The following is a 55,123-nucleotide window of genomic DNA, read 5'->3' as shown; positions in this document are numbered from 1 at the left end:
CGGCGATCTACACGACGGACGACGACCAGCTGGCGTTGGCCCGCCGCACCCGGGACGCCTACCAGCAGGCGTTGCGGCGTGCCGGCGGGGGGCGCATCACCACCGAGATCGCGCCACTCGAGGCGTTCTACTACGCCGAGGAGTACCACCAGCAGTATCTGGACAAGAATCCCGGCGGCTATTGCGGCCTGCGGGGTACCGGGGTCAGCTGTCCGACCGGGTGACCCGCAGGGGATCCGGCCAGACCTCCTGCCCGGCAGGGCGGGCCCAGTCCTCCAGCTGCCGCCTCACCCGGCGTGCCAGCCAGGAGCGCAGGCGGCCGTCGCGCCACTCGATGAAGCCCACGTGTCCGCCGTGACGGGCGATCTCCACGCGTACCGATGCCGACGGCTCGGGTAACTGCTCGAAGAGTCCTGCCGGCATGAAGGGGTCGTCGGCGGCGTGAAGCAGCAGGGTCGGGAGCTCGAGTTCGCCGAGCAGGGGACCGGCCGAGGCCCGCCGGTAGTAGTCGGCGGCATCATCGAAGCCATGCAGGGGGGCCGTGACGGCATCGTCATAGGCACGCAGGCTGTCGAGCCTGGCGAGCTGGCGTTGATTCAGAGCCAGCGGTAGCTCGCCGGCCCGTAGCCGGGGGGCGACCTTGGCCTTCAGCGAGGCCAGCAGGTGGCGTTCATAAAGGCGGGCGAAGCCCCGGTGCAGGGTGTCGGCGCTGGCCGCCAGGTCCAGCGGCGCGCCGATGGCGATGGCGCCGGCCAGGTCGAGGCCGTCGCCGCCCTGTTCGGCCACCAGCTTGACCAGCACGTTGGCCCCCAGCGAGACCCCGGCGGCGACCTTGAGGGCACGCGGGTAGCGGTGGGCGAGATGGCCGATCAGCCAGTAGGGGTCGGCGGTGTCACCGCTGTGGTAGGCCCGCGGCAAGCGGTTCGGGGTTCCACCGCAGCCGCGGAAGTGCATGAGCACGGCGCGCCAGCCCAGCCCCGCGGCCGTGGCCAGCAGCTCCCGCGCGTAGGGGGAGTGGAAGGAGCCCTCCAGGCCGTGGAAGAGCACGAATAGCGGGGCGTCCCGGTCCGGCGGCGAAGGTCGCACCCACACCAGCTCGACACAGTCGCCATCCGGCAGCTCGAGGATTTCCACCTCGTGGGCCAACCGGCGCCGCGGCAGCAGTCGCGGCAGCAGGGTCTGGACGTGGCGGTCGGCGAGCCCTGTCGGTGGTCGGAAGGAGGCGCAATGCAGTCGGCCGGACATGGCGGTGTCACTCGGCGTCGTAAGGAGTCAAGTTGTCGGGTCCATGGTCGGTGACCAGCACGTTGTCCTCGATGCGGACGCCACCGTGGTCGGCCAGCCCCTCGACCCTGGTCCAGTCGATGTCGCGGCTGTCGCGAAACCGTTCGAGCAGCATGGGGATGAAATACAGCCCCGGCTCCATGGTGACCACCATGCCCGCTTCCAGTTCCCGGGTCAGGCGCAGTGACGGATCAGACGCCGGTGGCGGGAGGGGCGTGCCGTCGGCGGCGACCCGTCCGGCGACGTCATGCACCTGAAGGCCGAGCAGGTGTCCCAGGCCGTGGGGGCAAAAGGCCCGGGTGATGCCCGAGCCCACCGCGGCCACCGGTGAGCATCGTACCAGGCCGTGCTCGACCAGCAGTTCGCCGAGCGCCGCATGCATCCGCTCATGGAGCTCGACATAGCCGACGCCCGGCCGCAGCGCGGCGATCAGTCGTTGCTGCAGCGCCGTGACGCCCTCGATCAGCAGGGCGAACGCCGGATCGGCGTCGGGGCCGGGCCAGGTGCGGGTGATATCGGCGCAATACCCGCGATACCGATGGCCGCCATCGACCAGCAGGCTGCGGCGTCGCTGCGGCGTGTCGAGCGCGTAGTGCTGGTAGTGCAGCACGCCGCCGTGGGCATTGAGGCCGACGATATTCTGGTAAGGCAGATCGCTCTCGCGGCTCCGCGCGGCCCCCAGGTAGGCGAGTTGGCAGTCCAGTTCGGCGCCACCGGCGAGGAAGGCCTCTTTCGCCGCCCGGTGGCCGGCCAGGGCGCGGCGATTGGCCTCGCGCAGGCAGGCCACCTCGTAGTCGCTCTTGCGTACCCGCAGCTCGTCCAGGGCCCGGATCAGGGTGGTGGGATTGGCGTCGGCGCCGAGGGCGGTGGCCTGGTCGGCCGCGACTTCGCCGAGTACCGCGAAGCGTCCGGTGGGCAGCCGAGGAAGGGTGACCTCGGCCTCGATCACCACCTCGAAGGCCTCGACCCAGGACTCCTCGGGCAGGCGAGGCGTCAGGTGCCAGAAATCCGCCGGGGCGTAGAAATGCAGACGCGGCCGGTAGCCGGGGCGGATCAACAGCCAGCTGTGCGCCAGGCCGGCCAGCGGCACCCAGTGCATGATGTGACCGTAGGTGGCGAAGCTGGCGTCCTGATCGTCGGCGAAATGCCGGTGGGGGTGGCCGCTGTAGAGCAGCACGCCATCATAGCCCAGGCGATTCAGGACCTCGCCGTAGGCCTGGGTCAGGCGTTCCAGGTGGCGCCCTTGGGTGGCGCCGAGATCGGGGGCGGTCATTACAGCTCCATATCGGTGCGTGGGTAGCGAAACCGCTGGGCCTCAGCTCTCATTATCGTCATGCCCGGGCAGGTCCCGCCACAGGGCATCGAGTCCCGGGTGGTGGCGTGCTCCATGGCGATAGAGGCGGATCTCCAGAGGCACCTGCCAGCGCGTGTCGCCGGCCGGGACCAGCTCGCCGCGGGCCAGGGCCGGGGCTGCCAGGCGCGCCGGCAGCCAGCCCATGCCATAGCCGAGGGTGACCAGCTCCTTGATGTTGTGACTCTGAATGCTCTCGTTGAGCACCCGGAAGTCGGGCGCCTCGTCGAGGCGGGCCAGGTGAGCCTGGATGGCGGCATGCATCAGGCTCCGGTGATGGAAGGCGATCAGCGGCAGGGCCTCTCGGGAGCCGCTGCCGAGCGGGAAGCGGGGGCGACCGTCGGCGTCCGGCACCGACAGGGGCACCAGCCGCTCATGTCCTGCCAGGCGATGACAACACGCCTCGTGGGCCACGTCCGGCAGGTCGGCACCGCCCGGCCAGTAGCAGAGGGCCAGGTCGCACTCACCCCGGACCAGGGCCTGAAAGTAGTCGTCCACCAGCCAGCCGGTGGCCCGCAGGTAGGGCTCCAGGGGCGGGGCGCTGGCAAGCTCGTGCCGCCACTCTGGCAGGAAGTGGGCCAGCAGGCTCTGGGGCGCGGCCAGGCGTAGCCGGTTGGCCTGGGCCTCGGCGAGACGCGCCAGTCGCTCTCGGGTGTCCCGCACCCCACTGCTGACCCGTTCACACAGCCCAAGGAACTCCTCGCCGGCCGGGGTCAGGGAGAGCGGCAGGGTCTGGCGATTGACCAGGGTGGTGCCCATCTCCTCCTCGAGCAGCTTGATACGGCGCGAGAAGGTCGGCTGGGTGACGTTACGCTCGTCTGCCGCCCGCGAGAAGTGACGGGTACGGGCCAGGGCGATGAAGTCTTCCAGCCAACGAATTTCCATGATTTGCCTGATCTATCGAACATATTGTTGTATTTGACATATTAAGCAGCGAATTTTGCCATTAAAACGGACGTTTTTCTACAGGCGCCCTTCCTCGACTCCGTGGCAGGCCACCCGGCTGCCATCGGCCTGGGGGATGAGTCTCGGCACCTCCTGGCGGCAGCGGGCTTCGGCGTAGGGGCAGCGCCCATGGAAGACGCAGCCCGAGGGCAGATTCACCGGGGTCGGCACCTCGCCGGTCAGGCGAATCGGCTGGGGGCGGTCGTCCTCGAGACGCGGGATCGCCGAGAGCAGCGCCTGGGTATAGGGATGGCGCGGTCTGGTGAACAGGGTCCGGGTCGGTGCCACCTCGCACACCGTGCCCAGGTACATCACCGCCACCTGGGTGCCGAAGTGCTCCACCACCGCCAGGTCATGGGTAATGAACAGGTAGGTGAGGTGGCGCTCCCGCTGGGCGTCCATCAAGAGGTTGAGCACCTGGGCCTGGATGGAGACGTCCAGCGCCGAGATCGGCTCGTCGGCGACGATGAATTCCGGGTCCACGGCCAGGGCGCGGGCGATGGCGATGCGTTGGCGCTGGCCGCCGGAGAACTCGTGGCCGAAGCGCCCGCCCCATTCCGGGTCGATGCCCACCGAGGCCATCACCTCGCGCACCTTGGTGACCACCCGGTCGCGGGACCAATCGGGATGGTGCAGGCGGATCGGCTCCTCCAGGGTCTGCTGAATGGTCATGCGCGGATTCAGCGAGGCATAGGGATTCTGGAAGATCATCTGCATGCGCTTGCGGTAGGGCAGCAGCGCCTTGGACGAGAGGTGGTCGATGCGCTCGCCGTCGTAGTGGATCTCCCCGGCGCTGGGCGAGAGCAGCCCCATCACGGTGCGGGCCACCGTGGACTTGCCGCAGCCGGACTCACCGACCACGCAGAGCGCCTCGCCGCGCTGGAGGGTCAGATCCACGCCATTGATGGCATGCACGAACTCCTGATGACGCACCAGGCGACCGCCCCTGAAGCGCAGCTGCTCGAGGAAGTCGCCGGAGAGATCGAAGCGCTTCTCCAGGCCGCGGATCTCCAGCAGCGGGGCGCTCGCCGGGGCCTGGTGGCTCTCCACCTGGCCCTGAGCATCGGTCTGGGGGCGGGGGTCGGTGGCAGGAGCGACGAGGGTGGTCATGGGGCATTCTCCTCGGTGGTAGCGGCCTCCTGGGCCAGCATGTCCGCCACCATATGGCAGGCCACCCGACAGTTGCCGGAGGCGACGAAGTCGGGTACCCGACGGGAGCAGGCGGGGCGTTCACTGCCATCGGCACGGGGCAGGAAGTCACAGCGCGGATGGAAGGCACAGCCCGAGGGCAACTGGGTCAGCGGCGGCATGCTGCCGCGGATCTGGTTGAGGTGGCTGCCCGGCGTGGCCATCTGCGGCAGGGCGTTCATCAGCCCCTGGGTGTAGGGGTGCTGGGGGTCGTTGATGATCTCCCGGGTGGGGCCGGCCTCGATCACCCGGCCCGCGTACATCACCAGCATGCGCTGGGTCACCTGGCTGACCACCCCCAGGTCGTGGGTGATCAGGATCAGGCCGACGTTGTGCTTCTCGCACAGCTCCAGCAGCAGGGTCATGATCTCCGCCTGGATGGTCACGTCCAGCGCCGTGGTGGGCTCGTCGGCGATGATGATGTCCGGATCGAGGAGCAGGGCGATGGCGATGATCACCCGTTGGCGCATGCCGCCGGAGAGCTCGTGGGGGTACTGATCGAGGCGCGTGTCCGGGGAGGGGATCTGCACCTGCTGGAGCTTGTGCAGGGCGATGGCGCGGGCCTCGCGGCCGGCGATGCGGCGATGGGCCTTGAGGCACTCCACCATCTGTTCGCCGATGGTCAGCACCGGATTGAGGGTCATCATCGGATCCTGGAAGATCATCGAGATGCGATTGCCGCGGATGCGGCGCAGCTGTCGCTCCGAGAGGCCAATCAGCTCCTGGCCCTCGAAGCGGATGCTGCCGCCGGCGATATAGCCGGGCCGGGCGATCAGGTTGAGCAGGCTGAAGGCGGCCACCGACTTGCCGGCGCCGGATTCGCCCACCAGGCCGAGGCGCTCGCCCCGGTCCAGGGTGAAATTGATGTTGCGCAGGGCGTGCACCTCGCCCTGGCGCAGGGCGAAGCGCACGTCCAGGTCGCGAACGTCGAGAAGTGCCATGAGAAGTGCTCCTTAGCCCTTGTAGAGACGCGGGTTCATGACGTCGCGCAGCCAGTCGCCGAGCAGGTTGATCGACAGCACCAGCACCACCAGGAAGGCCCCGGGGATCAGGGTGATCCACCAGGCGCCGGACTGCAGGTAGTCGAAGCCGGCCTTGATCAGCGATCCCAGCGAGGGGTGGGTCTCCGGCATGCCCAGTCCCAGGAAGGAGAGGGCGGCCTCGGAGATGATGGCGTTGGCGATCTGTACCGTGGAGATGACGAAGATCGGCGACAGGGTATTGGGCAGCACGTGGCGGAACATGATGCGTCGGCTGTTCAGGCCCATCGTCCTGGCGGCATCCACGTACTCCTTGCGCTTCTCGGCCAGCACCGAGGCGCGCACCGTGCGGGCGTACTGGGGCCACTCGGCCAGGCCGATGATCAGGATCAGCATCAGGATGGCGTAGTCGCTGTAGAAGCTGCCGCCCAGGGTGGCCTTGACCACGGCGCCCACCACGATGGCCACCATCAGGGTGGAGAAGGAGAGCTGGATATCGGCGAGGCGCATCAGCAGGGCGTCGACGCGTCCCCCCAGGTAGCCGGCCAGCAGGCCGAAGACCACGCCCAGCAGGGCCTGGAGCAGCACCGCGCCGAAGCCGATCAGCAGCGACACCCGGGTGCCGTAGAGGATGATCGACCAGAGGTCGCGGCCCTGGGCGTCGGTGCCCAGGCTGTAGCGCGGATCGGCTCCGTCGATCCAGAAGGGCGGCAGCTCCGAGTCGAGGATATCGATCTGCGCCAGGTCGTAGGGATCGGTAGGCGCCAGCCAGGGGGCCAGGAGGGCCATGCTCAACAGGGCCAGCAGGATGGCCAGGCAGAGCTGGGCGCCCCGGTCGCGCTTGAAGCTGTAGACCAGGAAGGAGTCGCGGAGCCGCTGCCAGCGACCGACGGCCGCCACAGGGGTCGAGGTGGTCGTGCTCATGCGGGCTTGCCTGTCAGGTTGACGGTGGGATTCACCAGGCCATAGATCAGGTCCACCAGGGTGTTGGTGACCACGAAGATCACGCCGACGATCATCAGGTAGGCGACGATCAGCGGGATATCGGCGCGGTTGATGGCGTCGAGGAACATCAGTCCCATGCCGGGCCACTGGAAGACCGTCTCGGTGAGGATGGTGTAGGCGACCATGGTGCCGATCTGCACGCCGCCGACGGTGATCACCGGCAGCATGGTGTTCTTCAGGGCGTGGAGGAAATAGATGCGGCGCACACCGATCCCCTTGGCCCGGGCGAACTTGACGTACTCCGACTGCAGCACCTCCATCATCTCGGCGCGGATCAGGCGGATGAACAGCGGCAGCATGATGGAGGCCAGCGCCACCGAGGGCAGCACCAGGTGCTGGAGCCCGCCGAGGCTGGCCAGGTTGGTGTCCCAGTGGCCGAAGACATGCACCAGGTCATGGCCGCGGCCGAAGGAGGGCATGCCGCCCTGGGTGGAGAGGGCGGCGTTGAGCCAGGCCCCCCAGGCCGTCGACTCGGGAAAGAGACTCACCGTGATACCGATGGAGAAGACCTGGATCAGCAGGATGGCGGTGAGGAACACCGGGATCGAGATGCCGATGATCGACGCCCCCATGAAGAAACGCGAGATCGGCGAGCGGGGCTTGATGGCGCTGTAGACGCCGATGGGCACCGACAGCAGGATGATCAGCAGGGTGGCGCCGAAGACCAGCTCGAGGGTCGCCGGCAGGTGGCGGGCGATCACCTCCAGGGCCGGCTCCCGGTAGAAATAGGAGGTGCCGAAGTCGCCGGTCAGTGCCCTGCCGGCGAAGCGCAGGTACTGCACATGGAAGGGGTCGTTGAGGCCGAACTGCACGCGCAGGGCCTCGCGCTCGCTCTCGGGCACCGACTGGCCGACCATCTGCTGGATGGGGTCGCCCAGGTTGTCCTGGATGGCGAAGGCGATGACGCTGATGATGAACATCACCAGCAGGGCGTGCATCAGCCGCTTGGTAAGAAAGGCGATCATGGGGTGAGCCTGTGTGGGGTGTCACTAACGGAGCCCCTCGCCCATCACGGGCGAGGGGGCTGCCATCGCTCGGGATCAGTCGCGCTGGATGACCAGGTCGCCCAGGTAGGGGAAGTCGGTGGCGTTGACCACCGGCGTGATCTCGACCCCTTCGCGGGCGCCATAGGCGAGATTCTGCCAGTGCAGCATGATGAAGCCGGCGTCCTCATGGAGCATCGCCTCGGCCTCGCGCAGCATGGCGTTGCGCGCCTCCAGGTCGGTCTCGCCATCGGCGCGGGCCACCAGGGCGTCGAGTGCCTCGTTGCAGTAGCCGCCGTAGTTGTACTGGCCGGCGCCGGTGTCGGCGTCGAAGCAGGCGGAGAGGTACTGGAAGAAGTTGGCGCTGTCCTCGGTGTCCGAGTGCCAGCCGATCATCGCCATGTCGGAGCCGCGGGTATCGTATTCCGGCCAGTACTGGGCCAGCGGCATGGTGCGCAGGTTCACGTCGATATTGAGGCGCGCCAGCATGTTGGCCACCGCCTGGGCGATCTGGGCATCGTTCACGTAGCGGTTGTTGGGGGCGATCATGTCGATGCTGAAGCCGTCGCCGTAGCCGGCCTCTGCCATCAGCGCCTGGGCCCGCTCCAGGTCGTAGCGCGGGGTCAGCGCGGGGTTATGGCCGGAGTAGCCGGGGGGAGAGAACTGGGCCGCCGGAGAGGCGAAGCCGCGCATCAGGCGATCGGCGATGCCCTCCTGGTTGATGGCATAGGCCACCGCCTGACGCACCCGGGGGTCGGCGAAGGCCTCGACGCGCGCCTCGTTGAGCTGGAAACCGATGATGCGGGTGCCGGGAATCTCCACCAGGTCGACGCCCTGGGCCTGGCGCACCCGGTCCAGGTCGTTGGGGGGCACCGCATCGATGAAGTCGACACCGCCGGAGAGCAGGGCGGAGACCCGGGCGGCATTCTCGGCGATGGGGGTCAGCACGATGCGCGAGACATTGCCCTCGCTGTCGGCGTCCCAGTAGTCGGCGAAGCGTTCCATCTCGACCCGCACGCCTTGGCGGCGCTCGGTGACGATGAAGGGGCCGGTGCCGGAGACATGGCGCGAGGCGAAGGAGTTGCCGGCCTTGACGATCTCCGCCCTGTCCTGGCCGTTGTCGGTGGTGCCGTTATAGTACTCGTGGTCCAGCGGGAAGATATAGGTGGCCAGGTTGAGCAGCAGCGGGTAGGGGCCGTCGGTGGTGATCTCGACGGTGTGGCTATCCACGGCCTCGGCGCCGGCGATCGGCTCGAAGATGGCCCGGTAGTCGGGGCTCGCCTTGAGCCGCTCGATGGTCCAGACCACGTCGTCGGCGGTGAAGGGGTTGCCGGAGTGGAAGGTCACGCCTTCACGGAGCTGGAGATGCATGGTGGTGTCATCGACCTGCTCCCAGGCGGTGGCCAGGCGTGGCTCGAACTGGAAGTCCCGGGTCCAGCGCACCAGGGGGTCGAAGGCCAGATGCGAGAAGCGCAGCATGCCGCCGGACAGTTGTTCGTGGATGTCCAGGGTCTCCGGGTCGGCGGCGTAGCCGATGCGCAGGGTCTCGGCAGTCACGGTGGTCGGCAGGCCGAGAGCGAGGGTGGCACCGATCAGCGATGCCAGGACGGTCTTGTTGAGGCTCATGGGGGTCCCTTGTGCAGGTTGTTATGCCTGGTAACGACGGGGACCACCTTAGTGAGACGGCGCTGGCGGCGACAATCGAAATAGTGACAGGGGGCATGCGCGCCACGTATCGCCCCGGCGTGGCGCTGATCGCCACGCCGGGGCGGGCGCCTCAGCCGGTGGGGATCAGCCGCTCGATGCGGTAGAGGGTGTCGACCTCGTCGAGGCCCGAGACGGTGCAACCCAGGTCCTTGACCCGCCCATCGGCCAGGCCGTAGACCCAGCCGTGGACCCACAGGTCCTGGCCACGCTGCCAGGCGTGTTGAACGATCTTGGTGCGGCACAGGTTCCTCACCTGCGCCTCGACGTTGAGTTCGCACATGCGGTCCACCTGGTCGTCCAGCGACAGCTCGGTCAGGGTGTCGCGATGTTGCTGGTAGAGCTCGCGCACCGAGTGCAGCCAGATGTCCACCATGCCGTTGTCGCCGCCGGAGACCGCGGCCTTCACGCCGCCGCAGCCGTAGTGGCCGACCACCATGATATGGCGCACCTGGAGCACGTCCACGGCGTACTGGAGCACCGACAGGGCATTGAGGTCGTTGTGGTGGAGCAGGTTGGCCACGTTGCGGTGGACGAACACCTCGCCGGGCGGCAGGGAGATGATCTGGTTGGCGGGCACCCGGCTGTCGGAGCAGCCGATCCAGAGATAGTCGGGGTTCTGCTGCTGCGAGAGTCGCGAGAAGTAGTCCGGGTCTTCCCGGCACATGCGCTCGGCCCAGGCGCGGTTGTTCTCGAGCAGGTCCTGGATGTCCTGGTTCATGGCGGCATTCCCTCGAGTGGCAGGTGGTGGACGCGGCAGCCCCTTTTACCGCTATGCCTCCGGGCGGTCAACCGCCGCCTCTCCCGGGTCGACGGCGTGGCTGGTATCATCGCCGCATCCCGTTTCCGGGACCGCCGTGCGTTCCCATCCCCGATCAGGAGAAACACGTGTCCGAGTTCGACTACGATCTTTTCGTCATCGGTGCCGGCTCCGGCGGCGTCCGGGCGGCGCGTACCGCCGCCGCCACCGGTGCCCGCGTCGCCGTGGCCGAGGATCGCTACCTGGGCGGCACCTGCGTCAACGTGGGCTGCGTGCCGAAGAAGCTTTACTCCCATGCCGCCCATTTCCATGACGCCTTCGAGGATGCCGGGGGGTTCGGTTGGCGACTCCCGGCGGCCCCCGAGTTCGACTGGGCGACCCTGCGCGACAACAAGGTCGGCGAGATCAAGCGGCTCAACGGCATCTACGGCCGGCTGCTCGACGATGCCGGGGTACGCCTGATCAACGGCCGCGCCCGGGTGCTCGACGCCCACCGCGTGGAGGTGGCCGGCGAGACGATCAGCGCCGCCAGGATCCTGGTCGCCGTGGGCGGCTGGCCCTGGGTACCCGAGTTCCCGGGCAGCGAGCTGACGGTGACCTCCAACCAGGTCTTCGACCTGGAGCACTTCCCCGAGCGCTTCCTGGTGCTGGGTGGCGGCTATATCGCCGTCGAGTTCGCCAGCATCTTCCATGGCCTGGGCAGCGAGACCCATCTGGTCTATCGCGGCGAGCTCTTCCTGCGCGGCTTCGATCGCGAGGTCCGCGAGTTCACCCGGGACGAGATGGCCAAGAAGGGCGTCAACCTGCACTTCGAGGCCAACATCGAGTCGATCGAGCGGGTCGACGGCGGGCTGCTGGTGACCCTGACCAGCGGCGCGCAGCTCGAGGTGGATGCGGTCCTGGCCGCCACCGGACGCAAGCCGCACCTGGAGGGACTCGGCCTCGACGGCCTCGGCATCGAGCTGACCGATGGCGGCCACCTGCGCGTCAACGACCGCTTCGAGACTTCGGTGCCGTCGATCCTGGCGCTGGGCGACGTCGCCGGTGGTCCGGAGCTGACCCCCGTGGCGCTGGCCGAGGCGATGCACATGGTGCAGAGCCACTTCGGCGAGGCGCCACCGCAGGCGCCGCTCGACTACCGCAACATCGCCACCGCGGTGTTCTGCCATCCCAACATCGGCACCGTGGGCCTCTCCGAGGAGCAGGCCCGGGAACGGTGTGGCGATATCCGTGTCTACACCACCGACTTCCGCCCCCTGAAACACACCTTGTCCGGCAGCAGCGAGCGCTGCCTGATGAAGCTGATCGTCGATGACGCCAGCGACGTAGTGGTGGGGGCCCATATGGTGGGGGACGAGGCCGGGGAAGTGATCCAGGGCATCGCCATCGCCGTTCGCGCCGGGCTCACCAAGGCCGATTTCGACGCCACCGTGGGCATCCATCCCACCGGGGCCGAGGAGTTCGTGACCCTGCGCACCCCGACCCGGCGCTGACCCCACCCTCGGCTTGCCGACGGGCCACCGCCGGGTGGCTCGTCGGCATTCGAGCCAGGCGGAAATCGTCACCGGCCCGGCGCGAGAAACGGGCTAGACTCTGGATAGGCTCGCCACGAACCGCCATGGTCGGGTCGTCGCAGTATAATATTCTATTATGGATAGTGCGCGGCAGGATAATGCTTGCTTTGAAAAGCAATGAGCCGCTGTTATAATGCCTCCCAAATTCGCTACAGCGAAAAGCCATCATGAACACAACAACCGAGCCTTTCACCCCCTCAGCCGACCTGGCACGCCCCAGCGTGGCGGATGCCGTGGTCGGTTTCGATGCGATGCCCCTGTTCATCCGCAAGCCCAATCCCGATGACGGCTGGGGCATCTATGAGCTGGTCAAGTCGTGCCCGCCGCTGGACGTGAACTCGGCCTACGCCTACCTGCTGCTGGCCACGCAGTTCCGCGATACCTGCGCGGTGGCGACCAACGAGGAGGGCGAGATCGTCGGTTTCGTCTCCGGCTACGTGAAGAGCAATGCCCCGGACACCTACTTCCTGTGGCAGGTGGCGGTGGGCGAGAAGGCCCGCGGCACCGGCCTGGCACGCCGCCTGGTGGAAGCCGTCATGACCCGTCCCGAACTGACCGAGGTGCATCACCTCGAGACGACCATCACCCCCGACAACCAGGCCTCCTGGGGGCTGTTCCGCCGCCTCGCCGATCGCTGGCAGGCGCCGCTCAACAGCCGCGAGTACTTCTCCACCGATCAGCTCGGCGGGGAGCACGACCCGGAGAACCTGGTGCGTATCGGCCCCTTCCAGACCGATCGCCTCTGAGTCACCCCGTCCTTTCCTGCCTGGCGCGTGGCCACTCGTGGCCCCGCCACGCCCATCCGACTCGTCTTCTCTCGAACTCATCTTTTCCAAGGAGCTCGCCACATGCAGACCCAGACCCTCGAACGCATGGAATCCGACGTCCGGACCTATTCCCGCTCCTTTCCGGTGGTGTTCACCAAGGCCCTGAATGCGCGCCTCACCGATGAGGAAGGCCGCGAGTACATCGACTTCCTCGCCGGTGCCGGCACCCTGAACTACGGCCACAACAATCCGAAGATCAAGCAGGCGCTGCTCGACTACCTGGCCAGCGACGGCATCGTTCATGGCCTGGACTTCTGGACCGCCGCCAAGCGCGATTACCTCGAAGCTCTCGAGGAACTGATCCTCAAGCCGCGCGGCCTGGAGTACAAGGTGCACTTCCCGGGGCCGACCGGCACCAACGCCGTCGAGGCGGCCATCCGCCTGGCCCGCGTGGCCAAGGGACGTCACAACATCGTCACCTTCACCAACGGTTTCCATGGCGTGACCATGGGCGCGCTGGCCACCACCGGCAACCGCAAGTTCCGCGAGGCCACCGGCGGCATTCCCACCCAGGGTGCCTCTTTCCTGCCCTATGACGGCTACCTGGGCGAGCACACCGACACCCTGGACTATTTCGAGAAGTTGCTCGGCGACAAGTCCGGTGGCCTCGACGTCCCGGCCGCCGTGCTGGTCGAGACGGTGCAGGGGGAGGGCGGCATCAACGTCTCCGGCATCGAGTGGCTCAAGCGCCTGGAAGGCATCTGCCGCGCCCACGATATCCTGCTGATCATCGACGATATCCAGGCCGGCTGCGGCCGCACCGGCAAGTTCTTCAGCTTCGAGCATGCCGGCGTCACGCCCGATATCGTCACCAATTCCAAATCGCTCTCCGGCTTTGGGTTGCCGTTCGCCCACGTGCTGATGCGCCCGGAGCTCGACAAGTGGAAGCCGGGGCAATACAACGGCACCTTCCGCGGCTTCAACCTGGCCTTCACCAGCGCCGCCGCGACCCTGCGCCACTACTGGAGCGACGACACCTTCGAGCGTGACGTCCAGCGCAAGGGCAGGGTGGTCGCCGACCGCTTCCAGCAGATCGCCGCCTGGCTCAACGAGCGGGGCATCGAGGCGTCCGAGCGCGGCCGCGGGCTGATGCGCGGCATCGACGTCGGCAGCGGCGTCATCGCCGACAGGATCACCGCCAAGGCCTTCGAGAATGGCCTGGTGATCGAGACCAGCGGCCAGGACGGCGAGGTGGTCAAGTGTCTCTGCCCGCTGACCATTACCGACGAGGACCTGCTGGAAGGCCTGGACATCCTCGAGGCCAGCGTCAAGCAGGCGCTGAGCTGACAGGCTGAAGGGCCGTCCGCCGATCGCGCGGCGGCCCGGTCATCGACCGGTCCGGGCGACCGGTCTGTCATCGACACCCTGCACATCGGAGTTCCCCCATGATCGTTCGCAATCTCGAGGAAGCGCGCCAGAGCGACCGGCTGGTCAAGGCCGAGAACGGCAACTGGGACAGCACACGCCTGTCACTGGCCGACGATGGCGGCAACTGTTCCTTCCACATCACGCGTATCTACGAAGGCACCGAGACCCACATCCACTACAAGCACCACTTCGAGGCGGTCTACTGCATCGAGGGCGAAGGGGAAGTGGAGACCCTGGCCGACGGCAAGATCTGGCCGATCAAGCCGGGCGACATCTATATCCTCGACCAGCATGACGAGCACCTGCTGCGTGCCAGCAAGACCATGCACCTGGCGTGTGTCTTCACTCCGGGCCTGACCGGCCACGAGGTGCATCGCGAGGATGGCTCCTATGCACCGGCCGGCGAGGCCGATGATCAGACGCCGCTCTGAGGCGGAGCTTCTGCGTGACGTCCGAGACGCCCCGAACCTGACGGATCGGGGCGTCGCCGCATCTGTCGGCGAATGTGCTGTCATCGTCAAGACATTCGTGGGAATTCGCCCGGTCCGGAATCCGATCCATGGGTTCGCATAATGTATATTATGTTAAATGATCGATAGCCACGTCCCCGCCCGGGGTCAACTCAACCTCGACGGCCCGGCATACGGCGTTGGACAAGGCAGCCGGCGACTCCTTATCATCACGCCACCACCTACAGGATCCCCTTCACCACATGCGACACCGCCTGCTGACCATCGGAGCACTGCCCCTCGTCTTGCTGTTGACCGGCTGCGCCCTGTCGGGCGACAACCCCGACCCCGCGCCGGAACCGACGCTGACCCCCGACGAGTTCGCCATGCGCATCGACCGCCTGGAGGCCGACATGGCCGCGCGCTGTGACGGACAGCAGGCGCTGCTGGCCGCACAGCTCCAGCGTCAGGAACTGCTGGATACCGAGGTACGTGACATCGGCAGCATGCTGCGCTACCTGCGTGCCGACATCGAGCGGCTGGAACGCACCGACGGCGAACCGGTCGTGGTGTCCCGCGAGTGTGTCGCCGACGAGCTCGGGCTCGCCAACAAGGCCGTGGTCGGTCGCAGTGAATGGATCGGGCTGCCGGACGTCGGCACCTACCTCAAGGCGCGGGTCGACTCCGGGGCCAACACGTCCTCGCTGTCGGCCACCGACATCACGCGCTTCGAGCGCGACGGCGAGGACTGGGTACGCTTCAAGCTCGGCCTGAGCGAGGATGACGTGGCGGTGGAGGGTATCCGCGACGAGTGGATCGAGGCCCCGGTGGAACGCCGCGTCCGAGTCCTCCAGGCGGCTGGCCAGACGTCCCGGCCGGTGGTCGGCCTGTTGATGACCCTGGGGCCGCTTCGCGAAACGGTGGAGTTCACCCTCAACGACCGCTCGCACCTCAATTACCCCGTGCTGCTGGGGCGGCGCTTCCTGATGGATATCGCGGTGATCGATGTAGCGGAAAGCTATCTGCATGAACGACCTGAGTTTCCCGGCGGGCGTCCGGCAGAGGAAGCCGAGCTCGACGAGGTCGGGGATCGAGATGACGAAGAAGCCTGAAGCGTCGGTTGGCCCGACGCTCCACCCTTCCAAGGATGACCCATGTCACGACTGCCCTTCTATCTGATCGTCGGCCTGTTGCTGGTGGCCGGTGTCGCCATGAGCGTGCATCGGCACGTGCAACTCGAAGTTCCCTGGACGCCCGGCGAGCAGCGCCAGGTCTGGGAGGTCGAGGCGCTGGTCAATTTCACTGCCCAGGGCGGCCCGGTCATGGTCGACATGGCCCTGCCGTCCAACCAGCAGGGCTTTCGGCTGCTGACCGAGAACACCGCCTCCCCGGGCTATGGCCTGGCATTCCTCGAGGATGAGCGCGGCCGGCGCGCCCAGTGGTCGATCCGCGATGCGGCCGGCAGTCAGCAGCTCTACTACACGGCACAGCTGCTGGTCGCGCCGGGGGCTCGTACGCCCACCGTCGAACCGCCTCCCCTGCGTCGCGATATCGTCTGGGAGCGTCCCTACGACACCGCCGCGGCCCAGGTGATCGAGCGTGCCTGGGGGCGCAGTGCCGATGCCTTCACCTTCGCCCGCGAGCTGATTCGTGATTTCGGCGACGAACGCCAGGGCGAGAACGCGCGCCTGCTGTTGACCCAGTTCGAGCGCAGCCCCCTGCTGGTGCGGCTGCTCAACCAGGCCGGCATTCCGGCCCGCGAGGTCAGCGGCCTGGTGCTCGAGGATGGCCGGCGGCGCCAGAGCCTGACCTCCTGGGTGCAGGTCTTCGACGACGAGCGCTGGGCGCTGTTCAACCCGGCCACCGGGGCCCAGGGGCGTCCCGACAACCTGCTGCTCTGGGAGTCCGCCGGCCAGGCGGTGCTGGAGGTCCAGGGGGCGACCAATTCCCGGGTCACCTTCTCGATGCTCACCCACAACCAGCCGGCCGCCGCCGCGGTACGCAACGAGCTGGCCGACGACACCCTGCTCAACTTCTCGATCCATAGCCTGCCGCTCGAGGAGCAGGCACTGTTCCAGACCATCCTGTTGATCCCCATCGGCGCCCTGGTGGTCGTGCTCCTGAGGGTGCTGGTCGGCATCAAGACCTCGGGTACCTTCATGCCCGTGCTGATTGCCCTGGCCTTCATCCAGACCACCCTGATCACGGGACTGATCGGCTTCCTGCTGATCGTCGCCGTGGGCCTGGTCATCCGGAGCTACCTGTCGTACCTGAACCTCCTGCTGGTGGCGCGGGTGACGGCGGTGATCATCACGGTGATCGCCATCATCTCGCTGTTCTCGGTACTCTCCTACCGCTTCGGACTCAATGCCGGCCTGACCATCACCTTCTTCCCGATGATCATCCTCTCCTGGACCATCGAGCGGATGTCGATCCTGTGGGAGGAAGAGGGTCCCAAGGAGGTGCTGATCCAGGGAGGTGGCAGCCTGCTCACTGCGGTGCTCGCCTACCTGGCCATGAACAATCCCTGGATCCGTCACATCACCTTCAATTTCCTGGGGGTCCAGCTGATACTGATGGCACTGATCCTGCTGCTCGGCAACTACACCGGCTACCGGTTGCTGGAGCTGCGCCGCTTCAAGCCCGTCACCGAGGATTGAGCCCCATGTGGACGACTCCCAACAAGCTCCGCGCGAAGGGCATCATCGGCATGAACCGGCGCAACATCCGCTACATCGGCCGCTACAACGCCCGGCGCCTCTATCCGCTGGTGGACGACAAGCTCAAGACCAAGCTGCTGGCCCAGGCGCATGGCATCACCACCCCGGCGCTGATCGGTACCGTGACCACCCAGTTCGGTGTCAAGCATCTGCGCGACATGCTCGAGGGCCACCACGGCTTCGTCATCAAGCCGGCCAAGGGCAGCGGCGGCAAGGGCATCCTGGTCATCGAGCAGAGCGCCGGCGGCGTCTACACCAAGCCGAGCGGTGCCCAGCTGGCCCTCGAGGATGTCGAGCGCCATGTCTCCAATATCCTCTCGGGGCTTTACTCCCTGGGGGGCTCTCCCGACGTGGCGGTAGTCGAGGCGCTGATCAACTTCGACGAGAGCCTCTCCGAGTACACCTATGAAGGGGTGCCGGACATCCGGGTGATCGTCTTCCGCGGATACCCGGTCATGGCCATGATGCGCCTTTCCACGGCGGCCTCCGACGGCAAGGCCAACCTGCACCAGGGCGCGGTCGGCGTGGGGCTCGACATCGCCAGCGGTACCGCCATCCGCAGCGTGCAGTTCGATCGCACCCGTCACGACCATCCCGATACCGGCCACGAGCTGGTCAGCCTGCGTATCCCCGGCTGGCGTACCCTGCTGTTGATGGCCGCCGGTTGCTACGAGATGACCGGGCTCGGGTATCTCGGGACCGATATGGTCCTCGACCGGAATCGTGGCCCCATGCTGCTGGAGCTCAATGCCCGCCCCGGGCTGGCCATTCAGATGGCCAACGGCGAAGGGCTCCGGCCACGACTCGACCTGATCGAGCAGCAGTCGGATGGCAGCTCCCCCGAGCAGCGGGTGGACTTCGCCCAGCAGCACTTCGCCCGGCAGAGCGAACTACGCGAGAGCGAACCGGAACTCCCCGCCGTGGCCGTGGGTTGAGGGCGTCGACTGGCTCCCGCAACGCCCGGCGCGTAGAATATGGCATTCCACTCAGCCACCCCATGGCCGCCATGACCGACTCCCGTGCCCTGATGCATCAGGCCGAAAGGCAATGCCTGCGCCACGGCGTTCGCTTCACGCCGATCCGCCGTCGCGTGCTGGAACTGATCGCCGACTCCCCCGGCGGCCTCAAGGCCTATGATCTGCTCGACAGACTGGCGACGGAGCACGCCGCGGCACGGCCGCCGACCATCTACCGGGCCCTCGAGTTCCTCATCGACCAGGGACTGGTGCATCGCATCGAGTCGCTCAACGCCTACGTGGCCTGCCCCTGTCCCGAGCATGCCCACGGCTTCCAGCTGCTGATCTGCCGCCATTGCGGCCGCGTCGAGGAACTCCACCTGGATGACGTCAATGCCCAACTGGTACGGCGCGCCCGGGACCTGGGATTTCGTGTCGACCGCCAGACCATCGAGCTGCTCGGCCGTTGCGAGGCCTGCCTCCAGGCCGCCGCCGGCGAGCAGTGAGCGCCCTTCCCTTCGCGCACAGGAGCCCGCATGAGTGACACCTTCAAGCGCCTCGAGCAGGCCAGCGTCGACAGCCAGCACTCGCTGGACGAGATTCTCGCCTCGGTCCGCTTCAGCGCCGAGGGACTGATCCCCGTCATCGCCCAGCAGCACGATAGCGGTGAGGTGCTGATGATGGCCTGGATGAACCGTGAGGCACTCGAGGAGACGCTGGCAACCGGGCGGGTCTGCTACTGGTCCCGCTCCCGGGGCCGGCTGTGGCGCAAGGGCGAATCCTCCGGCCAGCGGCAGCATCTCAGGCGGGCGGCGCTGGACTGCGACGGCGATACCCTGCTGCTGCAGGTCGACCAGACCGGACCCGCCTGCCATACCGGCCGGCGCAGCTGCTTCTACGTGGCGCTGGAGGCCGACCGGGCGCGCATCACCAGTGCGCCGCTGATCGACCCGGCCACCCTCTACGGCCGCTCCGGGCAGCAGGGCTGAGCCGCCCATGTCCCGCCCGGCCGCCCTTCTCCGCCGCGCCGGATGCCTGCTGGCCCGGGGCCTGGGACGGATCGTGATCGGCCTGGTGACGGTCTACCAGTTCACGCTCAGCCCCCTGCTCGGCCCCCGCTGCCGCTTCTGGCCGAGCTGTTCCCACTACACGGTGGAGGCGATCCGGGTGCACGGGCCGTTCAAGGGGGGCTGGCTTTCGGCCAGGCGGATCGTGCGCTGTCATCCCGGCAGCGACGGCGGCATCGACCCGGTCCCGGGCGGGCCCAGCGAGCAACTGTGTCGCGAGGACGACGAGCTGGACGAGACCTTCTGCTGCCGCGCCTCGCCGTCGCACCGGGAGGCCTCCCGCGGACGCTGACCGATCGCCTCATGCCCTGGCTCACGCTCTGTCTCAGGCCCTGTCCCCCACATCGGCGAACCCCTCCGCCACCAGTGCTTCCAGGCGGCGTGCCAGATTGTCGTCCTCCAGTGCCGCAAACTCCCTCGCCAGCTTGCCGCTGACTCGGCCATGCTGGCGGATGGCACGAATGATGCGGTCGATATGATCGTCGGGCCCCTCGATCCAGTCCTTGATCGCCTCACGCGTGCAGTACCAGGCACGCTGCACGGCGGCCTGGTGATGCATCTCATGCTCCAGGGTGTAGCGAATGATCTCGGCCAGGTACTCCACCTGCTCGGTCAGATCGGGATAGCGCCAGCTCGGCGCGGCATCCCGGTAGGCGGCGAAGGCAAAGTCCGACTCGACACCGTCGGGATAGCGCCGGCGCTCACGCAGAAAATCGACCGCCTCCCGGTATTTCAGCATCAAGGGGCGTGAATAGCGCTCCAGCACCCGGTCATATTCGACGCGTCTGATCGACGATGAGGTGATGGCCGCCGAGACGGGCAGGATGAAGGGCTCGGGAACGACACCGTCACGACGCAGCAGGTCATTGACCAGGAAGCGCGAGACTCGCCCATTGCCATCGGCCAGCGGATGTATGAAGACGAAGCCGAAGCTGGCCACCGCCGCCCGGGCCAGCGCCAGCGCGGGATCGGTGGTCTCGAGGAAGCGTCGCAGGCCCTCCAGCATGTCCGGCACCCACTCCCAGTGCGGGCAGACATAATGCACCACCGCCCCCTGATCGACGGAGCGGCTGCCGACGAATACCGGTGACCGACGCAGGCCAGGGCGAATCGTCGCGGTCCCCAGGATGGCCGCCTGCAGGTCGCTCAGCGCCCCGGCATCGAGCGGGTCGTCGAGTTGCCCGCAATACGCCTCCATGGCTGCGGCGAAGCGCTGAATGCGCCCCTGATGGCCGCCCTCGTGCTCGATCACGAAACTGGCCCGGCTCTCCTTGATGGTCAGCCACACGGCGCTACGTCGCAGGATATCGGCGCCGAACTCGCCTTCCATGGTCGCCAGCTGCTTCCGGATATCGTACTCCTCTGCCGCCTCGACGTGCGGCGTGCGACGCACCAGGGGGCAATAGTCCGGGGTGCCCGGCAGGTTGTCATTGATGCGCCAGCGTCGATTGCGTCTCGGGGTGGCCGCCGTGACGTACTGGTTGGCGTTAAGCGCATCACGGTAGTTGCCTCCGACCCCCTCGACCTCCAGGCGCTCGCCGGTCAGCCACTCGTACAGGAAGCCGGTGCGTCGCGCATACTGGCCGGTCGGCTCCGTGCGAATCCATTCCGCCAGAGCCGTCGACGGGAGAGTACGGAAGAGGCGCGCCAGAAACTCGAGGTGAATGCCTTCATGCTTCAAGGCGAAGGTCAGGTGGGCGCCCAGCGTATTCGCCGGCCGCATGGCCTCGAGATAGACCTCATGGCGGCGGCCGTCGAATTCATGAGTATGGCGGGCGCGCCCGATGCGACTCTCGACCGCAAAGGGCTGCGTCGCCGTCACGCCATAGTGAGCCGCTAGCCAGCCATAGCCGATTTCATCGCCCGCCTGAGTCATCAAAACGATTATCTCGCTGCAAAAATGATTAGAATGACAGGCTAGCGTAAAAAAATGATTATGACAGCACTGCGTGGCGCCCGGCCGCGGGCGGTCAGGCCGCTGCCTGCTCCGCCACCTCGTAGATGCGTGCCAGCATGCTGTGCAGGCCGTTGCTGCGGGTCGGCGAGAGGTGCTTGTCGAGCCCCAGGTCCTTGAGGAAGTGCGGGCTGGTGGCGCGGATCTCGGGCGCCGGGCGATCGTTGTAGATGCGCAGCAGCACGGCGATCAATCCGGAGACGATGGCGGCGTCGGAGACGGCGTCGAAATGGATGACGCCGTCGTCGTGACGATGGTGGATCCAGACGTTCGACTGGCAGCCCTGGATCTTCCGCTCGGGCGTCTTCCACTCGTCGGGGAAATCGGGCAGCTGCTTGCCCATGTCGATGATGTACTGGTAGCGATCCATCCAGTTGTCGAACATCTCGAACTCGTCCTGCAGCTCCTGCTGGGCCTGCTCGGTGGTGAACTCGGAACTCATGATGTCTCCTTCAAGGGGGTGCCCCCATTATAACGCGTCGCGGCGGCCATCACGATCCGGCGAGGGCGCCAGGCCATGGGCCGACTGCTGGCGATGCCACTCCTCGTCCTCGGCGTGGAGGTAGCGGGCCGTCGTATCGAGCCGCGCATGGCGTGCGGTGCTGGCCAGGTAACGAAGCTCCACCCCGGCCTGGGCCTGGTGGGTCAACGCCGTATGGCGAAGCCAGTGCGGCGTGGCGTGGCGCAGGCGCTCGACCTCGGCGCGGCCCGCTTCGCCGCGCTCCGCTTCCAGGGCATCGGCGGCGTCGCGGAAGGTCTCGCGGATCAACCGGTAGAGCCGGTTGTCGCCGAGGCCGCGCTCGCCGTCCAGGGCGCGCAGCAACGGGCCATCGTCGTCCGCTGCCGGCTGCGGGGCAAGCCCCAGGTGGGCGCGCCACGTCGCGAGCAGTACGAGCATGTCCGGCGGCACCGGGATGCGCGCCGCCTTGTCACCCTTGCCCACCACCCGCCACCACCAGCGCCCTTCCCGGCGCACGAAGTCGCCCATGCGCGCCGCACTCATCTCGCCGATCCGCGGCGCGAGCAGGTAGGCGAAGCCGAACACCAGCCGCCGACGCTCGGCCTCGAAGCGCTGGCGCCGCGAGACGCCCTCCTCCGGCAGCCGATTCAGCCACGCCCACAACCACGCCCACAGGGGCCGCTCCAGATAGCGCTCGATGCCGCCCTGGCGGTTGTCGAGCCGTCGCCGCTTGTCGCGCATCAGCCGGAACGGGTTGTGGGCCACCCAGCCGGCCTCGACCAGCCAGGCGAAGAGCCCCTGCAGGATCACCAGGCTCTGGCGGCGGCTCGCCGGCGACAGCGGGCCACGGAAGGGACGCCACTGGGGGCTGTGTCGGGGGCGCGACGGCCCGACCCACTGCTCGCGCGGCCGGGGGTCGGCGAGAAAGGCCTCGAAGGCGTCGAGGTCATCGCGCCGGAGATCGCCGAGCCCCCTGCCCTGCCCGGTCAGCCACAGCAGCAAGCGTTCGGCCTCACGGCGGTAGGCGCGACGGGTCTGCGGGCTTGCCCGATACTCGGCCAGCCACAGCGCCACGGCCTCGGCGTCGCTGCCGGCGTCGACACGGAGGCCAGCGGGTCGGGTCACCTGCGGCATCCGGGTCACCGGGCCGTCAAGTGGGCCACCCGTATTCCCGGCCCCCCGTAACCGCCCTTCCCCGTCGTCACGCTCGGCCTCTTCTCCCTCTCTGTCCGTGTGAACCATCGCCTCCCTCTCGCCCCCGCGTTATCCCTTGCTCGCTCCTTCTCGCTGGCCTTCCGAGCGACCGATCATCTGCGGGCGTATTGTCCGGTACAGGTAATCAATAATCAAGATAAGCCGCGTAATCTTGATTTCTTCGCCACTCCAATAACGTATATTACGTTATATGTAATATGTAATAACCTTCCCTTCCCCCGCGGGGCACGCTATCCTGGCCTCGGGCCAGGCCCGGGGACGGGCGGCAGAACGACCAGCGAGGAGAAGGCGATGGCGCGCAGCGGCGTGCAGTACGAGGATGTGCAGCGGGCGATCGATGACCTGCTGGCCCGGGGCGAGGCGCCCAGCGTGCAGAAGGTGCGCGAGGTCCTGGGCACCGGCAGCTTCACCACCATCAGCGAGCATCTGCGCGAGTGGCGCGCCCGTCGCGAGGAGAACCGCGATGTGCCACCGCCCCGCGGCATGCCGGCCGCCCTGCAGGAACTGGCCGAGGCGCTGTGGCAGAAGGCCCAGGAGGCGGCCAACGAGGCCCTCGCCCACTACCGCGAGGAAGCCGACCGCCGTGCCGGAGAGGCGCGGGAGGCCGTGGCCGAGTCGCGACGTCAGGCGGAAGATGCCGAGCAGCGCGAGGCGGCCCTGGCCACCCACCTGGCCAGCACCGAGCGACGACTGGAGGAGCGCAGCGCGGCCCTGGCCCGAGGCGAAGCCGAGCGGGAGGCGCTGGCGGAGCAGCAGGCGCGCCACGCGACCCGGGCCGCACAGCTCGCGGAGCAGCTGGCACACCTGCAGGCGGAGAAGGAGCGCCAGGCCCGCGACCATCAGCAGGCCCTGACGGAACGTGAAGCCCAGCACCGCGACCGCCTGGTCCAGGAGGAACAGCGTCACGAGAGCGCCGAAGCCCGCCTGATGTCGTTGCTCGACGAGGCGCGCCAGGAGCGCCAGGCGGCGGAGAAGGCCCATGCCGCCCGCGAACGACAGCTGGAGTCGCGGCTCGAGCGCCTGCAGCAGCAGCTGCAGGAGGCGCATGGCAGAATCGCCGAGGAGGAGAAGCGCTACCGCGAGGTCGAGTGGAGCCGCGCCCGGGCCGAGGAGCAGGCCGGCACCCTGCGCCACGAACAGGCGCTGCTACAGGCACGCATCGACGAGCAGAAGCGGCTGCTGGAGGAGCAGGCGCGGCGCCTGCGCAATCTCGAGGAACAGCTCCATCGCTGCCTCTGGCAGACTCCGGTGACCGCGCGGACCGAGGAAGCCAGGCCCGAAAACGCCGAAGGCCCCGCCGGTGCGGAGCCTTCAGAGGACCGATAAGAACGCGAAAAATCAAAGAATAAGGAAGCGCTGAGTTACGTCGCGAGCGAAGAGAGGCTGGTCGCCGCCGGAGCACAGCTGCCGGAGTGTAGTTCACTACATGAGGACAGCGAGCACCGCCGGCGACCAGGATATCGAGCGCAGCAGTAACTCAGGGTTTCCTAGCGGTAGTAGGCGTTTGTCGTGTCGGTATGGTCGGTCACGTCGCGGATGCCGGCCAGCTCCGGGATGCGCTCCAGCAGGGTTCGCTCGACCCCCTGCTTGAGGGTCAGGTCCACCGCGGCACAGCCCTGGCAGCCGCCGCCGAAGGCCAGCACCGCTACCTGCTCCTCGGTGAGCTCGACTAGCTTGATCTCGCCGCCGTGGGCGGCGAGCCCCGGGTTGATCTCGCTATAGAGGATGTAGTTGACGCGATCCTCCAGCGGGCTGTCGGCGTTGACCTTGGGCATCTTGGCATTGGGCGCCTTGATGGTCAGCTGACCGCCCATGCGGTCGGCGTTGAAGTCGACCACCGCCTCCTCGAGGAACGGGAGGCTGTGCTTGTCGAGATAGACGGCGATCTTCTCCAGCTCGAGACGCTCGTCGCTGGGCTCTTCCTCGCCGGGACGGCAGTAGGCGAGGCAGGTCTCGGCGTAGGGGGTACCCGGCTGGGTGATGAAGATACGCACGGCAATGCCCTCGACGTTCTGCTTCTCGAGCAGCTCGGCAAGGTAGTCCTGGGCGCTGTCGGTGATCTGGATGCTATCGCTCATGGTGTTCTCGCTGGTCGGGCCGCTGCCCAGTCGGGCAGGCCGTAAGTGACATATCCTTCATGGTAAGCAAAACCGGCCTGCGAGACAATCCCGACCATTTTGGTCGGCTTTTGATCGGCCCTGCCCTCGCGGCGCCGCATTTGTTAACATACGGGCCGACTCGGCCCGCCCAAGAAGACGCCTAGAGGCGCCCACGCGGCCGGCTACCCGTGACTTCGCTGGAGATCGACCCGACCCATGGCCGCCGTTCCCACCGCCCTGACTGCCACGCTCACCGACAGCCTCTCCCGGCGCATCCTGATGCTCGACGGGGGCATGGGGACCATGCTGCAGAACGCCAGCCTCGAGGAAGCCGACTTCCGCGGCGAGCGGTTTGCCGACTGGCCGAGCGACCTCAAGGGCAACAACGACCTGCTGGCGCTGACCTGCCCCGATCTGGTGACCCGCATCCACCGCGAGTACCTGGAGGCCGGGGCCGACATCGTCGAGACCAACACCTTCAACAGCACCCGCCTCTCCCAGTCCGACTACGGCATGGAAGACCTGGTCGCCGAGCTCAATCGCGAGTCGGCGCGTCTGGCCCGGGCGGTATGCGACGCCGTGGCCGCCGAGACGGGGGTGCCGCGCTACGTGGCCGGGGTGCTGGGGCCGACCTCACGCACCGCCTCGCTGTCACCGGACGTCAACGACCCGGCCAAGCGCAACGTCACCTTCGACGAGCTCCGCGAGAACTATCTCGAGGCCGCCGCAGCCCTCATCGAGGGCGGCGCGGACCTGATCCTGATCGAGACCATCTTCGACACCCTCAACGCCAAGGCGGCGATCTACGCCCTCGAGGAGCTGTTCGAGGCGCGCGGCGAACGACTGCCGGTGATGATCTCCGGGACCATCACCGATGCCTCCGGTCGCACCCTGTCGGGCCAGACCACCGAGGCCTTCTGGAACTCGGTGCGCCACGCCCGGCCGCTCTCGATCGGCCTCAACTGCGCCCTGGGCGCCGAGGAGCTGCGTCCCTACGTCGAGGAGCTCGCGACCAAGGCCGACACCTTCGTCTCGGCCCACCCCAATGCCGGCCTGCCCAACGAGTTCGGCGAGTACGACCAGACGCCCGAGGAGATGGCCGCCATCGTCGCCGAGTTTGCCGAGAGCGGCCTGGTCAACATCATCGGGGGGTGTTGCGGCTCCACCCCCGAGCATATCGCGGCGATCCATCGGGCGATCCAGGGCCTGGCCCCGCGCCCGGTTCCCGAACGCTCCCGCGCCTGCCGCCTGTCGGGGCTCGAGCCCTTCAACATCGGCCCCGACTCGCTGTTCGTCAACGTCGGCGAGCGCACCAACGTCACCGGTTCGGCACGCTTCAAGCGGCTGATCGTCGACGAGGACTTCACCACCGCCCTCGAGGTGGCCCTGGAGCAGGTCGAGAACGGCGCCCAGCTCATCGACATCAACATGGACGAGGGCATGCTCGAGTCCGAGGAGGCCATGGTACGCTTCCTCAACCTGATCGCCGGCGAGCCCGACATCGCCCGGGTGCCGATCATGATCGACTCCTCCAAGTGGGAGATCATCGAGGCCGGGCTCAAGTGCGTGCAGGGCAAGGCGGTGGTCAACTCGATCTCGATGAAGGAGGGCGAGGACGCCTTCCGCGAGCAGGCCACCGTGTGCCGGCGGCACGGTGCCGCCGTGGTGGTGATGGCCTTCGACGAGGTCGGTCAGGCCGACACCTTCGCCCGCAAGACCGAGATCTGCGAGCGCGCCTACCGCATCCTCGTCGACGAGCTCGACTTCCCGCCGGAAGACATCATCTTCGACCCCAACATCTTCGCCATCGCCACCGGCATCGAGGAGCACGACAACTACGCCGTCGACTTCATCGAGGCGACCCGCTGGATCCGCGAGCATCTGCCCCACGCCCTGGTCTCCGGCGGCGTCTCCAACGTGTCGTTCTCGTTCCGCGGCAACAACCCGGTGCGCGAGGCGATCCATTCGGTCTTCCTCTACCACGCCATCCGCGCCGGCCTGACCATGGGCATCGTCAACGCCGGCCAGCTCGCCGTCTACGACGACCTGCCCACCGAACTGCGCGAGGCGGTGGAGGACGTGGTGCTCAACCGCCGCAGCGACTCCACCGAGCGCCTGGTGGACCTGGCCGACAAGTACAAGGGTGACGGTAACGGCGCGGCCAAGAAGGAGGACCTCGAGTGGCGCAGCTGGGAGGTCGAGAAGCGTATCGAGCACGCCCTGGTCAAGGGCATCACCGCCTTCATCGAGGAGGACACCGAGCTCGCCCGCCAACGCGCCGACCGCCCCATCGAGGTGATCGAGGGGCCGCTGATGGACGGCATGAACGTGGTCGGCGACCTGTTCGGCGCCGGCAAGATGTTCCTGCCCCAGGTGGTCAAGTCGGCGCGGGTCATGAAGCAGGCGGTGGCCTATCTCATTCCTTACATCGAGGCCGAGAAGAGCGAGGACACTCAAGCCAAGGGCAAGATCGTCATGGCCACGGTCAAGGGCGACGTCCACGACATCGGCAAGAACATCGTCGGCGTGGTCCTGCAGTGCAACAACTACGAGGTGATCGACCTCGGCGTCATGGTACCCGCCGAGAAGATCCTGCAGACGGCGCGCGAGGTCAACGCCGACATCATCGGGCTCTCCGGGCTGATCACGCCCTCGCTCGACGAGATGGTCCACGTCGCCAAGGAGATGCAGCGCCAGGGCTTCTCGCTGCCGTTGCTGATCGGCGGCGCCACCACCTCCAAGGCCCACACTGCGGTCAAGATCGAACCCGGCTACGAGCACCCGGTGATCTACGTCACCGATGCCTCGCGGGCCGTGGGGGTGGCCGGCAAGCTGCTCTCGCCGGGGCTCAAGGAGGCCTATGTGGCCGAGATCCGTGCCGAGTACGAGACGGTACGCGAGCGCAATGCCAGGCGCCGCCCCAAGGCCGCCGATCTCAGCTACGCCGAGGCCCGGGCCCGCAAGCCGGCTATCGACTGGGTGAACTACACCCCGCCCCACCCGGCCGTCACCGGCCTCATGGCCTTCGACGACTACGACCTCGACGAGCTGGTCGAGCGCATCGACTGGACGCCCTTCTTCATGAGCTGGCAGCTCGCCGGCAAATACCCGAAGATCCTCGACGACGCCGTGGTCGGCGAGGCGGCACGCAGCCTGTTCCAGGACGCCCAGGCGATGCTGCGCAAGCTGATCGACGAGAAGCGCATCCAGGCCCGCGGCGTGATCGGCCTGTGGCCGGCCAACAGCGTCGACGACGATGTCATCGAGGTCTACGCCGACGAGTCGCGTACCGAGGTGGTCGAGCGGCTCTACCATATCCGCCAGCAGACCACCAAGAACCGTGACGGCGTCTGCCATAGCCTGGCCGACTTCATCGCCCCGAAGGAGAGCGGCAAGCCCGACTGGATCGGCGGCTTCGCGGTCACCGCCGGCCACGGCGTCGAGGCGCTCAGCAAGGCCTACGAGGCCGCCGGCGACGACTACAATGCCATCCTGGTCCAGGCCCTGGCCGATCGCCTGGCCGAGGCCTTCGCCGAGCGCCTTCACGAACGGGTGCGCAAGGAGTTCTGGGGCTATGTGCCCGAGGAGTCGCTCGACAACGAGTCGCTGATCGCCGAGAAGTACCAGGGCATCCGCCCGGCGCCGGGGTACCCGGCCTGCCCGGACCATACCGAGAAGGCCACGCTGTTCCGGCTGCTCGAGGCCGAGGCCAACAGCGGCCTCGAGCTCACCGAAAACTTCGCCATGTGGCCGGCGGCGGCGGTCTCCGGCTGGTACTTCTCGCACCCGCAATCGAAGTACTTCTCGACGGGCAAGATCACCCGCGACCAGGTGGAAGTGCTGGCCGAACGCAAGGGCATGACGCTCGAGGAGCTCGAGCGCTGGCTCTCGCCGGTGCTCTCCTACGATCCCGCCTGAGCCAGGTGCCGGGCCCGCACCGCGCGGCCCGGTATCACCACCGACCGGAAGACGGATGCTGCCCGAGACCACCCGCCGCCAGACGATTCTGCGCCTCGCCCTGCCGATCATCGCCGGCATGCTCTCCCAGAGCCTGCTCAACCTGATCGATGCGGCCCTGGTGGGGTCGCTGGGCGAAGTGCCCCTGGCCGGGGTCGGCATCGGCGGCTACGCCATGTTCCTGATCACCGCCATGGTCTTCGGGCTCTCCTCCGGGGTGCAGGCCCAGACCGCCCGTCGCCACGGTGAGGAGGACTGGGGGCAGCGGGCGTTGGCACTCAACGCCGGCCTGCTGATCGCCCTGGCGGTTGCCGGCCCGCTGGCGCTGCTCTGCCTGTGGCAGGCGCCCCGCCTGCTGACCCTGATCAACCAGGACCCGGCGGTCACTGCCGTGGCGGTCGAGTATTTCCGCTGGCGTGTGGTCTCGCTGGTACCCGTGGCGATGATCTTCTGCTTCCGCGGCTACTGGAATGGCATCCAGCAGACCGGCATCTACCTGCGCATCATCCTGTTCATGCACCTGGTCAACGTGGTCGCGAGCATCGGCCTGATCTTCGGTCACTTCGGTCTGCCAGCGATGGGTGCCGCCGGCGCCGGCGCCGGCACCGCCCTTTCGCTCTATGTTGGCCTGGCGATCTGGACCCTGCTCAGCGCCCGTCACGCCACCCCCAGCGGTTTCCTGGCCGGCCTGCCGCGCCGGCTGACCGTGTTCACCACCCTGCGCCTGGCCACCCCCCACTCTTTCCAGCAATTCTGGTTCGCCGCCGGCTATGCCATGCTGTTCTGGATGCTCGGACGCGTCGGCACGCCCAGCGTGGCGGTGGGCCACGTGCTGGTGAACCTGTCGCTGCTGCTGATCCTGCCCGGCGTGGGCCTGGGGATGGCGGCGATGAGCCTGGTGGGCCAGGCGCTGGGGCGGCAGGCCCCCCGGGACGCCCATCGCTGGGGCTGGGAGGTGGTCCACCTGGCCTGGCCCTGCCTGGCGGCGCTGGCCCTACCCATGGCACTCTTCCCCGACGCGGTACTGGGGCTCTTCCTGCACGACCCGGCGCTGATCGCGCTGGGCCGGTTGCCGCTGCAGCTGACCGCGGCCATGATCGTGCTCGATGCCGCCGCCCTGGTCCTGGCCCAGGCGCTGCTCGGCGCCGGCGCCAACCGCCTGGTGATGACGGCGACCCTGACCATGCAGTGGCTGGTGTTCCTGCCGCTGGCGTGGTGGGTCGGCGTGGTGCTGGAGCATGGCTTGCTCGGCATCTGGTGGGTGCAACTGGGCTATCGCTGCCTCAACTCGGCCTGGTTCGCCTTGATCTGGCAGCGGCGGCGCTGGTTGCAACTACCGGTCTGACCCCGCTGTAATAACTCTTAACTCGAATTCTATGATCATTTATTCTTTCATAGAATATAGCAAGAGGAGTATGGTGCTTCTACCTATTCCTTCACCCGCACCGACCAGCAGGACACGCCTGAATGTACCGGTACGACACCTACGACCAGACCCTCGTGGATGAGCGCGTCGCCCAGTTCCGCGACCAGATGGAACGTCATCTGGCCGGCCGTCTCGGGGAGGAAGAGTTCCGCCCGCTGCGCCTGCAGAACGGCCTCTATATCCAGAAGCATGCGCCCATGCTGCGCATCGCCATCCCCTATGGCATGCTCGGCAGCCACCAGCTCAGGCGTCTGGCCACCATCACGCGCCGCTACGACCGCGGCTATGCGCACTTCACCACCCGCCAGAACCTGCAGCTCAACTGGCCGGCGCTGGAGGACGTGCCGGACATCCTCGGCGAGCTCGCCGAGGTGCAGATGCATGCCATCCAGACCAGCGGCAACTGCATCCGCAACACCACCAGTGACCAGTTCGCCGGCATCGCCGGCGACGAGGTGGAGGATCCGCGCCCCTGGTGCGAGCTGATCCGCCAGTGGTCGACCCTCCACCCGGAATTCGCCTTCCTGCCGCGCAAGTTCAAGATCGCGGTCTCCGGCGCCGCCGAGGACCGTGCCGCCATCCAGGTCCACGACATCGGTGTGCGTTTGTGGCACGACGATCGGGGCGAGCTGAAGGTGAAGGTGCTCGCCGGCGGAGGCCTGGGTCGCACGCCGATGATCGGCGACGTGGTGCGCGAGGACCTGCCCTGGCAGCACCTGCTCACCTACCTGGAAGCCTGCGTGCGGGTCTACAACCAGTTCGGCCGCCGCGACAACAAGTTCAAGGCGCGCATCAAGATCCTGGTCAAGGCGCTGGGCATCGAGGAGTTCCGCCGTCGCGTCGAGGCCGAGTGGGCCCACCTCAAGGATGGCCCCCAGACCCTCACGCCGGCCGCGGTGGAGGCCGCCCGCGCCCACTTCCCCGAACCCGAGCGGCGCCCGGTCGCCGAGGCCGCAGTTGCCGACTTCGAGCGATTGCGCGCCGAGAACCGCGCCTTCTCGCGCTTCGTCACCAACAACGTCACCGACCACAAGGTGCCGGGCTACAAGGCGGTCACCCTGTCGCTCAAGCGTCGCGAGCACGCCCCGGGCGACGTCACCGCCGACCAGATGGAAGCCGTTGCCGACCTCGCCGACCGCTTCAGCTTCGGCGAGATGCGGGTCACCCACGAGCAGAACCTGGTGCTCTCCGACGTGCCGGTGGACGAGATCGAGACCCTGTGGCGCGAGCTCGAGGCGCTGGGCATGGCCAACCCCACGGTGGGCACCCTCAACGACATCATCTGCTGCCCCGGCGGCGACTACTGCGGCCTGGCCAACGCGGTGTCGATTCCCATCGCCCAGGCGCTCCAGGAGCGCTTCGAGGACCTCGACTTCCTCTACGACCTGGGGCCGCTGGACCTCAACATCTCCGGATGCATGAACGCCTGCGGTCACCACCACGTCGGCCATATCGGCATCCTCGGCGTCGACAAGAAGGGCGAGGAGTACTACCAGATCTCGCTCGGCGGCAACGCCAGCGACGACGCCTCGCTGGGCAAGATCCTCGGCCCCTCCTTCTTCCGCGAGGACGTGCCCGAGGTGATCGACAAGGTGCTCAAGGTCTACGTGGAGCAGCGCTTCGATGACGAGCGTTTCCTCGACACCTATCGCCGAATCGGCCTGAAGCCGTTCAAGGAGCGGGTCTATGCCTGATCAACATCTGGAACACGCCCGCACCCTGATCAAGATGGGGCAGCCGGAGCAGGACGAGTGGGCACTGTCGCGCATCGAGGAGGCCCTGCCGGCCCGTCGCCCGGTGATCGTGCCCCTGGCACTGTGGCAGGCCCATCGCGACGACCCGAGCCTGGCCCCTTGGCTGGCCAGCGACACCGAGCTGACCGCCGAGCTGGCCGCCGAACTGGTCAAGGCGCCGCTGGTCGCCATCGACTTCCCCGCCTTCACCGACGGTCGCGGCTATACCCTGGCTCGGCTACTGCGGGAGCGCCACGGCTACGGCGGCGAAGTGCGAGCCATCGGTGACGTCCTGGTCGACCAGCTGTTCTACATGACCCGCTGCGGCTTCGACGCCCTGGCGCTGCGCGAGGACCAGCACCTCGACGACGCCCTGCGCGCCCTCGGTGCCTTCAGCGTCAGTTACCAGCCGGCGGTGGACCAGTCGGAGGCCCTCTTCGAGCGCCGCCTGCGCGAGAACGGCCACGCCTGATTCGAGTGCCCGCGCGAACGCGAACGGCCCGGCAGCGACTGCCGGGCCGTTCGCGTTTACGAGGCGGATCGGCCCCGTCGCTTCTGCTGGTGCTCGCGGTTGGCCGCCCTGGCGCGTTCGCTCTTGCGCAGCATCACCCAGGTCGCGCCGAGGCCGCCGTCGGCCCGGTCCGCCGAGGCATAGGCCTGGACCTCCTCGAACTGCGCCAGCCACTTGGCGAGATAGGAGCGCAGCACGTTGGGCGCGCTGTCGATCTCGCGGCCGCGGCCATGGATGATCAATAGCGAGCGCAGGTCGTGGGCATGGGCCTCCTGGATGAAGGGCGGCAGCACCCGGCGACACTCCTCGAGCGGGCGGCGCAGCAGGTGCAGGCGTGCCTGGGCGGCGTAGCCGCCGTGGCGCAGGCGGTCCACCACCCCCTGTTGGATGCCGTCGCGGCGGTACTCGAGCGGGTCGAAGGGGGGCACCAGGTCGACGAAATCGTCGGAGAGGAAATTGCGCCCCGCCGGCTCGGCGGCGGCACTCTCCCGCCGGGCGAGCTGGGCCTCGCTGGGGCCGTGCGTGGAACGGCCGGGATCCGCACGGTTGCGCTCCCGTTCGAGAGGACGCACATCACCCATCAGGGCCCTGAAGTCCAGATCATCGCGTGCCGACTGCGTCATGGGCCACCTCCCGATCGTCATGGGAATCCCCATCCTAGCAGAGCCTGTCGGGCGGCTTAAGCCGGACAGCGCCACCCGACCATGGCAGGATGGGAGCATCTCCCCGCGGGCCCGGAGCGACCATGACACGACTGCGCCTCCTGCTGTTGACCCTGTTCGGTCTGCCCCTCGCCGTGGCGGGCTGGTTGTGGCTGACCCTGCTCAGCCCCTTCGGCTACGACCCGCCCGAGGATCTGGCTCCCATCGCCGAGGGCCCCCATGAAGTGTTCGTCTACGGCACCCTGCGCTCGGGCCTGGTGCGCTGGGTGGTCATCGGGCGCAGGGGCGAGTCGCAATCCGCGGTGCTGGAAGGCTTCCGCCGGCAGGGACTCGATCTCGCCGAGGCGCCCGGCGAGCGGGTCCAGGGCGAAGTGATCGAGGTGAGCGCCTCCGAACTCGCCCGGCTCGACCGCTACGAGCGTCTGGGACTCCGCTACGAACGGGTCGCCCTGGAGCTCACCGATGGCCGCGAGGTATGGGTCTATCGCCGCCTGCCCGAGGCAGCGACGTCGGACGCGCGGTTGTGACCTGGCCAAGCCGCCTTCTACAATAGCCGCCGCCTTTCCCTTAATCACTGGCCCTTCCCTCACCGCCGGGACCAAGGAGTCCGCATGACCACCATCACGCTCTACCACAACCCGCGCTGTTCCAAGTCTCGCCAGGCGCTCGCCCTGCTTGAGGAGCGAAGCATCGATGTCAAGGTGCGTCGCTATCTCGACGACCCCCTCGACGAGGCCGAGCTGCGCGAGTTGATGTCGCGGCTCGACGCCGACGGCGAGGCCCTGGTGCGCACCCGGGAAGCGGAGTGGAAGTCGCTTGACGTCGACCTGCAGGATCAGGAACAGGTGATCGGCGCCCTCGTCGCCCACCCGCGATTGCTGGAACGTCCCATCGCCGACGACGGCCGGCTCGCGGTGATCGGCCGACCGCCGGAAGACGTCCTGGCGCTGCTCGACGCCGATTGACCCAGGAGCCTGCTTCAACGCTGCCTCGCCCGATCACTTTCCGGAGCCCCGATGAGCGCCTCCCTGCCCTATGTACTGATCCTCTACTACTCCCGCCACGGCGCCACTCGCGCCATGGCCGAACAACTCGCCGCCGGCGTCGAGTCGTGCCGCGGCATCGAGGCCCGGCTGCGCACCGTGCCGCCGGTCTCCCCTACCTGCGAGGCCGTGGATCCGGAGATCCCCGCCGAGGGGGCCGTCTACGTCAGCCTCGACGACCTGCGCCACTGTGCCGGCCTGGCCATCGGCAGCCCGACCCGGTTCGGCAACATGGCCGCGCCGCTCAAGCACTTCATCGATACCACCAGCGAGCTGTGGCTGGGGGGCGCCCTGGTAGACAAGCCGGCCAGCGCCTTCACCTCCACCTCCAGCCTGCACGGCGGCCAGGAGACCACCCTCATCTCGATGCTGCTGCCGCTGCTGCACCATGGCATGGTCTATGCCGGCCTGCCCTACAGCGAAACCGAGGTGATGGACACCACCAGCGGTGGCACTCCCTACGGGGCGAGCCATCTGGCCGGCAAGCGCAGCGATCGGCCGCTCGACGACCACGAGCGTCATCTGGTACGGGCCCAGGGCAAGCGGCTCGCCAGGCTGACCCTGGCCCTGGACACCATGCGTCGGGAGGCCTCATGAGGCAATGGCTCGAAGGGCTCGAGGCCCGGCACGGTATCGACGCGCTCACCGAGCGCTCCCGTCGGTTGGTCCTGTTCAGCTATGCCCTGCTGCTGCTGCTGATGCTCTACCGGGGGGTCGCCGTACAGAGCGAAGCGGGACATCTCGGGCCGCTGGTCGCCTTCGTGCTGCCGCTACTGCTCTTCCTGCCGTCGATCATCGGCCGCCGTCCGCGGGGGCATGCCTGGCTGGCCTTCGTCAGCCTGCTCTACTTCACCCAGGGGGTGATGGTCGCCACCCTGCCGGGGCAGGGGCTGCGCGGCCTGCTCGAGGCGCTGGTGTCGTTGGCACTGTTCACCGGATGCATGGGCTATGCCCGCTTCCGCAGCCGCCAGCTGCGCGCCGGCTGAGCCGGTGCCAGGGTGCAGCCGGGAGGGTCGCCGTGAACCTTGATGGTAATAACCTTAGCCGAAGAAAAGCGTCGCCGACGCCGTCCAGGGTGTTGAGCTCGACACCGTGAGCAGCGACCATGGAGCAAATTTCGAGGAGAACGTCATGACACGCAACATCGCCGATATCCGACGCGACTACGAGGGCGGAAAGCTGGACGAGGCCGAGGTGACCGACGACCCCATGGTGCTGTTCGACGAATGGCTGACGCTGGCGCTGGAGGTGGAAGGCGAGGACGGCAATACCATGACGCTGGCCACCGTCGACAGCCAGGGGCTGCCCCATGCCCGGATCGTGCTGCTCAAGGGCGTCGACGAACAGGGGGTGGTCTTCTACACCAACTACCACAGCCACAAGGGCAGCGAACTCGCCAACGTGCCCCATGCCGCCCTGGTGTTCTGGTGGCCCTCGCTGTCGCGCCAGGTCCGCATCGAGGGAGCCGTCGAGCAGGTCAGCGAAGAGGAGTCGGACGCCTACTTCGCCAGCCGGCCCCGCTCCAGCCAACTGGGCGCCTGGGTCGCCACCCAGAGCGTGGTGATTCCCGATCGCACCTGGATCGAGGAACGCGAGAAACGCTTCGAGCAGGCCTACGAGGGCCAGGACATTCCCCGGCCGGTGCACTGGGGCGGCTATCGGGTGCTTCCCGAGATGATCGAGTTCTGGCAGGGGCAGCCGAGCCGCCTGCACGACCGCATCCGCTACGAGCAGCGCGACGGCGCATGGAGCCACTTCCGCCTGGCGCCCTGAGCCGCCCATCTCTCCCCCCCAGCCCGTCATCGTGCCGCCCCCGCCGGTAGCGGGGGCTGTCGTCGTTCCAGGGTGTCGCACGGGCAACGAATGCGTGCCTTTTCAGTCGGGCAGGCTTTCCAGGCGATGCCGCTGCCACTCGCTTTGCGGTTCGTTGAGCCGCAGCACCGCGTCCACCACCTGCTCCTCCATGTTGTAGCGGCAACGGAATCCCAGATGCTTCATCAGGGCACGCATGGGATGGTTGTCGACCATGATCTTGCCGATCATCTCGAGAGTGCCGACGCTCCGACAGTAGCCGATCATCTTGTTCATCAACAGACTGCCGATGCCGAGTCCCTGGAGGTCGTCACGGATGATGATCGAGAACTCGGTGCGAATGTTGTCCGGGTCGTTCCACACCCGCACCACCCCCAGCATCTCCTTGCTGCCGTCGTCGCGCAGGTGCTCGGCGATGAAGGCCATCTGCCGGTCGTAGTTGATATGGGAGAGGATCGACAGATCGCGCTGGGTCAGGTTCGACTTGTGGTGGAAATAGCGGAAGCGGATGCTCTCCTCGGAGAGCTGGGTATGGAAACTGGTGATCAGCGGGGCATCCTCGGCGCGGATCGGGCGTACCTCGACCTCCCAGCCGTTCTTGAGGGTGACCCATTCGCGCAGCTCTTCCGGGTAGGGCATGATCGCGAAACGGGCCGGGGTGCCCAGGTCCATGGCGAAGTCCACCGCCACCATGCCGTCACGGTTGAGCAGCAGCGGATTGAGCTCCAGCCCGCGCAGGTCCAGGAGATCGCTGGCCATCTGCGATAGCTTGACCAGCATCTCGCAGAGCCGCTCGATGTCCCGCTGCGGATCGCTGGAGTGCTCGCGGATCAGGCGGGCGGCATGGGTACGGCCGATCATGTCGTCGGCCAGGCGCATGTTGAGCGGCGGCAGGGCCACCTGGCGGTCGGCGAGGATATTGACCTTGTAGCCGCCGATGCCGAACACCACCACCGGCCCGAAGACGGGGTCGCGGGTGATGCCGGCGCAGAGCTGCATCGAATGCTTGCCGCGCTGCATGGGTTGCAGGCAGTACTCGCGGATCTCGAAGGCGGGAAACTTCTCGTTCACCTTCTCCGCGAGCCGGCGTACGCCCTCGGCGACCTGCTCCGGGGACCCCAGGTCCTGCAGCAGGCCGGCGGAGAGCTTGTGCGGGTGCTTGCGGTAGCGGAACGGCCGGCAATTGCCCTCGTGCACCACCTTGAGCGCCAGGGGGCCGTCGCTCTCGGCCGCCGCCGCGGCTCCCTCCTCCGGCGTCGTCACGTAGCGGCTGGGCGCCACGGGGATGCCATAGGCCTCGAGCACCTGGGCGGTCTCCGAGTGGGACAGGCACTCGCGCCCGCCGGCCTTGGCTGCGGCGATCAGGCGGCGACAGCGCCGGCGGATGTCCGCCGTGGTGGTGAACGGCAGGCTCGGCGGGGTCTCCTGCAGCAGCGCCTGCACACGCTGGTAGTCGACCATGTGCATGAAGGCCTTCACCGCCTTCTCCGGCGAGAGATAGGTGGGGATCCCGGCCAGGTTGCACTCATGGCGTGCCGACAGCGCCTCCTGCAGGCCCATCCAGCTGGTCAGCAGGTTGCGCCGGAAGCGCTTGCGATTGGCGATGATCGCCTGGGCGGTGGCCTTCGACGGTGCCAGCCGGGTCGGGGCATGGACCACCAGCACGGCATCGACGCCCGGGTCGGCGGCGACGATCTCGAGAGCGTCGACCAGCTTCTCCGGCGTGGCGTTGCCCCCCAGGTCCACCGGATTGTCGCCGGGGCGGCTCATGTCGAAGTCGCCCTGGCGCAGCGCCCGGTGGGTCTCCTCGCCGAAACCGGCCAGCTTGCCGCCGGCACTGACCAGCTTGTCGATGGCCAGCAGCGCCGGGCCCAGGCCGTTGGAGACGATGGCCAGGCGATCACCGCGCAGCGGCTTCATCCGCGACAGGGTCTCCAGGGCATCGAACAGCTCATCGGAGTCATTGACCCGCACGACCCCGGCGCGGGCGAAGGCGGCATCGAAGAGCTGGTCGCGGTTGGCCACCCCGGGCGTCGGCGGCAGGCCGGTAAGATCCGACGCCGCGGTGCGCCCGCTCTTGATCGCCAGCACCAGCCGATGCCGGGAGGCGTCACGCAACGCCGTCATGAAATGCTGGGCGTCGAGAATCCGCTCGAGGTGGAGCAGGATGGCCTGGGTAGGGGAGTACTGGTTGATGTAGTCGATCAGGTCGGGAAGCATCACATCGACACTGTCGCCGACGGTGATCAGGTGCGAGAAGCCGACTCCCCGCCCGGCGGCCCAGTCGATCATGGCATTGCCGAGCATGCCGGACTGGCCGAGGTAGGCGACCCGCCCCGCCTTGACCGGTTGACTGGCATAGGACGCGTTCAGCTGGCGCCCGGGCACGATCAGGCCCATGCATTCCGGCCCCAGGACCCGGATCCCCGACTCCCGCGCGGCAGCCAGCATGCGGGTGCGAATCGAGCCCTTGTCGCCGCGCTCATCGTCCAGATGGGCGCCCCCCGAGAGCACCAGGGCGGCCTTGACGCCGAAGCGTCCCAGCCGCCCGATGCGTCCCGGTACGGTCTCGACCGGCGAGCAGATCACCGCCAGGTCCGGAATCTCGGGCAATTGCGAGACACGGGCCACACAGGGCTGACCGAAGACCGTCGCGTAGCCCTTGGGATTGACCGCCCAGACGCTGCCGGGGAAACCGCCCTCCTGGAGGTTGCGGATCACCAGGCCGCCGAGCGACTGGGGCTTCTCGGATGCACCGATCACCGCCAGGGTACGCGGCTCGAAGAAATGGCGCAGGAAACGGGTGCTCAAGGCTCTCTCCCCGGGGTGTCCTCGTGGCGGGTGATGGCGATGGTTGACTGCTCCCCTGTGTACGACCTATTGACACTGTCGTGCAAGGGGCTGCGCGCATTATCGTGACACCAGTTACCCTGGAGTGCGTGCATGATCACCGCCTATATCTCCCATCCCGATTGCCAACTGCATCACATGGGGCCCGAGCACCCCGAGAGCCCGCTGCGACTGGAGGCGATCCGTGCACGGCTGGCGCTCTCCGGCGTGCTCCAGCAGACCATGCAGTCGGACGCCAGGGAGGCGACCCGGGAGGAGCTCGTCCGGGTGCACCCGCTGCGTCACCTGCAGGCGCTGGACAAGTGCGTGCCCGAGCAGGGCCTCGTGATCCTCGACAGCGATACCATGCTGAATCCGGACAGCCTGCAAGCCGCACGGATGGCGGCCGGCGCGGTGATCCGTGGCGTCGACCAGGTGTTCCGCGGCCAGGCCGACAACGTCTTCTGCGCGGTGCGCCCGCCGGGCCATCACGCCGAGGCCACCGATGCCATGGGCTTCTGCTTCTACAACAACGTCGCGGTGGGGGCCGCCCATGCCCGCGCCCGTTACGGCGCCCGCCGAATTGCCATCCTCGACTTCGACGTCCACCAGTGCAACGGCACCATCGACATCTTCAAGGGTGACCCCGAAGTACTGATCTGCACCAGCTTCCAGTACCCCTTCTACCCCTGGCGCTACCTGCGCAGCGAATGGCAGAACGTGGTCAACACCCCGCTCGAGGCCGGCACCGGCAGCGCCGCCTTCCGCCAGGCCATCGAGGATGACTGGCTGCCGGCCCTGCATGCCTTCAAGCCGGATATCGTCCTGGTCTCGGCGGGCTTCGATGCCCATCGGCAGGACGAGCTGGCCGAGCTCTGTCTCGAGGACGAGGATTTCCACTGGGTCACTCGCCTGGCCATGGAGATCGCCGCTCTCTATGCCGACAACCGCCTGGTCTCGGTGCTCGAGGGTGGCTATCACCTGGAGTCGCTGGGGCGCAGCGCCGAGGCTCACCTCAGAGCACTACTGGGGCAGCCCTTCGCTACCCGATGACGTTTCCTGCCGGCGGGAAACCTGCCGGAGTCGCCCGCCCGTCCTCTCATGTCGCAATCGGCACCATTTCGGGTCGTTCACGCGAGGCGTGAGGCATTCGTTGTGATAGGCTGATGGAAATTCTGTTTCCGATAGTGAACCGACCATGACCGCCACCACCGATCAGGACGCAGCCCTGCGCATCGCCTCGGGGCGCAAGCCCTTCGTCGAGCCACTGCGCCTGGGGGAGCGACTCAAGGAGATCCGCCTGGCGAACCAGTGGACCCTGGAGGACGTGAGCCAGCGCACGGGGCTGGCACGCTCCACGCTCTCCAAGATCGAGAACGATCAGATCTCCCCCACCTTCACCGCCGTGCAGAAACTGATCGGCGGGCTCGGGATCGACCTGCCGCAGCTGCTCGCGCCGCCCCGTACCCAGACCCGCACCATGGGGCGGCGCGACCTGACCCGCCGGGGGCATGGCCAGTTGCACCCCACCCCCACCTACGAGCACGAATTGCTCAGTTGCGAACTGGCCCAGAAGCGCATGATCCCCTTCAAGACCATCGTGAGGGCGCGCAGCTTCGACGAGTTCAGCGAGTGGGTGCGCCACGACGGCGAGGAGTTCATGATGGTGCTCGACGGCGAGATCCTGCTCTATACCGAATTCTACGAACCGCTCCAGCTGGCCCAGGGTGACAGCATCTACTTCGATAGCGACATGGGCCACGCCCTGGTGTCTGTCAGCGAGCAGGATGCCGTGGTGCTCTCGGTCTGCACCAGGAGCGACAACGCCGCCTGACCGGCCGGCGCCCGGGCCCTATCCTCTCGCCCGCACCCGGTCACTGGGACGTCGCGGCGGAACGGCATCCAGCTCGAGGCGCCCGCCGGCGTTGATCGCCTGGAAGTGGCGTCCCTTGGCCCGGGCGATCAGCAGCACCCCGAAGCGTTCGGCGAGCTCCACCCCCTTCTGGGTCACGCCGGAGCGCGAGACCAGCACCCCGATGCCCATCTGGGCCACCTTGAGCACCATTTCCGAGGTCAGTCGGCCGGTGGTATAAAAGATGTCGGCGTGACGCGAGTCGGCCTCTTCGAGCCACTGGCGACCGGCCAGAGTGTCCACGGCGTTGTGACGCCCCACGTCCTCGACGAAGTCCAGCACCCGCTCCTGGTGGCAGAGGGCGCAGCCGTGTACGGCACCAGCGCTGCGATAGGTCTCGTTGTAGGCACCGAGGTTCTCGAGCAACCGGTAGAGCACCGACTGGCGCAATCGAGTGGCCGGCAGGGCCTTGAGTGACGTGGCCTCGAGCAGGCGGCCGAATACCGTGCCCTGACCGCACCCGGTGGTGACGGTGCGGCTTCCCAGACGCTCCTCGAGGTCCTCGGGCAGGTGTCGCGTGACCACCGCGGCGGCCTCCACCTCCCAGTCCACATACACCACCTGGAGGTGCTCGCGCTCGGCGATCAACCCCTGATTGCGCAGGTAGCCCACCACCAGGGCCTCGGGATCGGCCCCCAGGGTCATCAGGGTGACGATCTCGCGGTTGTTGAGGTAGACGGTCAGGGCGCGCTCGGCGGCGATCGCCTGGCGACGTGGCTCGCCGAATTCGTCGAGCACCTCGATCTCCAGGGTGGCGGGCAGGCGCGCCTGGCTCAGGCTGATGTCGTGCATCCAGGGCTCCTCGGCAGAACGTTGATTCATGATGATGGCATTCCCTCCGTCCAGTGTCTTTACTGCAATGACAACTTTGACGAGAACGGCATCCATGACCCACACCACCAGCCACCGCACCCTGAGCTTCGAGCTCGCCAGCGAGTCCCGACGCGTCAAGGGCTTCACCGCCACCCGGTGGCGGATCGTTGACCTGGCCCCGGGCGACGGCGGCCCCTGGGTACTGGAACTGCAGCTGTATCTCACCGAGCGGGCCGCCTACCGCTTCAACCTGGGCGCCGACACGCCCCACCTGTTCGTACGCTGCGGCGAGAGCGGGGGCTCCCCTCGCCCCTCGGCGATCACGGCCAGCCAGGAGGTCGCCGCGGGATGGCTCGATGGCGAACAGCAGGTACTGGAGGTCGAGATGCCGCTGGCCATCCAGGTCTGGCTGGAGGCCTATCTCGCCCGCCACGGGGAAGCGCCGGACGAGGGGCGCAAGAAGAAACGCCAGGGGGCGGGCCGTGCCCGGGAGCAGAGCGCATGAATCGACTGAGTCGCTGGTCGCGCCGCAAGCTGGGCGAGGAGACCGATGACAGCGAAGTGCCCGAGACGGCACACGCTGCGGTCGAGCCCGCAGCGGAGACGCCCGACCCCGAGGCGACGGCCACCCCGGAGTCCGGCAGTCTCGATCATACCCTGCCCGACCCCGACACCCTCCCCCCCGGCAGCGACTTCAAGGCATTCCTGAAGCAGGGGGTCAGCGACGGCCTGCGCCGGCGTGCCCTGCGGCGGATGTTCTCCGGCGACCATTACGGCATCCGCGACGGCCTGGACGACTACGACGCCGACTACCGGGAACGCCTCAAGCCCCTGGCCGGAGAACTGGCCCAGCGCCTGAGGCAGTGGACCCGCAAGGCGAGCGAACCCGAGGCGGCAGAAGATGCCCCCGAGACGCTCGACGATGCCGAGATCGCCGAAAACGGAGCGGAGCATCGCCGGGAAACGCCCGCCCGTACCGACGAGAGCGCAGACGACGCCCGACGACAGGAGGACGAGGTCGCCGCCGAGCCGGGCGCCTCAGGGAGGGATTAGACCAAGGATGGTCTGACAGAATGCCGAAAGCCAACCAGACTGCAACATTAGTATCACCCAACAATAACAACAGCATCACACGACAATAACAACGTAATCCGACCGTGAGGTGGTATGAATCAGCGCATCGAGTCGATGCCGGTGGACGACACCGGCAACCGTCTGGCGCGGGAGGCGGCGCACCGCCGGATCTCCTGGCCACTCAACCTCACCCCGGCGAGTATCGCCTATGTGAGCGAGGGACACGCCTTGATCCTGGGCAACGAACGTGACGCTCGCCGGGCCGCCCGGGAGCTGCAGGGTCGGGGGCTGGCCTCGCTCACGCTCGCCTTCACCGACCCCGTCGAGCCGGTAGCGGAAGACGACGACGAGACCCTGCTGGTCGACACGCGCCACCTGACCAGCCAGCCCCTGACCCGCGAGCAGGCTGCCAACCTGCGCGTCGAAGGCTACCTGGGGCACTTCTCGGTCAGCCTCGCCGGGGAGCAACCGCTTGACCTGGCCCGGGCACTGGCCGACCGCGACCACTTCGACCTGGTCCTGGACCTCGGTACGACACCGATGCTGGCACTGGAGTTGCCCCCTCCCGGCTATGTCGCCCTGCGCTGGGCCGAGCCCGATCGCCCCTCCCGGCTCGAGGCCTTCGCCGACCTGGTGGGCGAATTCGACAAGCCCCGCTATTTCCAGATCGACCAGGATCGCTGCGCGCACTCCTCCAGCGGCAACACCGGCTGTACCCGTTGCCTCGAGGTTTGCCCGGCCGATGCCATTGCCAGCCGGCAGGGGCGCATCGAGGCCTGGATCGAGATCGACCCCTTCCGCTGCCACGGCGTCGGCAGCTGCAGCAGCGCCTGCCCCACGGGGGCCATCCAGTTCCGGCTGCCGGAAACGCATCGCCAGCAGGAGACCCTGCTCGCCTGGCTCGAGGCCTACCGCCAGGCCGGCGGTACCACGCCGGTAGTGCGCTTCGTCGCGGCCGACCACCGGGCCTCCGACGACGACCCGGCCGGCCATGTCCTCGACATCCCGCTCGAGGAGTTGGGGGCCGCCGGGCACGATCAATGGCTGACCGCCCTGGCGGGCGGCGCCGCCGAGGTACGCGTTCAGTGCCATCCCCGGATGCCCGAGCGACTGACCGCCTTCATCGACGACCAGCTCGCCCAGGCCCGGGCGCTGCTCGAGGCGCTGGGGCACTCGCCCGAGCGCGTGACCTGCCTCGAGGCCGGCGACACTGCCGCCCGGGACGCGCTGCCGGCGCACCCGCCGCTGGCGGCCGCCGACCTCGCCCTCGACGGCCTCGGCAAGCGTGAACGACTCGAATGCGTGCTCGGCCACCTGGCCGAGCTGGGTCGCCAGGACGGCACGCGTCATGCCATGCCGGCCGGCGCCGCCCATGGCGGCATCGCGGTGGATACCCGGCGCTGCACCCTCTGCATGGCCTGCGTGGCAGGCTGCCCCACCCCCGCCCTGGCGGCCGGCGACGAGAGCCCCCAACTGAGTTTCCGCGAGGCCGACTGCGTGCAGTGCGGGCTCTGTGCCGAAGCCTGTCCGGAGGATGCCATCGCCCTGCTGCCCGGCTTCCTGGCCGATCCCGCCCGGGGCCAGCGCCGGGTATGCCACGCAGAGGAGGCCTTCGAATGCATCCGCTGTGGCAAGCCCTTCGCCACCGTCAGCACCATCGCCACGATCAAGGCCAAGCTCGCCGACCATCCCTACTTCGCCGGAGAGGCCCTGTCCCGGCTGGAGATGTGCGAGGACTGCCGCGTGCGCGACGTGTGGCGGGAACTGGCGCGGGATCCCGAGTCGCAACTGAAGGTGTGAGCCCATGACCGACACTCTCACTCCCCCGACCGAGCTCGACGAGTTTCATGCCCTGCGGGCCGACGTCTACCGGCTGCTGGCACGGCTCTTGCGCGAGGCTCCCGATGGTGCCCTGCTCGACTGGCTCGCCGGACTGGAAGTCGAGGACGACGGCAGCCCCCTCGCCGCTCCCTGGCGCGAGCTCATCGCCTCGGCACGCGACGCCTCCGTCGAGGAACTGACCCGTGCCCACTTCCGCCATCTCGTCGGCGTCATCCAGGGCGAGGTGACCCCCTACGCCTCCTGGTACCGCAACGGCGAACTGATGGACGCGGCGCTGGTGGCCCTGCGACGCGATCTCAAGACCCTGGGCATCGAGCGCAGCGAACGGACCCGCGATCCGGAAGATCACCTGGCCGCGCTCAGCGAGGTGATGGCCCTGCTCATCGAGGCCCGCTCCCCCGTCGAGGCACGGTTCTTCATGACGCACCTGGCGCCCTGGGCCGCGCACTGCCTGGCGGACCTGGGCCGGGTCGAATCGCCCTTCTATTCAGCGCTCGGCCGGCTCGGCCGGGCCTTCATCGACAGGGAAGAGGCGCTGCTCGCCGGCGAGGCAGCGCAGGAACCCGTCAGGCTCGTCGAGCCCTGACCGACATCATCGCGAGAGAGCCCATGCACACGACAACGACAACAACGCCAACCCAAGGCCACGGCATGACAGAGGAGACTCCCATGAACAAGACTCGCAATCCCGAGCGGCGCCGCTTCCTCAAGACCCTCGGGGTCGGTACCGCCGCCGCCGGGGCAGCGGCCGCCGTCGGTCATGTCACCCTGGTCCAGGCCGAGACCGCCGCCGAGCCCCTGGCCGACACCTCCCGCCAGTACCGGGAGACCGACCATATCCGCGCCTTCTACGCCACCCTGCGGGACTGACGGCTCGACAGCCAGGAGATCACAGCCATGCGTCTGACTCGTAAAAGCGATGCCCCGAAGGTTGCCGGGCTGGGCATATCCCGCCGCCAGTTCCTCAAGCGCAGCAGTGCCGCCACCGGCGGCCTGGCCGCCGCCGGCTTCATGGGCGCCCCGATGATGCGCCGCACCGAGGCCGCCGACAAGACGCCGGTGCTCGATGCCCCGGTGGAGGTGAAGCGCACCATCTGTTCCCACTGCTCGGTGGGCTGCGGGGTCTATGCCGAGGTCCAGGAGGGCATCTGGACCAAACAGGAACCGGCCTTCGATCACCCCATCAATCGCGGCGCCCACTGTGCCAAGGGGGCGTCGCTACGCCAGCACGGCCACTCCAGCCGGCGCCTCAAGTACCCCATGAAGCTGGAGGGCGGCGAGTGGCAGCGGCTGAGCTGGGACGAAGCCATCGAGGAGATCGGCGACAAGGTGCTGGCACTCACCGAGGAGCACGGCCCCGACAGCGTCTACTGGCTGGGTTCGGCCAAGTTCAACAACGAACAGGCCTACCTGATGCGCAAGTTCGCCGCCCTGGCCGGCACCAACAACACCGACCACCAGGCGCGCATCTGCCACTCCACCACCGTCGCCGGGGTGGCCAACACCTGGGGCTACGGGGCGATGACCAATTCGCTCAACGACATGCAGAACAGCAAGGCGATCATGTTCGTCGGCTCCAACCCCTGCGAGGCCCACCCGGTGGCCATGCAGCATATCCTGCTGGCCAAGGAACGCAGCCACGCCCAGATCATCGTCGTCGACCCGCGCTTCACCCGCACCGCGGCCAAGGCCGACAGCTTCGTGCGCATTCGCCCCGGCTCCGACGTGGCCTTCATCTGGGGCCTGCTGTGGCATATCTTCGAGAACGGCTGGGAGGATCGCCGGTACATCGACCAGCGCGTCTACGCCATGGACGAGGTGCGCGAGGAGGTGGCCAACTTCCCGCCCGCCGAGGTCGAGCGCATCACCGGCGTCCCCGAGGCGGTCATGCGCGACACCGCCCAGCGCCTGGCCGACAACCGGCCCGGCTGCATCGTCTGGTGCATGGGCGGGACCCAGCACACCACCGGCAACAACAACACCCGGGCCTACTGCATCCTCGAGCTGGCGCTGGGCAATATCGGCAAGTCCGGAGGCGGCGCCAACATCTTCCGTGGCCACGACAACGTCCAGGGCGCCACCGACCTGGGCCTGATGTCCCACTCCCTGCCCGGCTACTACGGCCTGAACGAGGGCGCCTGGGCGCACTGGGCACGCGTCTGGGACCTCGATCTCGACTGGCTCAAGAGCCGCTTCGACCAGACCGAGTACGCCGATGGCCTGCCCATGTACAGCGATGGCATCACGGTGTCGCGCTGGATCGACGGGGTACTCGAGGAGGAGGAGGCCATCTCCCAGCGTACCCGGCTCAAGGCGATGTTCTACTGGGGACACGCGGTCAACTCCCAGACCCGCGGCCCCGAGATGCAGAAGGCCATGCAGCAGCTCGAGATGATGGTCATCGTCGACCCCTACCCCACCGTAGCCGGGGTGATGCATGGTCGCAGCGATGGCGTCTACCTGCTGCCGGCGGCCACCCAGTTCGAGACCACCGGCAGCGTGACCGCCACCAACCGCTCGCTGCAGTGGCGCGACAAGGTCATCGAGCCACTCTTCGAGTCGAAGCCGGACCACGAGATCATGTACCTGCTGGCCCGCAAGCTCGGCTTCGGCGACGAGCTGGTCAAGAACTACGAGATGAACGGCGACGAGCCGCTGATCGAGGACATCACCCGCGAGTTCAACCGCGGCATGTGGACCGTGGGCTACACCGGCCAGAGCCCGGAACGCCTCAAGGCCCACCAGCAGAATTGGCACACCTTCAGCTTCCGTACCCTGCAGGCCGAGGGCGGTCCCGCCGATGGCGACTACTATGGCCTGCCGTGGCCCTGCTGGGGCACCGCCGAGCTGGGCCATCCCGGCACGCCGATTCTCTATGACACCAGCAAGCGGGTCTCCGAGGGCGGCCTGACCTTCCGCGCCCGCTTCGGCATCGAGCGCAATGGCGAGAACATCCTCGCCGACGGCGTGTTCAGCGAGGGCTCCGAGCTCAACGACGGCTACCCCGAGTTCACCGACGAGATGCTCAAGGACCTCGGCTGGTGGGACGACCTCAGCGAGGAGGAGCAGGCCGAGGCCGATGGCCGGAACTGGAAGACCGACCTCTCCGGCGGCATCCAGCGGGTGGCCATCGCCCACGAGTGTGCCCCCTTCGGCAACGCCAAGGCGCGCTGCAACGTCTGGACCTTTCCCGACCCCATCCCCAGGCACCGCGAGCCGCTCTACACCAGCCGCCGTGATCTGGTCAGGGACTACCCCACCTGGGACGACGTGGCCTCTCACTACCGGTTGCCGACGCTCTACAAGAGCATCCAGGACAACGACAACTCGGATCGCTACCCGATCATCCTGACCTCCGGGCGCCTGGTGGAGTACGAGGGAGGCGGCGAGGAGACGCGCTCCATGTCCTGGCTCGCCGAGCTGCAGCAGGAGATGTTCGTCGAGATCAACCCGGCGCTGGCCAACGAGCTGGCGGTGGCCGACGGCGACGACGTCTGGGTCGAGGGGGCCGAGGGTGGCCGCGTGCGGGTCAAGGCGCTGGTCACCCCGCGGGTCGCCCGCGAAGTGGTGTTCATGCCCTTCCACTTCGGCGGCATGTTCCAGGGCGAGAGCCTGCATGACCGCTACCCGGAGGGTTCCGCGCCCTATGTGCTCGGCGAGGCGGCCAACACCGCCACCACCTACGGCTATGACACCGTGACGCAGATGCAGGAAACCAAGTGCACCCTGTGTCGTATCGAGAAGGCCAGCTGATAGCGCTCGCAACCAGGAGATTCCCATGGCTCAGATGAAATTCATGTGCGACGCGGAACGCTGCATCGAGTGCAACGGCTGCGTCACTGCCTGCAAGAACGCCAACGACGTCGAATGGGGCATCCAGCGCCGCCGGGTGGTCACCCTCGACGACGGCGAACCCACCGAGGTGTCGATCTCGGTCGCCTGCATGCACTGCGACGACGCCCCCTGCATGGCGGTCTGCCCCACCGACTGTTTCTACAAGACCGACGACGGCATCGTGCTGCACGACAAGGACCTGTGCATCGGCTGCGGCTACTGCCTCTACGCCTGCCCCTTCGGGGCGCCCCAGTTCCCGCAGCAGAATGCCTTCGGCGAACGCGGCAAGATGGACAAGTGCACCTTCTGCGCCGGCGGCCCGGCGGAAACCAGGGAGGAGGAGTACGAGAAGTACGGCGCCAACCGCATTGCCGAGGGCAAGCTGCCGCTGTGCGCCGAGATGTGCTCCACCAAGGCACTGCTCGCCGGCGATGCCCAGACGGTGGCCGACATCTTCCGCCAGCGCGTGGTCCAGCGCGGGCACCCGGACGGCGCCTGGTCGGGCAACCCCCGCGCCGACGCCGATAACCTCGCCTATGACGCCACCCGCCAGGGGTAAGGAGGCACCATGTTCGTTTCCCATGCATGGCCCGGTCTCTGGCGGATGGTGGCCCTGGCCCTGGTGTTGCTGGTCGGCTTGGGTGCCACCCAGCCGGTACTGGCCCAGGCCGACCCGGACCGCGAGGCGGCCACCGCCGTCGGCGGCGTCTCGCCGGACACCTGGCGCCAGGTGCGCAGCGGCGAGACCGGCCCCAACTTCCGCGACAGCCGTGCCACCTCCACCTACAACCTGATCAACGCCAGCGGCGAGACCTGGCGACAGCTGCGCAACCGCTGGGTATCGCCCTTCGGGCTGATCGCCATCGGCGGCATGCTCGTGGTGATCGCGCTGTTCTACGTGATCGTCGGTCGCAAGGACCTCAGCGAACCGCGCACGGGGCGCAAGTTGCTGCGCTGGCCTCTGATCGTCCGTTCGATCCACTGGACGGTGGCGACCCTGTTCATCGTCCTGGCGCTGACCGGGCTCAACCTGCTCTACGGCAAGTTCGTCTTCCGGCCGCTGTTCGGCGACGCCGTCTGGGCGAGCATGATCTCGGCCTCCAAGGTGGCGCACAACTACCTGGGCCCGCTGTTCGGGATCCTGCTGATCGTGCTGCTCGCCCGGGTACTCAAGCACAACTGGCCGAAGAAGCACGACCTGGAATGGTTCAAGAAGGGAGGCGGCATGGTCGGCAAGGCTCATGTCGATGCCGGCTTCGCCAACGGCGGCGAGAAGGTGTGGTTCTGGCTGCTGGCCACGGTGGGCCTGGTGGTGATCGCCAGCGGTTTCGTGCTCGACTTCCCCAACTACGGCCAGAGCCGCGACACCATGCAGTGGGCCAACCTCATCCACGCCGTGGGCGCGCTGGGGCTGACCGCCGTGGCACTCGGCCATATCTACATCGGCACCATCGGCTCGGAGGGCTCGTTCGAAGGCATGGCCACCGGCTATGTCGACGAGACCTGGGCCAAGGACCACCACAACCTCTGGTACGAGGAGGTCAAGGACCAGGCGCTGTCCGAGGAGCAGCTCGCGACCAGTGACCGGCGCCCCGACGAGGGCGAGGAGCCGGCGCCTCGCTCGGGGTGATTCCGCGGGCATCGCGACGCTTCGACACCGCCTTCGGGCGGTGTCTTTTGTTATGCTGGCGGCATGCGCGACCACCACCATGATGCAGGGAGACACACCATGCAGCATCTCGACGACAATACCCGCACCGAGCTGGAAGCCGCGGCCTTCCGCCGACTGCTCAAGCACCTCGACGACAACAAGGACGTGCAGAACATCGACCTGATGATCCTGGCCGACTTCTGCCGCAACTGCCTTTCGAAGTGGCTGGTTGCCGCCGCCGAGGAGCGCGGCGCCGAACTCGACTACGAGGCGGCGCGAGAGTATGTCTACGGCATGCCCTACCCGGAGTGGAAGGAGAAGTATCAGGCTCCGGCCACCCCCGAACAGCTCGCCGCCCTCGAGGCTCGGCAACAGCAGAAGAAGGGACAGGCATGAGTGACGATAGTGACGCCTTCGTCCCGCTGAAGGTCGCGGTGCTCACGGTCTCCGATACCCGCACCGAGGAGACCGATCGCAGCGGCCAGGCGCTGGTCGAGCGACTCATCGGCGCTGGCCACCGGCTGGTGGACCGGCAGATCGTCATCGACGACGTCTACCGCATCCGCGCCCGGGTCGCGGCCTGGATCGCCGACCCCGAGGTGCAGGTGATCCTGACCACGGGGGGCACCGGCTTCACGGGGCGCGATTCCACGCCGGAGGCGGTGTCGGTGCTGCTCGACAAGCAGATCGAGGGCTTCGGCGAGTTGTTCCGTCACCTCTCCTGGCAGGAGATCGGCAGCTCCACGATCCAGAGTCGCTGCCTCGGTGGACTGGCCAATGCCACGGTGGTGTTCTGCCTGCCCGGTTCGACCGGCGCCTGTCGCACCGCCTGGGACGGCATCCTCGCCGAACAGCTCGACAGCCGCCATAAACCCTGCAACTTCGCCAATCTGGTGATTCCGGAGCGAGGCACTCATGGCTGACCTCAAGCCCGTCGAGGCGGCGCTGGCGGCCCTGCTCGACGGGGTCGTGCCCACCTCGACCGAGACCCTGCCCTCGGCGTCTGCCGCGGGGCGGGTGCTCGCCGCGGCGGTCACCGCCCGGCTCGACGTTCCCGGCTTCGATAACAGCGCCATGGACGGCTATGCCCTGCATCACCGCGATGCCGGGCAGTGGCTGCCGGTGAGCCAGCGTATCGCCGCCGGGGCAATGGCCGAGCCTCTGACGCCGGGTAGCTGCGCGCGTATCTTCACCGGTGGCGAGCTCCCCCCCGGGGCTGATTGCGTGGTGATGCAGGAGCGCGTCGAGGTGGAAGGCGACCGGGTTTGGATTCCCACGGCGATCCCCGCCGGTGACAACGTGCGCCGCCGCGGGCGTGACGTCCGCACCGGCACCCCGCTGCTGACCACCGGCGAGCGACTCGAGGCCGCCGCGCTCGGGCATCTCGCCGGCCAGGGCATCACCGAAGTGGCGGTGCGCCGCCGCCCCCGGGTCGCCCTGCTCTCCACCGGCGACGAGATCGTCGACCCCGGCCAGCCGCTAGCCCCGGGACAGCTTTACAACTCCAACCGGCCGATGCTCCGGCGTCTGCTCGAACGCTTCGGGGCGGAGGTGGCATGGACCGCCTCGGTGCCCGACAACCGCGAGGCGACCCTAGACATGCTGCGCCAGGCCGCCGAACGCGCCGAGGTGGTGATCACCACCGGCGGGGTCAGCGTCGGCGAGGAGGATCACGTCAAGGCCGCGCTCCAGACCCTGGGCCGGCTCAACCTGTGGCGCCTGGCCATCCGCCCGGGCAAGCCCCTGGCGCTCGGCCGCCTGCCCCGACCGGATGGCCGCGAGGCCCACTTCGTCGGACTGCCCGGCAACCCGGTGTCGGCCTTCGTCGGTGCCTGGCTCTTCCTGCGCCCCCTGGTCGGTGCCCTGCTCGCCTGCCCCGCGCTGGCCACCCTGCCGGTGCTCGCTGCCCGGGCGGACTTCGCGACCACCACCGGGCCACGGCGCCACTACATGCGCGTGGCACTCGAATTCGGCGAAGCAGGGATCGTGGCAAAGGCGTTTCGCGACCAGAACTCGGCGGTGCTCTCCTCCTGCATCGGCGCCGACGCCCTGGCGGTGATTCCCGCCGAGTCGCGGGTCGAGCCCGGGGACAGGATCGCCTGCCTGTGGCTCAGGGGCGACTGAAACCGGTCAGGGTGGGACTTCCAGCATGTCGTTGACCTCCGGCCACAGCCGAGCGAAGTCGGTCTCGAGGTTGGCGTAGTCCGCCTCGAGCCAGGGCACCAGCTCGGCGAGGCGGTTGGGGCCCGAGAGGCGCTGACCGATGCCGCAGATGGCGCGGCAGGTGAAGGTGAAGTCGGCATAGCCATGCAGCCAGTCCTGCTTCACCAGCACCGGCATCAGGGTGGCGAGGCGAGCCGGCGCCGGACGGTTCGCCAGCAGGCGATAGCTGCGCGTGACCAGCGCCGACTCCGTCACGTCGAGCCCGAGTTCGAGCGCGACGAAATGGTCCCAGACCAGATCGAGGGCGATGGCGGCATAGCGTCGCTGGGCCCGCGGCACCCTCTCGCGCACCTCCCGGGTCACGCGGTGGGAGTCGACGAAGGCGTCCACCCGCCGATGGTGACGGATACCCGCCGCTATCGCCGCATCCCACGCGGAGAGGTCCGGCCCCTTGACACCGTCGGCGATCAGGTTGCCGAACAGGAAGTCGTCGCTGCCGCCCCGGGCCAACCAGGCATGGGCCAGGAAGTTCATCAGAGACAGTTCGTCGGCTTGGGCAGGCCCGCCAGGCGAGCCGCCACCTTGGGCGGGCTGCCGGGGAAGAGCCGCAGCAGATGGATCGAGCGCCCCTTCTCGGGCCCCAGCGCCTGGCCCACCGCCTTGACCATCGGCCGCATGGCCGGCGCCATCTCGAAGCGGGCGTAGAAGGCCCGCAGCACCTCGATCACTTCCCAGTGCTCGTCGGACAGCGAGAGCCCCTCTTCCGCTGCCAGGGCGGCAGCCACCGCTGGCGACCAGTCGGCGAGGTCGACCAGGTAGCCTTCGGGATCGAGGCCGACCCGCTCGCCCGCCACGTCCACGAAGCGTGCAATTTCCGTGGTTGCCATCAGTACCAGCTCACCGTGCGCTCGGCTTCCTCGGTCAGCACCACGAAGCCATCCACGTCGACCACCTGTACCGACTCGTCGCAGTGCCCATCGAGACCACGCGCCACCAGATCCTCGCGCAGCGCGAACAGCCGCCCCTGGAGGCCGTCGAAGTAACGCACCAGTTTGGGCAGCGCGCCCTGGACCCCGTCCTCGATCAACAGCAGTCGATCCTCCGGGGTCATGGCGGCCAGGGCCTGCTGATAGACCCGGCTGGTGGCCGGGGAGCGATTCAGAATGTGCAGCAGCATGCCGGGATCCTCGGTACAACGGATGGCGTCGTCGGTGGCGCGATCAGAAGGTCAGCACCAGACGGTGCTCGCCTGGCTGGGCAGAGATCGCCTCGGCGGACAGCCGACGCACGGGCAGCATCAGGTCTGCCTCGCCGAGGCCGAAACGCTCGAGGGCGGCCTCTTCCACCAGCAGCGTCTCGATATCATACATCTCCAACATCGCCAGGGTCGCGCTGGTTCCCTTCTGGCCCAGTGGGCCGGCCTGCTGGTCCCGGAGCAGGGCGGTCACGCCCTCGCCCATGAACAGCAGCGAGACCCGGCGGCCGAAAGCGGCGGCGACCAGGGCCGCATCGAGCCCTTCGCGCAGGTGGTTCGTGCCGTGAGGGCCGTGACGCAGGATCACCAGCAGGTCGGGCGGCAATGGCTCGGTCATGGTCACTTCCTCGACTCGTGTGAGGCTCAGGGCCCGAAGGTCACCAGGCGGTCGCAGCTCAGGCCGAGGTCGACCAGCTGGCCCAGCCCGGTCAGCTCGAACGGTGCCTCGACGCTGTGCCCCTGCTTGCCGTGGCGAGCCGCTTCGCGTTCGTCGAGGAGTCCGCGGCGCAGGGCGGCAGCGATACAGACCTGCAACGCCGTGCCGTGCTCGGCGTTCAGCGCCACCCAGGCGTCGACCAGGTGTGGTTCGTCCTGGGGAGGCGCCGCCAGTCGGGCCGCATTGTGCACGCCGTCATGGTAGAAGAACACCGTCTCGAGGCGATGCCCCCTGTCCAGCACGGCGCGCGCGAAGCGCAGCGCGGTGTGGGAAGCCTGACAGCTGTACGGGGCACCCAGCAGCAGGATGGCATAGCGCATGTAGGGCCTCCGGAAACAGTCTGGCCCCGCCAGAGGGCAGGGCCAGCAGGGTCCAGCCTATCCGGGATCAGTCGCTGCTCGTGATGCCGAGCAGGGTCAGCAGGCTGACGAACAGGTTGTAGATCGACACGTAGAGCGTGATGGTGGCGAGGATATAGTTGGTCTCGCCGGCCCGGTGGATGATCTCGCTGGTCTGGTAGAGAATCGCCGCCGAAGCGAACAGCACGAAGCCGGCGGAAACCATCAGCATCAGCGTCGGAATCTGGAACACCAGCCCTGCCACCATGGCCAGGATCAGCACGATCGCGCCGGCCAGCAGGAAGTTGCCCAGGAAGCTGAAGTCCTTCTTGGTCACCAGGGCCACGGCGGAGAGACCGATGAACGTCAGGCCGGTCATGGCCAGGGCATTCATGATCAATGCCGCGCCGTTGGGCAGCGCGAGGTAGGCGCTGAGGATCGGCCCCAGGGTGAAGCCCATGAAGCCGGTGAAGGCGAAGGTGGAGAGCAGGCCCATCGCCGAGTTGGCGGTCTTGTGGACCAGGAACATCAGGCCGTAGGCACCGATGAAGAACACCAGGATGTTCATCCGCTCGATGCCCATGGCCATGGCGGCACCGGCAGTCACGGCGGAGAACAGCAGTGTCATGGCCAGCAGGCCATAGGTGTTGCGCAGCACCTTGCTGGTACTGATCGCTTGCGTCTGCTGCCGCGTCAGCGGAGTGTCTTGATAAGCCATTGATCCAGAGCTCCCTGAGTTTGTTGATCTAGGCACCCGGCTAGCATGCCCACTCGAAGTTCCCGGCGCAAGCCCTTGCTTATCCATGCCTCAACGATGATTCTTCCCTGGTCGTCGTCTGGAGAACCCGGCGTGCCACGTCGGCGGCCGTCTGGCAGACCTCCTCGCCGGCGGCATCCAGCGCCGCCAGGTCCATCCAGCACAGCTCGGTCGCGTCGTCGGCCG

Annotated in this window: 57 protein-coding genes (2 of these 57 only partly in view); 34 read left to right on the top strand and 23 right to left on the bottom strand. The window is 67.7% G+C overall.

The genetic code is table 11. The annotated features are described in order from the left end of the window. Positions 1–224, top strand: partial view of a peptide-methionine (S)-S-oxide reductase MsrA gene (gene msrA / locus AC5W54_RS04365; RefSeq protein ID WP_495960846.1) — the final stretch only. Its footprint begins 391 nt before the window's first position; the window shows 224 of its 615 coding nt (coding positions 392–615); the start codon falls outside the window, past its left edge; it ends in the stop codon at positions 222–224. On the opposite strand, the gene AC5W54_RS04360 is transcribed toward msrA, so the two are convergent. From AC5W54_RS04360 to can, 9 genes are all read right to left on the bottom strand, one after another. Next, a complete protein-coding gene (locus AC5W54_RS04360) occupies positions 205–1,245 on the bottom strand; it encodes a hydrolase (RefSeq protein WP_495960845.1) in 1,041 nt (346 codons plus the stop codon). The genes msrA and AC5W54_RS04360 overlap by 20 nt on opposite strands. A gap of 7 nt (positions 1,246–1,252) precedes the next feature. Beyond that, on the bottom strand, positions 1,253–2,557 hold the full coding sequence (gene pepQ, locus AC5W54_RS04355) for a Xaa-Pro dipeptidase (protein WP_495960844.1): 1,305 nt from the start codon (positions 2,555–2,557) through the stop codon (positions 1,253–1,255). 42 nt (positions 2,558–2,599) lie between these two features. Continuing rightward, complete coding sequence (locus tag AC5W54_RS04350; RefSeq protein ID WP_495960843.1) at positions 2,600–3,520, bottom strand: LysR family transcriptional regulator; 921 nt, start codon at positions 3,518–3,520, stop codon at positions 2,600–2,602. 78 nt (positions 3,521–3,598) lie between these two features. Next, positions 3,599–4,690 (bottom strand): ABC transporter ATP-binding protein, encoded by a 1,092-nt coding sequence (locus AC5W54_RS04345; protein WP_495960842.1) that lies wholly within the window; start codon positions 4,688–4,690, stop codon positions 3,599–3,601. Beyond that, positions 4,687–5,709, bottom strand: a complete 1,023-nt coding sequence (locus tag AC5W54_RS04340; RefSeq protein WP_495960841.1) for an ABC transporter ATP-binding protein — start codon at positions 5,707–5,709, stop codon at positions 4,687–4,689. The genes AC5W54_RS04345 and AC5W54_RS04340 overlap by 4 nt, the downstream gene beginning before the upstream one ends. A gap of 12 nt (positions 5,710–5,721) precedes the next feature. Then, positions 5,722–6,672 (bottom strand): ABC transporter permease, encoded by a 951-nt coding sequence (locus tag AC5W54_RS04335; RefSeq protein WP_495960840.1) that lies wholly within the window; start codon positions 6,670–6,672, stop codon positions 5,722–5,724. Next, entirely contained in the window at positions 6,669–7,718 is a 1,050-nt protein-coding gene (locus tag AC5W54_RS04330; protein ID WP_495960839.1) for an ABC transporter permease, read from the bottom strand. Before AC5W54_RS04330 ends, AC5W54_RS04335 begins: the two co-directional genes overlap by 4 nt. 75 nt (positions 7,719–7,793) lie before the next feature. Beyond that, positions 7,794–9,362 carry an ABC transporter substrate-binding protein gene (locus tag AC5W54_RS04325; protein ID WP_495960838.1) on the bottom strand — a complete coding sequence of 523 codons (1,569 nt, stop codon included), beginning with the start codon at positions 9,360–9,362 and terminating at the stop codon, positions 7,794–7,796. Positions 9,363–9,513: 151 nt separating this feature from the next. Further along, positions 9,514–10,161, bottom strand: a complete 648-nt coding sequence (gene can, locus AC5W54_RS04320) for a carbonate dehydratase (protein ID WP_495960837.1) — start codon at positions 10,159–10,161, stop codon at positions 9,514–9,516. A 167-nt stretch (positions 10,162–10,328) separates the two neighbouring features. Here can and gorA point away from each other — a divergent pair, with 167 nt between their 5' ends. From gorA to yidD, 10 genes are all read left to right on the top strand, one after another. Then, positions 10,329–11,693: a glutathione-disulfide reductase gene (gene gorA, locus AC5W54_RS04315; RefSeq protein WP_495960836.1), complete on the top strand. Its 1,365-nt coding sequence runs from the start codon at positions 10,329–10,331 to the stop codon at positions 11,691–11,693. 248 nt (positions 11,694–11,941) lie between these two features. Continuing rightward, positions 11,942–12,520: a diaminobutyrate acetyltransferase gene (ectA, locus tag AC5W54_RS04310; protein WP_495960835.1), complete on the top strand. Its 579-nt coding sequence runs from the start codon at positions 11,942–11,944 to the stop codon at positions 12,518–12,520. Between the two features lie 102 nt (positions 12,521–12,622). After that, entirely contained in the window at positions 12,623–13,888 is a 1,266-nt protein-coding gene (gene ectB, locus AC5W54_RS04305; protein WP_495960834.1) for a diaminobutyrate--2-oxoglutarate transaminase, read from the top strand. A 98-nt stretch (positions 13,889–13,986) separates the two neighbouring features. Further along, positions 13,987–14,400 carry an ectoine synthase gene (locus AC5W54_RS04300; RefSeq protein ID WP_495960833.1) on the top strand — a complete coding sequence of 138 codons (414 nt, stop codon included), beginning with the start codon at positions 13,987–13,989 and terminating at the stop codon, positions 14,398–14,400. A 281-nt stretch (positions 14,401–14,681) separates the two neighbouring features. Then, positions 14,682–15,530, top strand: coding sequence for an ATP-dependent zinc protease family protein (locus AC5W54_RS04295; protein ID WP_495960832.1), 849 nt, complete (start codon positions 14,682–14,684; stop codon positions 15,528–15,530). A 42-nt stretch (positions 15,531–15,572) separates the two neighbouring features. Beyond that, positions 15,573–17,078 (top strand): UUP1 family membrane protein, encoded by a 1,506-nt coding sequence (locus AC5W54_RS04290; protein WP_495960831.1) that lies wholly within the window; start codon positions 15,573–15,575, stop codon positions 17,076–17,078. A 5-nt stretch (positions 17,079–17,083) separates the two neighbouring features. Continuing rightward, on the top strand, positions 17,084–18,073 hold the full coding sequence (locus tag AC5W54_RS04285; RefSeq protein WP_495960830.1) for an alpha-L-glutamate ligase-like protein: 990 nt from the start codon (positions 17,084–17,086) through the stop codon (positions 18,071–18,073). A gap of 71 nt (positions 18,074–18,144) precedes the next feature. Then, on the top strand, positions 18,145–18,600 hold the full coding sequence (locus AC5W54_RS04280; RefSeq protein ID WP_495960829.1) for a Fur family transcriptional regulator: 456 nt from the start codon (positions 18,145–18,147) through the stop codon (positions 18,598–18,600). 30 nt (positions 18,601–18,630) lie between these two features. After that, entirely contained in the window at positions 18,631–19,083 is a 453-nt protein-coding gene (gene hisI, locus AC5W54_RS04275; RefSeq protein ID WP_495960828.1) for a phosphoribosyl-AMP cyclohydrolase, read from the top strand. A gap of 7 nt (positions 19,084–19,090) precedes the next feature. After that, positions 19,091–19,453, top strand: a complete 363-nt coding sequence (gene yidD, locus AC5W54_RS04270) for a membrane protein insertion efficiency factor YidD (protein ID WP_495960827.1) — start codon at positions 19,091–19,093, stop codon at positions 19,451–19,453. A 33-nt stretch (positions 19,454–19,486) separates the two neighbouring features. Here yidD and AC5W54_RS04265 read toward each other — a convergent pair whose 3' ends face one another. The 3 genes from AC5W54_RS04265 to AC5W54_RS04255 all read right to left on the bottom strand — a co-directional run bounded on the left by AC5W54_RS04265 (position 19,487) and on the right by AC5W54_RS04255 (position 22,709). Then, positions 19,487–21,037 carry a Fic family protein gene (locus AC5W54_RS04265; RefSeq protein ID WP_495960941.1) on the bottom strand — a complete coding sequence of 517 codons (1,551 nt, stop codon included), beginning with the start codon at positions 21,035–21,037 and terminating at the stop codon, positions 19,487–19,489. Between the two features lie 94 nt (positions 21,038–21,131). Continuing rightward, the gene (locus AC5W54_RS04260) at positions 21,132–21,557 is read right to left on the bottom strand and encodes a SufE family protein (protein ID WP_495960826.1); all 426 of its coding nucleotides are present in this window, start codon (positions 21,555–21,557) and stop codon (positions 21,132–21,134) included. 27 nt (positions 21,558–21,584) lie between these two features. Then, positions 21,585–22,709 carry a tyrosine-type recombinase/integrase gene (locus AC5W54_RS04255; RefSeq protein WP_495960825.1) on the bottom strand — a complete coding sequence of 375 codons (1,125 nt, stop codon included), beginning with the start codon at positions 22,707–22,709 and terminating at the stop codon, positions 21,585–21,587. A gap of 372 nt (positions 22,710–23,081) precedes the next feature. Between AC5W54_RS04255 and AC5W54_RS04250 the strand changes: the two genes are divergently transcribed. Further along, positions 23,082–24,116, top strand: coding sequence for a DNA-binding protein (locus AC5W54_RS04250; RefSeq protein WP_495960824.1), 1,035 nt, complete (start codon positions 23,082–23,084; stop codon positions 24,114–24,116). A 161-nt stretch (positions 24,117–24,277) separates the two neighbouring features. Here AC5W54_RS04250 and nfuA read toward each other — a convergent pair whose 3' ends face one another. Next, the gene (nfuA, locus tag AC5W54_RS04245) at positions 24,278–24,868 is read right to left on the bottom strand and encodes a Fe-S biogenesis protein NfuA (RefSeq protein WP_495960823.1); all 591 of its coding nucleotides are present in this window, start codon (positions 24,866–24,868) and stop codon (positions 24,278–24,280) included. Between the two features lie 237 nt (positions 24,869–25,105). Here nfuA and metH point away from each other — a divergent pair, with 237 nt between their 5' ends. From metH to AC5W54_RS04225, 4 genes are all read left to right on the top strand, one after another. Next, a complete protein-coding gene (gene metH / locus AC5W54_RS04240; protein ID WP_495960822.1) occupies positions 25,106–28,807 on the top strand; it encodes a methionine synthase in 3,702 nt (1,233 codons plus the stop codon). A gap of 55 nt (positions 28,808–28,862) precedes the next feature. Then, positions 28,863–30,191, top strand: a complete 1,329-nt coding sequence (locus AC5W54_RS04235; protein WP_495960821.1) for an MATE family efflux transporter — start codon at positions 28,863–28,865, stop codon at positions 30,189–30,191. A 122-nt stretch (positions 30,192–30,313) separates the two neighbouring features. Beyond that, positions 30,314–31,966: a nitrite/sulfite reductase gene (locus AC5W54_RS04230; RefSeq protein WP_495960820.1), complete on the top strand. Its 1,653-nt coding sequence runs from the start codon at positions 30,314–30,316 to the stop codon at positions 31,964–31,966. Continuing rightward, positions 31,959–32,477 carry a DUF934 domain-containing protein gene (locus AC5W54_RS04225; RefSeq protein WP_495960819.1) on the top strand — a complete coding sequence of 173 codons (519 nt, stop codon included), beginning with the start codon at positions 31,959–31,961 and terminating at the stop codon, positions 32,475–32,477. Before AC5W54_RS04230 ends, AC5W54_RS04225 begins: the two co-directional genes overlap by 8 nt. 56 nt (positions 32,478–32,533) lie before the next feature. Here the strand turns inward: AC5W54_RS04225 and smrA are convergent, their stop codons facing one another. Then, the gene (gene smrA / locus AC5W54_RS04220; RefSeq protein WP_495960818.1) at positions 32,534–33,139 is read right to left on the bottom strand and encodes a DNA endonuclease SmrA; all 606 of its coding nucleotides are present in this window, start codon (positions 33,137–33,139) and stop codon (positions 32,534–32,536) included. Between the two features lie 122 nt (positions 33,140–33,261). Here smrA and AC5W54_RS04215 point away from each other — a divergent pair, with 122 nt between their 5' ends. From AC5W54_RS04215 to pdxH, 5 genes are all read left to right on the top strand, one after another. Further along, positions 33,262–33,705: a gamma-glutamylcyclotransferase family protein gene (locus tag AC5W54_RS04215; RefSeq protein WP_495960817.1), complete on the top strand. Its 444-nt coding sequence runs from the start codon at positions 33,262–33,264 to the stop codon at positions 33,703–33,705. A gap of 84 nt (positions 33,706–33,789) precedes the next feature. Beyond that, positions 33,790–34,143, top strand: a complete 354-nt coding sequence (gene arsC / locus AC5W54_RS04210; RefSeq protein ID WP_495960816.1) for an arsenate reductase (glutaredoxin) — start codon at positions 33,790–33,792, stop codon at positions 34,141–34,143. 51 nt (positions 34,144–34,194) lie between these two features. Next, positions 34,195–34,818: an NAD(P)H:quinone oxidoreductase gene (gene wrbA / locus AC5W54_RS04205; protein WP_495960815.1), complete on the top strand. Its 624-nt coding sequence runs from the start codon at positions 34,195–34,197 to the stop codon at positions 34,816–34,818. Next, the gene (locus AC5W54_RS04200) at positions 34,815–35,207 is read left to right on the top strand and encodes a DUF2069 domain-containing protein (RefSeq protein WP_495960814.1); all 393 of its coding nucleotides are present in this window, start codon (positions 34,815–34,817) and stop codon (positions 35,205–35,207) included. The genes wrbA and AC5W54_RS04200 overlap by 4 nt, the downstream gene beginning before the upstream one ends. Positions 35,208–35,352: 145 nt before the next feature. Continuing rightward, the gene (gene pdxH / locus AC5W54_RS04195; protein ID WP_495960813.1) at positions 35,353–35,994 is read left to right on the top strand and encodes a pyridoxamine 5'-phosphate oxidase; all 642 of its coding nucleotides are present in this window, start codon (positions 35,353–35,355) and stop codon (positions 35,992–35,994) included. 102 nt (positions 35,995–36,096) lie between these two features. Here pdxH and AC5W54_RS04190 read toward each other — a convergent pair whose 3' ends face one another. After that, on the bottom strand, positions 36,097–38,844 hold the full coding sequence (locus AC5W54_RS04190; RefSeq protein ID WP_495960812.1) for a bifunctional acetate--CoA ligase family protein/GNAT family N-acetyltransferase: 2,748 nt from the start codon (positions 38,842–38,844) through the stop codon (positions 36,097–36,099). 132 nt (positions 38,845–38,976) lie between these two features. Here AC5W54_RS04190 and AC5W54_RS04185 point away from each other — a divergent pair, with 132 nt between their 5' ends. Both AC5W54_RS04185 and AC5W54_RS04180 read left to right on the top strand, forming a co-directional pair. After that, positions 38,977–39,915: a histone deacetylase family protein gene (locus AC5W54_RS04185; protein ID WP_495960811.1), complete on the top strand. Its 939-nt coding sequence runs from the start codon at positions 38,977–38,979 to the stop codon at positions 39,913–39,915. A gap of 145 nt (positions 39,916–40,060) precedes the next feature. Next, positions 40,061–40,696: a helix-turn-helix domain-containing protein gene (locus AC5W54_RS04180; RefSeq protein WP_495960810.1), complete on the top strand. Its 636-nt coding sequence runs from the start codon at positions 40,061–40,063 to the stop codon at positions 40,694–40,696. Positions 40,697–40,714: 18 nt separating this feature from the next. Here AC5W54_RS04180 and AC5W54_RS04175 read toward each other — a convergent pair whose 3' ends face one another. Further along, positions 40,715–41,596, bottom strand: a complete 882-nt coding sequence (locus AC5W54_RS04175; RefSeq protein WP_495960809.1) for a formate dehydrogenase accessory sulfurtransferase FdhD — start codon at positions 41,594–41,596, stop codon at positions 40,715–40,717. Between the two features lie 64 nt (positions 41,597–41,660). On the opposite strand from AC5W54_RS04175, the gene AC5W54_RS04170 reads away from it, so the two are divergent. From AC5W54_RS04170 to AC5W54_RS04120, 11 genes are all read left to right on the top strand, one after another. Continuing rightward, a complete protein-coding gene (locus tag AC5W54_RS04170) occupies positions 41,661–42,092 on the top strand; it encodes a DUF3305 domain-containing protein (RefSeq protein WP_495960808.1) in 432 nt (143 codons plus the stop codon). Further along, entirely contained in the window at positions 42,089–42,640 is a 552-nt protein-coding gene (locus AC5W54_RS04165; RefSeq protein ID WP_495960807.1) for a DUF3306 domain-containing protein, read from the top strand. Before AC5W54_RS04170 ends, AC5W54_RS04165 begins: the two co-directional genes overlap by 4 nt. A gap of 114 nt (positions 42,641–42,754) precedes the next feature. Next, a complete protein-coding gene (locus tag AC5W54_RS04160) occupies positions 42,755–44,461 on the top strand; it encodes a 4Fe-4S binding protein (protein WP_495960806.1) in 1,707 nt (568 codons plus the stop codon). Between the two features lie 4 nt (positions 44,462–44,465). After that, a complete protein-coding gene (locus tag AC5W54_RS04155; RefSeq protein ID WP_495960805.1) occupies positions 44,466–45,089 on the top strand; it encodes a TorD/DmsD family molecular chaperone in 624 nt (207 codons plus the stop codon). Between the two features lie 83 nt (positions 45,090–45,172). After that, the gene (locus AC5W54_RS04150) at positions 45,173–45,373 is read left to right on the top strand and encodes a twin-arginine translocation signal domain-containing protein (protein ID WP_495960804.1); all 201 of its coding nucleotides are present in this window, start codon (positions 45,173–45,175) and stop codon (positions 45,371–45,373) included. Positions 45,374–45,400: 27 nt separating this feature from the next. Further along, positions 45,401–48,256, top strand: coding sequence for a formate dehydrogenase subunit alpha (locus tag AC5W54_RS04145; RefSeq protein ID WP_495960803.1), 2,856 nt, complete (start codon positions 45,401–45,403; stop codon positions 48,254–48,256). 25 nt (positions 48,257–48,281) lie between these two features. Beyond that, entirely contained in the window at positions 48,282–48,896 is a 615-nt protein-coding gene (gene fdh3B, locus AC5W54_RS04140) for a formate dehydrogenase FDH3 subunit beta (protein ID WP_495960802.1), read from the top strand. A 9-nt stretch (positions 48,897–48,905) separates the two neighbouring features. Next, positions 48,906–49,967, top strand: a complete 1,062-nt coding sequence (locus AC5W54_RS04135; RefSeq protein ID WP_495960801.1) for a formate dehydrogenase subunit gamma — start codon at positions 48,906–48,908, stop codon at positions 49,965–49,967. Positions 49,968–50,066: 99 nt separating this feature from the next. Continuing rightward, positions 50,067–50,384, top strand: a complete 318-nt coding sequence (locus AC5W54_RS04130) for a DUF1244 domain-containing protein (protein WP_495960800.1) — start codon at positions 50,067–50,069, stop codon at positions 50,382–50,384. Further along, positions 50,381–50,911, top strand: a complete 531-nt coding sequence (gene moaB, locus AC5W54_RS04125) for a molybdenum cofactor biosynthesis protein B (RefSeq protein WP_495960799.1) — start codon at positions 50,381–50,383, stop codon at positions 50,909–50,911. Before AC5W54_RS04130 ends, moaB begins: the two co-directional genes overlap by 4 nt. Beyond that, on the top strand, positions 50,904–52,112 hold the full coding sequence (locus AC5W54_RS04120; protein ID WP_495960798.1) for a molybdopterin molybdotransferase MoeA: 1,209 nt from the start codon (positions 50,904–50,906) through the stop codon (positions 52,110–52,112). The genes moaB and AC5W54_RS04120 overlap by 8 nt, the downstream gene beginning before the upstream one ends. A 6-nt stretch (positions 52,113–52,118) precedes the next feature. Here the strand turns inward: AC5W54_RS04120 and AC5W54_RS04115 are convergent, their stop codons facing one another. From AC5W54_RS04115 to AC5W54_RS04085, 7 genes are all read right to left on the bottom strand, one after another. Further along, positions 52,119–52,685 carry an acyl carrier protein phosphodiesterase gene (locus AC5W54_RS04115; protein ID WP_495960797.1) on the bottom strand — a complete coding sequence of 189 codons (567 nt, stop codon included), beginning with the start codon at positions 52,683–52,685 and terminating at the stop codon, positions 52,119–52,121. Further along, positions 52,685–53,038 (bottom strand): TusE/DsrC/DsvC family sulfur relay protein, encoded by a 354-nt coding sequence (locus AC5W54_RS04110; protein WP_495960796.1) that lies wholly within the window; start codon positions 53,036–53,038, stop codon positions 52,685–52,687. The genes AC5W54_RS04115 and AC5W54_RS04110 overlap by 1 nt, the downstream gene beginning before the upstream one ends. Then, complete coding sequence (gene tusB / locus AC5W54_RS04105) at positions 53,038–53,328, bottom strand: sulfurtransferase complex subunit TusB (RefSeq protein ID WP_495960795.1); 291 nt, start codon at positions 53,326–53,328, stop codon at positions 53,038–53,040. The genes AC5W54_RS04110 and tusB overlap by 1 nt, the downstream gene beginning before the upstream one ends. 43 nt (positions 53,329–53,371) lie before the next feature. Continuing rightward, a complete protein-coding gene (gene tusC, locus AC5W54_RS04100) occupies positions 53,372–53,743 on the bottom strand; it encodes a sulfurtransferase complex subunit TusC (protein WP_495960794.1) in 372 nt (123 codons plus the stop codon). A 26-nt stretch (positions 53,744–53,769) separates the two neighbouring features. Further along, positions 53,770–54,162, bottom strand: coding sequence for a sulfurtransferase complex subunit TusD (tusD, locus tag AC5W54_RS04095; RefSeq protein WP_495960793.1), 393 nt, complete (start codon positions 54,160–54,162; stop codon positions 53,770–53,772). 67 nt (positions 54,163–54,229) lie between these two features. Next, a complete protein-coding gene (locus tag AC5W54_RS04090; protein WP_495960792.1) occupies positions 54,230–54,898 on the bottom strand; it encodes a Bax inhibitor-1/YccA family protein in 669 nt (222 codons plus the stop codon). Between the two features lie 79 nt (positions 54,899–54,977). Then, positions 54,978–55,123: the final stretch of an NUDIX hydrolase gene (locus AC5W54_RS04085; protein ID WP_495960791.1), read on the bottom strand. The gene runs 325 nt beyond the window's last position; only the last 146 of its 471 coding nucleotides appear in the window; its start codon lies beyond the right edge, outside the window; it ends in the stop codon at positions 54,978–54,980.

Source organism: Halomonas sp. LMYGS-3 (assembly GCF_059509875.1).
Note: the sequence above shows the minus strand (reverse complement) of the source record. Positions and strands in the feature narration are given on the sequence as shown.

What these genes read in the sequence shown, in the direction of transcription:
- AC5W54_RS04360 (WP_495960845.1), bottom strand. Translation starts at nt 1,245, where the DNA reads ATGTCCGGCCGACTGCATTGCGCCTCCTTCCGACCACCGACAGGGCTC.
- pepQ (WP_495960844.1), bottom strand. Translation starts at nt 2,557, where the DNA reads ATGACCGCCCCCGATCTCGGCGCCACCCAAGGGCGCCACCTGGAACGC.
- AC5W54_RS04350 (WP_495960843.1), bottom strand. Translation starts at nt 3,520, where the DNA reads ATGGAAATTCGTTGGCTGGAAGACTTCATCGCCCTGGCCCGTACCCGT.
- AC5W54_RS04345 (WP_495960842.1), bottom strand. Translation starts at nt 4,690, where the DNA reads ATGACCACCCTCGTCGCTCCTGCCACCGACCCCCGCCCCCAGACCGAT.
- AC5W54_RS04340 (WP_495960841.1), bottom strand. Translation starts at nt 5,709, where the DNA reads ATGGCACTTCTCGACGTTCGCGACCTGGACGTGCGCTTCGCCCTGCGC.
- AC5W54_RS04335 (WP_495960840.1), bottom strand. Translation starts at nt 6,672, where the DNA reads ATGAGCACGACCACCTCGACCCCTGTGGCGGCCGTCGGTCGCTGGCAG.
- AC5W54_RS04330 (WP_495960839.1), bottom strand. Translation starts at nt 7,718, where the DNA reads ATGATCGCCTTTCTTACCAAGCGGCTGATGCACGCCCTGCTGGTGATG.
- AC5W54_RS04325 (WP_495960838.1), bottom strand. Translation starts at nt 9,362, where the DNA reads ATGAGCCTCAACAAGACCGTCCTGGCATCGCTGATCGGTGCCACCCTC.
- can (WP_495960837.1), bottom strand. Translation starts at nt 10,161, where the DNA reads ATGAACCAGGACATCCAGGACCTGCTCGAGAACAACCGCGCCTGGGCC.
- ectA (WP_495960835.1), top strand. Translation starts at nt 11,942, where the DNA reads ATGAACACAACAACCGAGCCTTTCACCCCCTCAGCCGACCTGGCACGC.
- ectB (WP_495960834.1), top strand. Translation starts at nt 12,623, where the DNA reads ATGCAGACCCAGACCCTCGAACGCATGGAATCCGACGTCCGGACCTAT.
- AC5W54_RS04300 (WP_495960833.1), top strand. Translation starts at nt 13,987, where the DNA reads ATGATCGTTCGCAATCTCGAGGAAGCGCGCCAGAGCGACCGGCTGGTC.
- AC5W54_RS04295 (WP_495960832.1), top strand. Translation starts at nt 14,682, where the DNA reads ATGCGACACCGCCTGCTGACCATCGGAGCACTGCCCCTCGTCTTGCTG.
- AC5W54_RS04290 (WP_495960831.1), top strand. Translation starts at nt 15,573, where the DNA reads ATGTCACGACTGCCCTTCTATCTGATCGTCGGCCTGTTGCTGGTGGCC.
- AC5W54_RS04285 (WP_495960830.1), top strand. Translation starts at nt 17,084, where the DNA reads ATGTGGACGACTCCCAACAAGCTCCGCGCGAAGGGCATCATCGGCATG.
- AC5W54_RS04280 (WP_495960829.1), top strand. Translation starts at nt 18,145, where the DNA reads ATGACCGACTCCCGTGCCCTGATGCATCAGGCCGAAAGGCAATGCCTG.
- hisI (WP_495960828.1), top strand. Translation starts at nt 18,631, where the DNA reads ATGAGTGACACCTTCAAGCGCCTCGAGCAGGCCAGCGTCGACAGCCAG.
- yidD (WP_495960827.1), top strand. Translation starts at nt 19,091, where the DNA reads ATGTCCCGCCCGGCCGCCCTTCTCCGCCGCGCCGGATGCCTGCTGGCC.
- AC5W54_RS04265 (WP_495960941.1), bottom strand. Translation starts at nt 21,037, where the DNA reads ATGACTCAGGCGGGCGATGAAATCGGCTATGGCTGGCTAGCGGCTCAC.
- AC5W54_RS04260 (WP_495960826.1), bottom strand. Translation starts at nt 21,557, where the DNA reads ATGAGTTCCGAGTTCACCACCGAGCAGGCCCAGCAGGAGCTGCAGGAC.
- AC5W54_RS04255 (WP_495960825.1), bottom strand. Translation starts at nt 22,709, where the DNA reads ATGCCGCAGGTGACCCGACCCGCTGGCCTCCGTGTCGACGCCGGCAGC.
- AC5W54_RS04250 (WP_495960824.1), top strand. Translation starts at nt 23,082, where the DNA reads ATGGCGCGCAGCGGCGTGCAGTACGAGGATGTGCAGCGGGCGATCGAT.
- nfuA (WP_495960823.1), bottom strand. Translation starts at nt 24,868, where the DNA reads ATGAGCGATAGCATCCAGATCACCGACAGCGCCCAGGACTACCTTGCC.
- metH (WP_495960822.1), top strand. Translation starts at nt 25,106, where the DNA reads ATGGCCGCCGTTCCCACCGCCCTGACTGCCACGCTCACCGACAGCCTC.
- AC5W54_RS04235 (WP_495960821.1), top strand. Translation starts at nt 28,863, where the DNA reads ATGCTGCCCGAGACCACCCGCCGCCAGACGATTCTGCGCCTCGCCCTG.
- AC5W54_RS04230 (WP_495960820.1), top strand. Translation starts at nt 30,314, where the DNA reads ATGTACCGGTACGACACCTACGACCAGACCCTCGTGGATGAGCGCGTC.
- AC5W54_RS04225 (WP_495960819.1), top strand. Translation starts at nt 31,959, where the DNA reads ATGCCTGATCAACATCTGGAACACGCCCGCACCCTGATCAAGATGGGG.
- smrA (WP_495960818.1), bottom strand. Translation starts at nt 33,139, where the DNA reads ATGACGCAGTCGGCACGCGATGATCTGGACTTCAGGGCCCTGATGGGT.
- AC5W54_RS04215 (WP_495960817.1), top strand. Translation starts at nt 33,262, where the DNA reads ATGACACGACTGCGCCTCCTGCTGTTGACCCTGTTCGGTCTGCCCCTC.
- arsC (WP_495960816.1), top strand. Translation starts at nt 33,790, where the DNA reads ATGACCACCATCACGCTCTACCACAACCCGCGCTGTTCCAAGTCTCGC.
- wrbA (WP_495960815.1), top strand. Translation starts at nt 34,195, where the DNA reads ATGAGCGCCTCCCTGCCCTATGTACTGATCCTCTACTACTCCCGCCAC.
- AC5W54_RS04200 (WP_495960814.1), top strand. Translation starts at nt 34,815, where the DNA reads ATGAGGCAATGGCTCGAAGGGCTCGAGGCCCGGCACGGTATCGACGCG.
- pdxH (WP_495960813.1), top strand. Translation starts at nt 35,353, where the DNA reads ATGACACGCAACATCGCCGATATCCGACGCGACTACGAGGGCGGAAAG.
- AC5W54_RS04185 (WP_495960811.1), top strand. Translation starts at nt 38,977, where the DNA reads ATGATCACCGCCTATATCTCCCATCCCGATTGCCAACTGCATCACATG.
- AC5W54_RS04180 (WP_495960810.1), top strand. Translation starts at nt 40,061, where the DNA reads ATGACCGCCACCACCGATCAGGACGCAGCCCTGCGCATCGCCTCGGGG.
- AC5W54_RS04175 (WP_495960809.1), bottom strand. Translation starts at nt 41,596, where the DNA reads ATGAATCAACGTTCTGCCGAGGAGCCCTGGATGCACGACATCAGCCTG.
- AC5W54_RS04170 (WP_495960808.1), top strand. Translation starts at nt 41,661, where the DNA reads ATGACCCACACCACCAGCCACCGCACCCTGAGCTTCGAGCTCGCCAGC.
- AC5W54_RS04165 (WP_495960807.1), top strand. Translation starts at nt 42,089, where the DNA reads ATGAATCGACTGAGTCGCTGGTCGCGCCGCAAGCTGGGCGAGGAGACC.
- AC5W54_RS04160 (WP_495960806.1), top strand. Translation starts at nt 42,755, where the DNA reads ATGAATCAGCGCATCGAGTCGATGCCGGTGGACGACACCGGCAACCGT.
- AC5W54_RS04155 (WP_495960805.1), top strand. Translation starts at nt 44,466, where the DNA reads ATGACCGACACTCTCACTCCCCCGACCGAGCTCGACGAGTTTCATGCC.
- AC5W54_RS04150 (WP_495960804.1), top strand. Translation starts at nt 45,173, where the DNA reads ATGAACAAGACTCGCAATCCCGAGCGGCGCCGCTTCCTCAAGACCCTC.
- AC5W54_RS04145 (WP_495960803.1), top strand. Translation starts at nt 45,401, where the DNA reads ATGCGTCTGACTCGTAAAAGCGATGCCCCGAAGGTTGCCGGGCTGGGC.
- fdh3B (WP_495960802.1), top strand. Translation starts at nt 48,282, where the DNA reads ATGGCTCAGATGAAATTCATGTGCGACGCGGAACGCTGCATCGAGTGC.
- AC5W54_RS04135 (WP_495960801.1), top strand. Translation starts at nt 48,906, where the DNA reads ATGTTCGTTTCCCATGCATGGCCCGGTCTCTGGCGGATGGTGGCCCTG.
- AC5W54_RS04130 (WP_495960800.1), top strand. Translation starts at nt 50,067, where the DNA reads ATGCAGCATCTCGACGACAATACCCGCACCGAGCTGGAAGCCGCGGCC.
- moaB (WP_495960799.1), top strand. Translation starts at nt 50,381, where the DNA reads ATGAGTGACGATAGTGACGCCTTCGTCCCGCTGAAGGTCGCGGTGCTC.
- AC5W54_RS04120 (WP_495960798.1), top strand. Translation starts at nt 50,904, where the DNA reads ATGGCTGACCTCAAGCCCGTCGAGGCGGCGCTGGCGGCCCTGCTCGAC.
- AC5W54_RS04115 (WP_495960797.1), bottom strand. Translation starts at nt 52,685, where the DNA reads ATGAACTTCCTGGCCCATGCCTGGTTGGCCCGGGGCGGCAGCGACGAC.
- AC5W54_RS04110 (WP_495960796.1), bottom strand. Translation starts at nt 53,038, where the DNA reads ATGGCAACCACGGAAATTGCACGCTTCGTGGACGTGGCGGGCGAGCGG.
- tusB (WP_495960795.1), bottom strand. Translation starts at nt 53,328, where the DNA reads ATGCTGCTGCACATTCTGAATCGCTCCCCGGCCACCAGCCGGGTCTAT.
- tusC (WP_495960794.1), bottom strand. Translation starts at nt 53,743, where the DNA reads ATGACCGAGCCATTGCCGCCCGACCTGCTGGTGATCCTGCGTCACGGC.
- tusD (WP_495960793.1), bottom strand. Translation starts at nt 54,162, where the DNA reads ATGCGCTATGCCATCCTGCTGCTGGGTGCCCCGTACAGCTGTCAGGCT.
- AC5W54_RS04090 (WP_495960792.1), bottom strand. Translation starts at nt 54,898, where the DNA reads ATGGCTTATCAAGACACTCCGCTGACGCGGCAGCAGACGCAAGCGATC.